Here is a 45,482-nt window from a genome sequence, read left to right as displayed (position 1 = left end):
TATCTACACGATAGGAAACGCTTCAGGAGACACTGCCTCTACTGTGGCTGGAGAAATCTTGTCACAGCAAGCGGAGTCGTTGAATGAAGAACCTCGCTGATTCTTAGGAATCCCTCGGCTCTGTCGAGGGAGGATGTCAACAAAGACTACAGCAGCTTACCCCTCGTGGAATGTTATGCCGGACAACTGAACCAAGTCTTTATGAACCTTTTATCCAATGCGATCGATGCCCTAGAACAAGTTTGTAGCCAAAACGCCTACTTTCACCCCCAGATTACCATTCACACCACCCTCACCCCAGACCAACAAGCCTCTATCGCCATCACCGACAATGGCCCAGGCATCCCCAACCCCATCCAAGCCAAAATTTTTAACCCCTTCTTCACCACCAAATCCCTCGGACAAGGGACAGGAATGGGACTCTCCATCAGTTATCAAATTATCACCGAAAAACACGGTGGCGAACTCACTTGTCACTCCTCCCCCGGAGAAGGCACAACCTTCACTATCCTCATCCCCCTAAAGCAGTAATCAGTGAGATAAACTTTAAATCGTCAGGTTGTACAGCATTGGCTATGCTCAAACGTACCCCCATAATCCTATATAACAAGTTAGAGACTTGTGGAAAATTAAAATTGAACTCTCCACGGATTAAAATCCCGTGGCTTCCAATCGAAACAACTCAATGGATTAAAACACATTTCATTGATCACAAATCATATACTAATGCTATAGCAGACACAGAGGACTAAAGTCCTCCCTTGCCTGTTCCTGAGCCTGTCGAAGGATTCATCCATCGGTGTAAAGCTGTTCGCGGAGCGCATTCCCGCAGGGGAAACGCGCTCACGCACTCCGGCTGAATGCTTATGTCTATCAACCCGTTAAACACGGGTTTCAGCTATTAGCCTTGGGTTTTAACCCAAGGCAGATAAAGGTAGCACTACTCACTCAACTACAATCAAATCATGATCATCAGGTTCAGGACAATTCATTTCCTCCAACGTCTTCCACCCCGCATCCCAAAGATTTTTATCCTTGAGTTGCTTCGCATTAATCCAAAAACGCACCTCAGCATCACAAGAAGCCACCATCTCTGCAAACACCCATTTGCCCTCATTTTTCCGATTCACCACCTGAAAATGCCGCCATCCCCAAGTTTTCTGTTTTGCCGTCCATTTCGATCCTAAAAGATGAGGAAATTTCTGCTTTTTTGCCATTCTCTTGCTAACTGATGCTCGGTTTATAGATTATAGTAATCAGTAATCAGTAACCCGTAAACAGTAATCAGTAACCCGTAACCCGTAACCCGTAAACAGTAAACAATAATCAATTATCAATTATGCTCCATCTCACCTACCTAGACAGTAACTCTTGGCTCATCGAACTTGGCACAAAGCGTATTTTACTTGATCCGTGGCTCGTCGGGCCATTAGTCTTTGCTAACTTACCGTGGTTTTTTCAGGGGAAACGCCCAGAAGATCGAGAAATTCCCGAAAACCTCGATTTAATCTTACTCTCCCAAGGACTCGAAGATCACACTCATCCCCCCACCCTGAAACAACTCGATCGCAATCTTCCTGTCGTCGCCTCTCCCAATGCTGCTAAAGTAGTACAGGAGCTAGGCTATCAACAGATCACTCCCTTAGCCCACGGAGAACGCTTCACCCTAGACGACTTAGAAATTGTAGCCGTTCCGGGGGCCCCCATTGGGCCATTCCTCACCGAAAATGGCTATATTCTCGAAGACAAAACCCACAACACTCGTCTCTATTATGAACCCCACGGTTATCACTCTCCGCAACTCAAAAACTACCCTGCGGTAGATGTCGTAATTACCCCTTTAGTGAATTTACAATTACCTGTCGTTGGGGACTTTATTCGCGGCCAAGAAAACGCCTTACCTGCGGCAGAATGGTTAACTCCCCAAGTGATGATTCCTACCGCAGCAGGAGGCGATATAGAGTATGATGGCTTAATTAATTCCCTCTTAGAAAAAAAAGGAACAATTGACGATTTCCGAGGTTTACTCCGAGACAAAAATCTACATATCCGCATCATAGAACCTACTCCCGGCGAACGGTTTGGCGTTTTAATTAACAATTAACAATTAACAATTAACAGTTAACAATTTTCTTGGTTCTTGGTTCTTGGTGTCCCCCAACTCCCCCATCTCCCCCATCTCCCCCATCTCCCCCAATTATCAACTATCAATTGTTTTAGAAACCCCATTATCTTTTACCTTTAAACTTAATAGAAACGGGATGGCCTTTTTTTTCCATTGTTCAGGAGGGGGGAAACTCGCAGCACTTGACCCAAAACAAGAATCTAACATATCTGTGTGGATAATTCCCGGATTAACCGGAATAGCGGCTAAACCAGACGGGAGTTCTTGGGCTAAAGCGCGGGTTAACCCCTCAATTGCCCATTTTGTGCCACAATAGGGCGCGACATAGGGAGAAGTGGACCGGCCCCAACCGGAACTAAAATTAACAATAATCCCTTTTCCTCGTTCAATCATGGGCGGAACAAAAGCCCGAATCACATTAACAACTCCCTTAATATTGACATCTATCACAGGGCTGAATTCTGCTTCTGTCATTTCCCAAAGTCGTTTTGCTGGGTTAATTAATCCGGCATTATTAATCACTAAATCCGGGGCGTGGGCATGGGAAAGAACCACATCTGCCCAGGCTTGGACCGATCGCGCATCTGTCACATCAACAACAGTAAAATGATGGGGATTGCCGTAGGTTTGTTGGAGTTGCGCGATCGCAGCCTCCGATCTTGCACATCCTAACACCGTACACCCCGACTCAATAAACCCATCAACCATTGCCCGTCCCAATCCACGACTCACCCCTGTAATTACAACTAATTTCTGTGCCATACTTTAATCATTCTTGATTCACTGCATTTATTGTGTAAATAAGTTAAGATACCGACAATTTATATTGCCCGATACAATCATCCTATGCGTACCTTACTGCTTTATCCCCGATTTCCCCAAAGTTTCTGGTCGTTTGAAAAAACCCTCGAATTAGTGGGCCGCAAAGCCATGTTACCCCCCCTAGGGTTGATCACCGTCGCGGCCTTACTCCCCCAAGACTGGGAATTTCGCCTCGTAGATCGCAATGTTACCACCCTCAGCGAAGATGACTGGAATTGGGCCGAGTTAGTCATTATCTCCGGAATGATCGTCCACCGGGAAGACTTTGCTTATCTTATTAAAGAATCTAACCAACGAGGTATCCCGGTAGGAGTCGGCGGCCCCTACGCCACCTCCTTCGCCCAAGAAGTCGAAGCAGCCGGGGCCGATTATCTCATTTTAGACGAAGGAGAAATCACCATCCCCATGTTCGTCGAAGCCGTAGAAAACGGGGAAAAATCTGGGAAATTCCGCGCTTTAGAAAAACCCGACGTTACCGAAACCCCCATCCCCCGCTTCGATCTCCTCGATATGGAGGCTTACTCGGAAATGGCTATCCAATTTTCTAGAGGTTGTCCGTTCCAATGTGAATTCTGCGATATTATTGTCCTCTATGGCCGCAAACCCCGCACCAAAACCCCGCAACAAATCATTGCAGAGTTAGAACGCCTCTACGAATTAGGCTGGCGACGCAGTATCTTTATGGTGGATGATAATTTTATTGGCAATAAGCGCAATGTAAAGATTTTACTGCGGGAATTGACCCCTTGGGTCGAGGAACGAGGTTATCCCTTCACCTTCTCCACAGAAGCATCCGTGGACTTGGCCAATGATCAAGAATTAATGGACTTAATGACCGATTGTAACTTTGGGGCAGTTTTCTTGGGCATTGAAACCCCCGATGAGTCCAGTTTAGAAGTGACTAAAAAATATCAAAATACCCGCGATCCCCTCTCCGAATCTGTTAACAAAATTATTCGTTCTGGAATACGGGTGATGGCCGGGTTTATTATTGGCTTTGATGGGGAAAAATCCGGCGCTGGAAAACGGATTGTTGAATTTGTGGATAAAACCAGTATTCCTACCGCCATCTTTAGTATGCTACAAGCGTTACCGGATACGGCCTTATGGCATCGGTTAGAGAAAGAAGGCCGGTTACGCAAAGGGGAAGCCAATATTAATCAAACCAGTTTAATGAACTTTGTCCCCACCCGTCCCATTGAAGAAATTACCCAGGAGTATATCAACAGCTTTTGGGAATTGTACGACCCGCAAAACTTCTTAGACCGCACCTATCGCCATTATCGCATTTTAGGGACTGCCCCTTGTCATAAGAAACGGCAAGAGAAGGCAAAACAAGCCAAGTATGGGAAAAAACGGGCGGGGAAACCCATTGATTGGCGGATGATCCGGGCATTAGGGATTATTTGCTGGCGACAAGGTATCCTGCGGAAAACCCGCTTTAGCTTCTGGTGGTATTTGTTGCAAATGTTCATCCATAACCGTCGAGGAATTCCTAGTTATTTAGGGGTTTGCGCCCAAGCGGAACATTTCCTAGAATATCGGGAATTAGTGAAGAATAAAATTGAGCAGCAGTTAGCCCAATATTTAGCCGAAGAAGCGGCAAAAGAAGATAGTTCTGAAGCGGAACTGGTGGACTCGTTAGCGAGTTAAACACCAAGGTTGGGGCAATCCCAATATTGCCCCTAGTCCAAACTTTCAAATGTTCTAAAATTCGCTCAATAATAAATTATTCATTATTAATTCAATCCCATGCGTACTTTACTGCTATATCCCCGTTTCCCCAAAAGTTTCTGGTCTTTTGAAAAAACCCTTGAATTAGTGGGCCGCAAAGCCTTACTCCCCCCATTAGGGTTGATCACCGTGGCGGCCTTATTTCCGCAAGAGTGGGAATTTCGATTGCGCGATCGCAATGTTACCACCATCTCTGAAGAGGACTGGAATTGGGCAGAATTAGTGATTATTTCCGGGATGATTGTCCATCGGGAAGACTTTGCCTATCTCATCCAAGAAGCCAAAAAACGGGAAATTCCCGTAGGAGTCGGCGGGCCCTACGCCACCGCCTTCCCCCAAGAAGTCGAAGCAGCCGGGGCCGATTATCTCATTTTAGACGAAGGGGAAATTACGATCCCTATGTTCGTCGAAGCCCTAGAAAACGGAGAAAAATCCGGCAAATTCCGCGCTTTAGAAAAACCCGATGTTACCCAAACCCCCATCCCCCGCTTTGACTTACTGGACATGGACGCTTATTCCGATATGGCGGTACAGTTTTCACGGGGGTGTCCCTTCCAGTGCGAATTTTGCGATATTATCGTCCTCTATGGTCGCAAACCCCGCACCAAGTCTCCGCAACAACTCATCGCAGAGTTAGAACGACTCTACGAATTAGGCTGGCATAGCAGTGTCTTTATGGTGGATGATAACTTTATTGGCAATAAGCGCAATGTGAAGATTTTACTGCGGGAATTGACCCCTTGGGTAGAAGAACGAGGCTATCCTTTCACCTTCTCCACAGAAGCATCGGTGGATTTAGCCAACGATCAAGAGTTAATGGACTTAATGACCGATTGTAATTTTAATGCGGTCTTTTTGGGCATTGAAACCCCCGATGAGTCCAGTTTATCGGTGACGAAGAAATATCAAAATACTCGTGATCCCCTCTCGGAGTCGGTGTTAAAAATTACTCGCTCTGGCTTGCGGGTGATGGCTGGGTTTATTATTGGCTTTGATGGGGAAAAATCCGGCGCAGGGGAACGGATTGTGGAGTTTGTCAAGCAAACCACTATTCCCACAGCCTTTTTCAGTATGCTGCAAGCGTTACCGGATACCGGGTTATGGCATCGGTTAGAGAAGGAAGGCCGCTTACGCAAAGGGGAAGCCAATATTAATCAAACCAGTTTAATGAACTTTGTCCCCACTCGTCCCATTGAGGAAATTACCCGCGAGTATATTAAGGGGTTTTGGGAATTGTACGATCCGCAAAATTTCTTAGACCGAACCTATCAACATTATCGCATTTTAGGGACTGCTCCTTGTTATCAGAAGCGGAAGGAGAAAGCCAAACAGGCGAAGTGTGAGAAGAAATACCCCGGAAAAACGATTGATTTACAACTCGTTCGGGCGTTTGGGACTCTTTTATGGCGACAAGGAGTGAAGCGGAAAACCCGTTTTACGTTCTGGTGGTATCTCTTACAGATGTTTATTCACCACCGAGAGGTGATTTTGAGTTATTTGACAGTGTGCGCCCATGGGGAGCATTTTATTGAGTATCGGGGGCTAGTGAAGAATAATATTGAGCAACAGTTGGCGCAATATTTGGCTGAGGAAGGGGCCAAAGAAGAAACTACACCTCAGAATACAATTGAGGCGATCGCGGGGTAATCTGGAGATATTGATTTTTTTGTGATCGGTTAGGCTTCAATGAAGTTCAAGCTCAATAGGATTCTGTCTTGGAGACGGTTTGCGGACTCCTCTCAGTCGAGGAGTCCCTTTGATGTAGCGGCTATTGCCTCCATAGGTGGGTTAACGCTGGCGTTACTGGGGGTGTTGGTGGTGGGAGACCAAACTAGGCCCAAGGTGGTAGAGTTTAGTGGGGATAATCAGCCGATTGGGGTGGAGGCAGAGTCTTTTACCCTGCGGTTTAATGAAGCGATGGACGGGGAAACGGTGGCGGAGAATTTAGAGATTTCTCCCCCTCTCTCTGGCAAGTTGAGTGGGGGAGGGCGTAAATTTGTTTATACGCTGACGGATTTACCCGCTTATGGGACCGACTATGAGGTGAGGTTAGAGGAGGCCCAGACTGAACCTTTGTCTGGGCAACAAACGCCGGAGACAATGGAGGAGTTTACGGGGACCGTGGAAACCCGCGATCGCGCCTTTGCCTATTTAGGCATTACCGGAGAAGAAGCGGGTCGTCTCCTCTTGTATAACATCACTGAAGCCAAGAAAATTGCCCTTACACCGCCCGATCTCATTGTCACCCAATTTGCACCCTATCCAGAGGGCGATCGGGTCTTATTTTCCGCATACGAGGCCAATCAGGAGGCCAATACCCAAAAACTCTACACCGTCACCACCGGGTTAAATTATCAACCGGACACCGATCCCCAACCCCCAGGCCGCATTAAACGGGTATTAGATGCCCAAAATTACCGCAATTTTCAGTTTGATTTGTCCCAAGATGGCAATTTAATTGTGGTGCAACGGGCCAATCGGCAAAACCAAGAGGATGGGGGATTGTGGGTGATTCCGAAGGAGGGAAACCCCCGCTCTTTAGGTATCAGTGCGAATACCTTTCAAATTACCCCCGATAGTCAAAATTTAGCCGTAACCCAACCCCGTGGGGTGTCGCTTATTCCTTTAACTCCCCAGGGCCAACAGTGGGAGTTTTTCCCCGACTATGAGCAGATTATCGCCTTATCGGAGCAGCCCTCCCAACGGATGATTGTGTTAAAAGAGAATGAGGATTTTAGTAAATCGTTGTTTGCGATTAATCAACGGGGGGAGAGTAAGGAGTTATTAACCATTGGGGGAGATCTTCTTGATTGTGCCTTTGAACCGCGCCAAGGGGAGTTATTATATTGTTTGCAACTTGAAGCGTTAGACCAGAATCGTCGCAGTGCTACTCCGTTTCTGACCTTGATTAATACCCAAACGGGGAATAATTTTGCTTTGGTGGAGTTAACCAATGATCCGGATGTGCGCATGAGTATGGCCCCAGATGGTCGCAATTTATTGTTTGATCAGGTGATGTTAGAGGAGGATGGGGCCTCGGAGGAGGAACAAGCATCAGGGGAGGTTTGGTTGTTGCCGTTGCCGGATTTTGTGCGCGATCGGGAGAATGCAGAGTTAATCCCCCCAGAGGAAGTGACAAATGGCCTTGATCCTAAGTGGATTCCTTGATAGTTGATAGTTGATCCACAGAGGACACGGAGAGAGGAGGGAATCAGGTTTCCCTGTTTGACCGCTTCATTGTATAATAGGGCTTGACTACCAGTAGCTCAATAGTTCCCTTAATTCCTGCTTTGTCTAGCGTGGCCCCATTGAAGTTGCCTCAAAAAGAGTTTACTGGGAGTAGTCGGAATTTAATCCGCTTGGGATATTATCTCAAGCGGCCCCATTATTTTTGCTGAGTCTCGTTCTTGTCGTCTGCCTAAAAAAAAGTTTATAAGAAAAAGTTAAATTTTATGAAAAGGTGTGTTATTATGCAAACATTAGCTAAATAGTCAACCCTTTAGCTTTTTTATTCAACTAATCGTTAATTGTCTACAAAATTAGTCTAGGGAAGCGAGTTTTCTGTCCATCTCACAATCTAATCCAATGGAGAATTTTACAGCGTGGTTTCGTCACGTCACGGGATATCAACCTTTTCCCTATCAAGTGCAGTTAGCAGAAAGTGCAGACTTTCCCTTGTTTCTCGATGCAGCGACGGGGGCCGGGAAAACTGCGGCAGTGGTGCTTGCTTGGGTGTGGCGGCGGTTTTATCATCCTGATGAGACTATCCGGAGGCAGACTCCCCTAAGATTGGCGTATTGTTTACCGATGCGTTCTCTGGTTGACCAAACGACAAACAATATTCAAACTTGGCTGAGTCAGATTGACCCACCTATCACACTCTATCAGTTGATGGGGGGCAAGATTGAGAAAGATTGGGTGTCTTTGCCAGAGTATCCTTGCATTGTGGTGGGGACGCAGGATCAATTGTTGAGTCGGGCGTTAAATCGGGGCTATAGTATGAATCGCCATCGGTGGCCCATTGATTTTGCTTTGCTGAATAATGATTGTCTCTGGGTGATGGATGAAACTCAGTTGATGGGGAATGGGTTACGCACCACGGCACAGTTACAAGGGTTTCGAGAACAGTTTAACGGGTATGGGAACGTTAAATCTCTCTGGATGAGTGCAACGTTACACCGTGAGCAGGTGGAGACGGTGGACTATAAACCGGATTTAGGGGCGTTTCTGGGCTTATCTGAGGCGGATTTACAGGCGGAGGGGCTTCGACAACGGTTTTATGCTAATAAGCCTTTACAACGGGCGACAACGGTTTGGGATGGGGGGAAAGAGACGGCCTATGCTAAGAAGATTGTGCCGGAAATTTTGGCGGCGCATCAAGGGGGGCAGTTAACTTTGGTGATCTGTAATCAGGTTGCGCGATCGCAGGCTATTTATCAACACCTTCCCTCAGACACCGAAAAACGCCTCATACACTCCCGATTTCGCGCCGAGGATAGAAGTAACCTACAAGGGGATTTAGACACCTTCACGGGCATTGTAGTGGCGACACAAGCCGTTGAAGCGGGGGTGGATATCTCGGCGGCGGTTTTGTTTACGGAGTTAGCTCCTTGGCCGTCTCTGGTGCAACGGTTTGGACGCTGTAACCGACGGGGGGAACAGGACAGCATTACTCAAGTGTACTGGATTGATTACGCCGATTTAAATAAGAAAAATATTACTTGGCACTATAGTGTCGAGGCAATGGAGACAGGGCGAAAAGAGCTACAATCCCTTGATAATGTTAGTCCAGCTACCCTGTCTAAGATCACAGTTGAGCCAGAGGCTATTGAGGGGTTAATTCCTCGGAAAGCGGATATCTTGCAACTATTCGACACTTCTACGGATTTAATGGGGCATGATATTGATGTATCTCCCTTTATTCGAGACAGTCAAGACACGGATGTCTTAATAGCGTGGCGAGAGTGGCAAGGGAAAGGGCCACCGGAAGACACCACCGCTTTACAACCTCCAGAATTCTGTCGCGTTTCCCTCCCCCAAGCGGCGAAATATTGGCAAAAAGTGCGTGTGCGAAACCCGGCTTATCGGTGGGAGCGTAGTCAGGGAGAATGGGTTAGGGTGGAGAAACTTTATCCGGGGTTGGCTGTGATGTTTCCTTGTAAAGCGGGGGGATATTCCTCAGAGTTAGGGTTTACCGGGAATCCCAAGGATCGAGAGTTTGCAGCCATTACGCCCAATCCTGAACAAGATAACAAGAATGATCTGGCAATTCAAGAGAGCTTAAGTCCTGATAGTGATGATGACAACTCGACAACTCAGGTGGGGTGTTTTGTTTCTCTGCATCAGCATTCTAATGATGTTGCAGCAGCAGTGAAAACGCTGCTTGAAGATGTGCCAGACGGGTTAAAGGAATTCAAGTTTAATTCTCTCCAAGAAGCCTATGACTGGGATGAAAACTTAGTGCAACGGTTAATCCAAGCTGGACTTTACCATGATGTGGGGAAAGCGCATCCGGTGTTTCAGGATTTATTAACCCAAAAACGCCCTGAGCGCGAAAATGGACTCTGGGCTAAATCTGATCATACTCGCCAAGAGCGAAAAGCAATGAAACCCCCTGAAGACTGGCGGCGCGGGTTTCGCCATGAGTGGGCTAGTGCTTTGGTGGCCTGGGAGGAGTATCCAGAGGACTTTTTATTGGCCTATTTAGTGGCCTGTCATCACGGAAAAGTCCGTATGACGGTGCAAGCGAGGCCAAGGGAAACGAAACCGTCTCCACCTGATATTCCCTATGCGTTGGGGGTTTGGGATGGGGATGAGATTGAGCGAGTGGAGGGCATTACGAGTCAAAAGCATACGCTTACTTTACAGTGTATCAAATTGGGGAAGGAGTCTTGGCGAAATCGCGCGATCGCGCTTCTCCATCACCACGGCCCCTTCAAACTAGCCTACCTCGAAACCCTCATCCGTATCGCCGACTGGCGAGCCTCAGCAAAATATTAACTATTTGTTGGTTCGCTAATTATCAATTATCCATTATCCATTACCCAAATGATACAACTCTCTGGCTGTACTCCTAAACCAATTGCCGCTTATCTTAAAGCAGTGGGCGTTTTGCGGGTTTTAAATAACCAGCGAGACTCCACCATTACCGGATGTTGGCAAAAAGATGTTTTTTGTTTAGAGACTGATCTCACTCCCGATAGTCTCACGCATGAGAGTCTCACGGAGTTTTTCCTGAATGACTATCAACCCACTCCCCTTGTAGCCCCGTGGAATGGGAGTACCGGGTTTTATCCTAAAGATAAAGCCCAAAAGAAACTATTAAACAGCTTTTGTGAGTCCACCGCAGATCGGTTTAACTCCTATAAAAATACAATTACCACGGCTCAAGGGCAAGTTGATGCCCTCGGTTTAGCCAAACAACCGACGGGAGAGGAGAAACAAAAACTCTTGATGCGTCTCCGAAATACTCTCCCAGAAACGGCTTTACCTTGGTTAGAGGCTTGTGCTTTGGTGACGGGAGAGGAAGCCCAATTTCCCCCATTATTGGGGACGGGGGGCAATGATGGCAATTTTGAATTTAGTCGCACCTTTATGCAGCAGTTAGGGGTGGTGTTGGATATTCCCACGGGAAAGCCTACCCCTGACTCGGAAGGCTTACTCAAGGCGGCGTTATTTGCGCTCGTTTTGCCTGATTTAAACTATACCGGGAAAATTGGACAATTTGACCCCATGGCTACAGGGGGGGCGAATGCTGCACCGGGGTTTGATGGGGAGTCGCGGGTTAATCCTTGGGATTTTATCCTGATGTTAGAAGGGGCGATGCTGTTTGTGGCGGGAGCAACGCGACGGTATGAGCAGGATACCTCTGGGGCATTATCTTATCCGTTTACGGTGCGTCCGTCGAATGTGGGCTATGCCAGTGCAGCGATGGGGGATAAGTCACGGGCGGAAATTTGGTTGCCCTTATGGGACAATTTTACCCCGTGGGAGGATTTACAGGGGTTATTTCGAGAAGGGAGAGCCAAGTTTAATCAGCGTATGGTGGTGGATGGGGTGGACTTTGCTTGTGCGATCGCGCAATTAGGCATCACTCGTGGTATTACTGAATTTATCCGCTATAGTTTCCAAGAGCGTAACGGCCTCTCCTACTTTGCTATCCCGTTAGGGCGGTTTACAGTCCAGTCTAACCCCCAAATGGACTTACTCGCGCCCCTCGATGGTTGGTTACGCCGACTGAAAGGGGTTGTTAATGCTGATAATACTCCCGCTTCTCTCAAACAAGCCCACCGTCGTCTCGAAACCGCTATTCTCAAATTAGCAAAAAGCACCGAGAGTCAACGAGGGGAAAGATTACTGGACATATTAATCAGTTTAGGGGAAGTCGAGGCAACGTTAGATCGGGCGTATCGCACCAAAGAAGCCAAAGATAAAGCTCTAAACCCCCTCTCTATGGGCAAAAATAGTTTTAAATGGCTGCAAGAATGCCGCGAAAATAGTCCAGAGTTTCATTTAGCCCTAGGGTTAGCCGGGCAAAACTTACGGGAGCGACTGGTTTGGGTGCGATACAACGAAAAAAGACAACCCTACTGGCTCGATAATGACGACAAACGCACCGTTTGGCGACAAGGCGCAACCTTAGAGCAAAATCTTATTGCTTGGTTAAAACGGTTAGACATTGAAACCCAACAGCAGGAAAAAAACAACGAGAAACCAGAGGAAAACACCCCCACTCCTCCCACCGTCTCTCTCAACTATCTGTATCAGTGGTTAATGGAAGTCGTTGATACTCGCAGAATAGAAGCCCTCGCACGGGGGTTAAGTCTGTTAAACTTGCAAGACTATAAACTTGCCAAAACCTATAAAACCCCCCCCATTCCGGCATCCTACGCCCTCTTAAAACTGGTACATTATCGCCACCTCACCGACAACCATCTCAACTCCCTAGCCCCCAACTTATTCAAGAGTAAACCGTTAACCCTCGCGGCCAAAGCATTACCCCCTGTGCCTGGCCTCATCACCCAGTTAGCCATCGGGAATGAAGCACGGGCTACCCAACTGGCGACGCGACGACTGCAAGCCAGTGGGTTACGGCCATTCACCCAAGAGGGGTTAGTTTCTAACCTTCCTCCTCCTCGGTTAGCGGCTGCGTTAGCTTTTCCTATCGCTGCTGAAGATATCTTACGCTTACTCGCCCAAGTGCAAAAAAATACTCAAAATCAGGACAACAATCAAAATCAGGAGAATGAAAACCATGACAACGCTTAATTTTGACAGTTTAACCGATAAACCCCGTTTACTCATCGAAGCCGACTTACAACCCCTCCAAGGCAAACGCTTTCAACCGACAGGGTTTCCCGACTTAGGGGCGGCTGAGTATAAGTTACCTGATTTGGGGACAAGAATGGTACTGGTAGAGTCGGCGCAAAGTGTGGCCAACCGCCTAGAGTTAACCGCTTGGGATGAGGCTGAGGGTGCTATTGTTGAGCCGTTGACGGGGTTATCTTATGTGGTGGTAGAGGAAGATGGGAAAATGAAAACCAATTCTCTCTTAGAAGCCCATCGGTTAAATTCTAATTACATCCTAGAAAGCAAAGATGACAGCTTTTTAAAGCAACTGAAACAGGAGTTAAAGGTTGCGGATGATACGGCGGTGGACTTCCATCAATTAGCTGTAGTTTTGGCAAAATATGATTTTAATTCCCTGTTACATGGGATATTTTTGGCAAAAAAGGAGTTAGCGGGAGGACGGTTTAAGTTAGCCCGTGCGTTATCGGGTTTTATTGAAGCGGCAAATGTGGAAACGGTGGCCTCTGGTGGGGTGAAAAATGACCGAGTTGATCCCCAAGGGGATACCAAGTCAGGGGGCGGAAATGTTCCCTTTCATCGTGAGGAATATGTGGCGGAAAAAATTACGGCTTATTTTAGTCTTGATCTGGCACAAATACGCGGGTATCGCTTAGGAAAAGCGGTGGAAGATTTACTCATTGCTTTGGCGTTGTGGAAGATTCGACACTTTTTAGAATATGGGTTGCGACTGCGCACGGCTTGTGATTTGAAGTGTCAAGAAATCAAGGTACAACGTCCGGATGGGTGGGCTTTACCTTCTTTAACAGAACTCGATAGTTCTTTACCAGATTTAATTAATTCTGTCAAGAATGAGGGTGTTTTTGCTGACCCTGCTGTTACAGTAGTGAATTATGTTGATCCGAAGAATAAAAGTTAATTTTTAGGGTTTAGGGAAGTTTCTCATTGAACCTTGGGTTAAAACCCAAGGCTCAAAGGGAAAACCTGTTAAAACAGGTTGAGAAAATACAGAAAAAGATGATGATAAAATTAAGTAATGGAAATATCTCGCTTTATCACTTCTTATTAAACAGAATCATCCGAATTTCATATTAGTTTTAAGCTGATGACTGACGGCTGATAGCTGAATGCTTACCAACAAACAACCAATCACCAAAAACAATGATTACTCTTTCCTGTAAATTCCTCGCAGGCCGCTATCATGCTACCCCTTGGACTCATCAAGTCAATGAAGGGGTTGTGGAATGGCCGCCCTCACCTTGGCGCATTTTACGGGCGTTAGTATCGGCTTATTATCGCTTACCGGAAACGCCAGACCGCAGGGTATTATTAAGTTTACTGAGCCAATTAAGCAACAATTTACCCCATTATTCTTTACCCAATTATACGGAGGCTCACACCCGTCACTATATGCCCATTCGTCGGGAAGGGAAGAATAAAACAACTCGTGTTTTAGATACCTTTTATGTGATTCATAAAGATGACTCTCTGATGGTGTGGTGGCCGGATGTAACGTTGGCGAAACCGGAGAGGGGATTATTGGAAGAACTTTGTGGCGCGATCGCCTATTTAGGCAGGGCCGAATCTTGGGTAGAAATCACCGTAAAGGATGAAAAACCTGAGTTGATCACGGCTTTTCCCATGACTGAGGAGTTAGAAGACAACCCCCAAGATATTCTAGACACCCTCAATGTTTTAGTCCCTCTTGATGAAGCCAGGTTAACCCAGTTACAGGATACTTTAGGGATGCTGCCTAAACCTAAGAAAAAGCGGGGGAAAAAGTCTTGGACGATTCCGAGGGACATTGTAGAGGTGTTAGAGTTGGATATTGGCGACTTACACGCTCAAGGGTGGAATGGTATCCCTGGGGGGCGTTGGGTGCGGTATGGGGTGCAGGAGACTTCCCTGAAGCCCGAAAAACCCTCTGAAGGTGCTTTATTATTGCCTAATTTTGCTCGGTTTCGCTTGGTGAGTGAGACGGTGAAAGCCTCGGTATTGCCGCCTTTAACCCAAGCTATTGCCATTGGCGATCGCCTCCATAAAACCTTAAACAAAATTTCCGACGGATTGCCTGTCTTTTCTGGAAAGGATCAAGACGGAAACCGCCTACAAGGCCATCAACACGCCTTTTTCTTACCCGAAGATGCCGATGGGGATGGCAAGATTGATCATATTTTAGTGTGGGCGAAAGAGGGCTTTAACCCCGATGCGGTGCAAGCCCTGGCGAAAGTCCGCAAAATCTACGGAGGTGGCATTTCTGGCTATCAGTTGGTTTTATTAGCGGTGGGGCGTTTAGAGGAACAACCGTCGATTTCTTCTTTAACCTATTGCCCTGCAAAGAAATCTCAGGATCAGGAGAAAAGTTACTATTGGCGATCGCTCACTCCCTTGATTTTTCCCCGCTATCCCCACAAGAAAAACGGCCGCTATCAGCGAGAGGAGGAGGTACAACGGCTTTTAGGGGAGATGGGGTTTCCCGACTGTCAGTCGGTGGAGTTATTGCCTAAACAGAGCAAGTTTGGGGTAAAAGAGCAGTTTTATGGTTCAAAGTTTTGGCGAAACCGTCTCCACGGGAAAGGGTCACGGGGGCCGATGCAGGGGTATGGGTTTAAACTGGTGTTTAAGGAGGAAGTTAAGGGGCCGATCGCGCTGGGATATGGAGCGCATTTTGGCTTGGGGGTGTTTCGTCCAGAATAGTGCGATTTGCGCGACGGGGTGGCTGTTTAGGAAGTAAGTTGTGCAAATTAGGGGGAAAGGCTGATGAGGTCTAGATTTGAGGCGTTACGGGAAGATTGGAGTGTCGCGCATTCCCTAGAAGCCTTACAAATTATGAGTTTGAGGGGTTTTCTTGAGGAGTCAATTTTGGTACAATTAAACGGTATAGCGCATTTTGATCGAGTGTCGCGCAACTGCACCTTGAAAATTCAATATGACAAGGGTTGTGGAGTCCCGCTGTTTAAATCTGCTCCTTGAGAGCAGCCCCATTGAAGCTAATACCCAGAAAATGTAAACAAACAAAAGGTAGAGTTTAAATCTGCTCCTTGAGAGCAGCCCCATTGAAGCCGCGTTTAACCCTAGTTATATCAATTGGCAACAACGTTTAAATCTGCTCCTTGAGAGCAGCCCCATTGAAGCCTTCAAGTGGGAGATTGAACCAGTCGGGTGTTTCGTTTAAATCTGCTCCTTGAGAGCAGCCCCATTGAAGCGGAAACACCGGGTCTAACATTGCCTCATATGAGGCAATGTTTAAATCTGCTCCTTGAGAGCAGCCCCATTGAAGCACGTCGGGGTACGGCGATCGCCCCCGCCCCTGCGGTTTAAATCTGCTCCTTGAGAGCAGCCCCATTGAAGCCCGAATATTCTACGCTGTACTGGCCTTCCACGCGAACCGAGTTTAAATCTGCTCCTTGAGAGCAGCCCCATTGAAGCCATCCACTCCGTTGCCTTAGTTCCGCCAACGAAAGGTTTAAATCTGCTCCTTGAGAGCAGCCCCATTGAAGCGAATATTCGGGACGTGGAGACGAAAATTTGCGGATACAAAAAGTTTAAATCTGCTCCTTGAGAGCAGCCCCATTGAAGCCGGTCTGGGTCAGGGGGTCTCCCAGCCCGTCTTTTATGTTTAAATCTGCTCCTTGAGAGCAGCCCCATTGAAGCTGATATCAAGGTGGGCCCCCGTGCCTATTCCAGAGTGTTTAAATCTGCTCCTTGAGAGCAGCCCCATTGAAGCACACCGAACAAAACCAAGACCAAACTTTTCTGGGGTTTAAATCTGCTCCTTGAGAGCAGCCCCATTGAAGCCGCATATATTGCGATCGCTCTGGTATCCCCAAAAAAGTTTAAATCTGCTCCTTGAGAGCAGCCCCATTGAAGCGGAGAAAAGGGGCGGGAGAGGAGCTGGCGAGACGGTTTAAATCTGCTCCTTGAGAGCAGCCCCATTGAAGCTAAAAATCCAGATTTTTTTCTAATCTGTTTAATAGTTTAAATCTGCTCCTTGAGAGCAGCCCCATTGAAGCAAACTTACTGAGTATCAAGAAACCTTGCTAAAGGGTTTAAATCTGCTCCTTGAGAGCAGCCCCATTGAAGCGCAGAATCCCAATTTCAGGGCATCCATATTGTCGAGTTTAAATCTGCTCCTTGAGAGCAGCCCCATTGAAGCCGAAAATTTTTGATATGGCATCAGAATTTATATCCATTGTTTAAATCTGCTCCTTGAGAGCAGCCCCATTGAAGCGAAGATCAGGGTGAGCGAAAAAAGAAAAGCCAAGTTTAAATCTGCTCCTTGAGAGCAGCCCCATTGAAGCATTTATAAATTTCTTCATTAATAATAATATTTTTGTTTAAATCTGCTCCTTGAGAGCAGCCCCATTGAAGCCCCCTAAAAAATTGGGCTGAGTACCGCGATCGCCTTCCCAGCAAGTTTAAATCTGCTCCTTGAGAGCAGCCCCATTGAAGCAGCCTTCTCCACTACCTCTCCGATCGGGATCAGAGTTTAAATCTGCTCCTTGAGAGCAGCCCCATTGAAGCTCTACTACCCCTATTGCGTCAGTTATGGATAGACTGTTTAAATCTGCTCCTTGAGAGCAGCCCCATTGAAGCCTACTTAGGGAGGGGGGCGACTCTGAGGACTGGGGTTTAAATCTGCTCCTTGAGAGCAGCCCCATTGAAGCACGGCTACTCCCACCTACACAGATGAACAAATTAAGGTTTAAATCTGCTCCTTGAGAGCAGCCCCATTGAAGCTACCGGAATGTGAATTAATTGGTGTAAAATTTAGGTTTAAATCTGCTCCTTGAGAGCAGCCCCATTGAAGCAACTCTATACCTGATTCGGCCTCATAAAAATGCCGTTTAAATCTGCTCCTTGAGAGCAGCCCCATTGAAGCACTGTGATAGCAAACTCCTCACGCAAACCTTGGAATGGTTTAAATCTGCTCCTTGAGAGCAGCCCCATTGAAGCAGAACAAATTTGTTTTCCATGTTTATAATCAATTACGTTTAAATCTGCTCCTTGAGAGCAGCCCCATTGAAGCATCGGGAGGATAGCTAGAGAGATCACGAAGTTGCCAACGTTTAAATCTGCTCCTTGAGAGCAGCCCCATTGAAGCTAGCCTCCCCCCAACCACTCCACTCCTCCCTGGCTGTTTAAATCTGCTCCTTGAGAGCAGCCCCATTGAAGCTTAGCCCCAAGTGTTCACCCTAACGGAGGGACGTACCGTTTAAATCTGCTCCTTGAGAGCAGCCCCATTGAAGCTTTATCTCGGCCTTCTTTAAATCCCTCTAATCCTTCGTTTAAATCTGCTCCTTGAGAGCAGCCCCATTGAAGCGTGTAAGCCACTTCGTTAATCCCTGCCAAAGCATTTTCCCGTTTAAATCTGCTCCTTGAGAGCAGCCCCATTGAAGCTTTATCGGAACTTTTGGACGGGCAACAAAACACAGCAGAGTTTAAATCTGCTCCTTGAGAGCAGCCCCATTGAAGCGGGTCACGGAGGAAATCAGAGTTATTGGTACTCCCGTTTAAATCTGCTCCTTGAGAGCAGCCCCATTGAAGCCACCGCTTTCTCGCTTGGAGTAGTGCCGCTAATTGTTTAAATCTGCTCCTTGAGAGCAGCCCCATTGAAGCGAGGTGGCCTGCGTTCGCTTAGTAAAACCCAAAAAGTTTAAATCTGCTCCTTGAGAGCAGCCCCATTGAAGCCCACACCACTTGGATAGGGGGATACTCGGAATATTGTTTAAATCTGCTCCTTGAGAGCAGCCCCATTGAAGCGTGACCTGCTGGGGGGAGGGATTGATAAGCTGGGGTTTAAATCTGCTCCTTGAGAGCAGCCCCATTGAAGCATCAGTGCCATGCCCAATGTGATAATCCCTGCCAGTGGGGTTTAAATCTGCTCCTTGAGAGCAGCCCCATTGAAGCAAGCAAGCAAGCAAGGAAGCGACCTTAAACGACCTTAATGTTCCTCCTTCCTTAAATAATTCACCCATTTAGCCGCTAACTCTACTTGGGTGAAAGGAATTTCTATACTACCTTGAGAGGGACGACAGAATTCTATAACAGGGGTTCCTTTTGAGGGAGGATTGTCTAATGAGACCGTTTCACCATTGACTCGTAGGTTAATTTCGGTGACATTTTCTAGGGAAAAACTTTGTAGGTCTTTTGGACCATTGCGGGTGGGTTTTCCCCAAGTGATCTCTTTTCCTTTAATTCCTAAGACTGCGTAAATATCGTATTTCGCATTATCGAAGGATTCGGCCCAAACTCGATAATTTTCGACTTTCTGATATTCATTCCATCCAGCCCATGCTAACCAGACAAAACCGATTAGTAAGGGCAACCATATTAAACCACGTTCCATTTATTCAATTAACAATTAGGAATTAACAATTAGTAATTAGAATGAGTCATTAGCAATTAACTAGGACTACTATATACTATTTTATCCTGCCGAGAGGGATTTACCAAGGGAGTTTTGACCCATCCCAAGAGAAAAATTGACCACTCTCCGTTTCTGTTACTGTATCAATAATATTTAGGAGTTGGGTGACGGTGCGATCGCAAGTAAACAACTTCTCTGGGGGGACATTCCGTTGGAAAGGCTGAGAGAGGGCTGTATCGGTCGTTCCGGGGTGCAGTTGTATAATGATAGTCTGGGGACTCTTGCGACGGTATTCAATGGCCACAGTCCGCATAAACATATTTAACGCTGCTTTCGAGGCCCGATACCCATACCACCCCCCAATATAATTATCCTCAATACTGCCAATTTTAGCCGAAATACTAGCAAAAACATTCCGTTCTTTATGTTGCAACAAAGGGAGTAAATGTTTCGCCAATAAAACCCCTCCAATACTATTCACTTGAAAATATTGAATTAAATGATCTGAATTTAATTGTCGTAAACTTTTCTCCGGTTGTAACTCTCCCCCATGCAGTAACCCCACACAATTAATCACGAAATGTAATTGCTTAATGTCTTGTTGTATTCCCTTCACAACTTGAGCAATATTATCTTCATCCGTGATATCTAACTGTAATAACTGTAAACGCTGATTAGACTGCTGTGCAAGAATTTTTAGGTCTTCTGCTGACTCCGGACGACGATACGTTGCATAAATCCGCGTAATATTGTCTCGTTGGAGTAAATGCTGCACAAAAGCAAATCCAATTCCCCCATTTCCTCCAAGAATTAAAGCATTTTTCATTGTTCCTTCTGAAAATAAATAAGATAATCAATACGCTATTCTATTAATTTAAACTAAGAAAATTCAATTTGCTCAATTAATTCATTTTAAAATTAAAATGCTGATCTAAACAATGAGTAATCGTTGTAATGGCTAATTTTTCGGGATTTTGAATTTTAGTAATTTTAACAATATTTGTATCTTTAATTTTCCTAATCTTATAAAATAATATTTTTAAAATAGCTTCTGCTTTTTTAGCATTGCTTTGAGTATAATCAATTAAATGTAAAAAGGCTTCTTTAACAGAGGAACTACTAATGTTACCATTATAATCTAAAGTGTAAGGATAAGGCTGTTCTAAAGAGCGAGTTAACCAACCACTTTCAGCCATTGCAGGGAGTCCTAAGTCTCGCAGAGTAGGAGTGATATACTGGGTGTCTATTGTCCGTCCAGAAAATCCCCCTTTCATCTGTGTTTGATGATAACGGATATCTTGATCAGGATAAAGGGTTTTATGAACTAAGAGAGTAACTAAAACGGTATATACTCCCTTTTTTTTAAAACAATTATTGGCAATTATTTCAAGGTAATTGATATACTGATCAGGAATTTGAGAAGAAAGATTATCAATAGATTGTGAATTCTTGTAAATTTGTAGCAATTTTTCTTTATGATTCATAACTAATCCCGGAATGAGAAGTTGTACAGGAGAGGAGTCTTGCTGTTGCTTTTCTAAAGGGTTCTCTAAATTATTAGTAAAGATTTGTTGTTGAATTTGTATCCCTAATTCATATACCATAGGGACGCATACAGAATTTCCTACTTGTTTATAACATTCTCCTAGATTAGGATGTCTTTTAAAATTTTCAGGAAATCCCATAATTTTATAACATTCTTGAATGGTTAACTTGCGAACCGCATTTTCTTCAGGAATATAAATAAAAAAACGTCCTGATGTTTCCTGAGAGGGAATGGTGGGATGTAACCCATCAATCGAATAAATACGGTTAGGTTGACGATGAACCCTTGATAAATGTTCAGTATTCGGTCTAACTCCTTTTTTCCAAATACTTTTATTACTGCGATATCCCACAAAAATTAAACCAGATTTCTGCTGTTTTGGGTTTTCAATTAAAGTATAATCTTTACTGTCTAAATATTCAAAATTTCCTGATTGGCAGAGAAATTTTTTCAAGGGGTGGTAAGTGTGACGGGGGTTCAATCTATCAAAATCAAACTTTTTATCTTTTGTCGCAATAATCACAACTCTTTCTCGATTTTGGGGAACTCCAAAATCTTTAGCATTCACGAGTTTATAACTAACCTGATACCCCAAATCTTCTAGAGAATACAGAATAACATCTAATGTCCTACCCTTATCTTGATGTAATAAATATTTTACATTTTCTAATAAAACAACTTTAGGTTGTTTATATTCAATCAGTTCACAAATATAAAAGAATAATGTACCCCGCGTATCTTGAAACCCTTGACGCTTTCCACAAATGCTAAAGGGTTGACAAGGAAACCCTGCGGTTAAAACATCAAAATCTGGTATGTTGTGTAAATTAATTTTCGTGATATCACCATCGGGATATTCACCAAAATTTTGATAATAGACCTCTTGACAAGCAGGATTAATTTCACAAGAATAGACACATTGATATCCTGCTTGTTCTAGTCCTAAGCGAAATCCCCCAATTCCAGAGAATAAATCAACAAACTTTAATGGAGATAAAGTTAAGGGGGATGGTTGATCAACTTTTCTAGTTTCAGAAGAATAGGTTTGAGGTTGGGGGAACACAGTTTTCATAAACAACGTAGAACCAATTATGAACTCAGAATTTTCCTAAACCTGAATAGCCTAATTGATTGCGCTCAGGGGGAATAGTCAATGATACTGTACAATAAGCCGGAATTGCGACTCAATGAACCCCTCTCCCTATGTCCTCTGTATCTAGACTGGTTCATCCGCCCTCAAAACCTCGTTTCAAACTCTAACACAGCACGACTATCCCCGCGAAAATCCGTCGAACCGCGTACAGTAAACTGATCATTAATACGATAACGCACATTAAAACGAGTAGGTTGCTCCGGGGGTGTAATATACTGTAACGCAGACACCGAAACGCGATCGCCAAAATCCTTCCCAACCTCCATCGCAACCCCTAACGTCCCCGTCCGTCCCTCCTCCTCATCAATCACCTCAGCCGGGAAAATAGCAAAAGAACTCAACCCAAACGCCTCACTAATCGCATATTGTACATCACTCAACAACGCATTACTCGCCAAATTCGCCAACCCCCCCACCAAGGCCGTATTATCCCCCCCGGCCACCGCATTAATAAACCCACCCCCCATCAAAGCAATAATCTCCGTCTCACTGCGAGAGGGGGTACTCTCCAACTGTAGCACCTGTCGCGCTTGTACGCCCGTTTGCGGGTTATTGAGACTAGCAATTAACTCCGAGGCCGTCCCCTCCATAATAGCCTCCACCCGAATGGTTTGCACCGTCCCCACATCCATGGCCGTGGTACTCACTTCAGAATTTATCGCATTAGTCATCACCGGAGACCGACTGGCCTCCAACACATTCCCAACTAAGCGAATATCTAACTCCGGGTCCAAGTCTCGACGGGGGACAAACCGGGCCACATTATCATAATTACTATCAAGACGGAGGGTAGTGGTAAATAAGTCCACATATCCCCGTTTTAACGCGATATCCCCCACCACTTGGGGACTATCTAAAGTCCCATTCACCGTTAACTCTCCGTTGGCGAGAAATTCTAACAGAGGTCGTTGGGAAATAGCGAATTTTTCCCCCAACTGGACAATTAAATTATTAAACGACACCCGACTGGTGAGGTCTTCCTCTCCTTCTCCTGATGTTAAATTATTAGCCGTTGCAGTCCCTCCCAACTCCAACCGACCTTGGTTAACCTCCACATTCCCCGATATTTCCGGTTCTAAGGCAGCCCCAGCAATGATAATATTGCCCTCAACCTCCCCATTGAGTAACCCTTTTAAATTTAACGCTAATTTTTCTAAACTCACCGTCAGAGGGGTGTCTTGGGGTTGGGGGATGGTAGTGGGTAAAACTCCCGTAACCACAATATCTCCTCCCCCATATTGACCCGTTAATTCTTCCACCTCAATGCGGTCAAAATTAAACTGGACTTCCCCATTTAAGTCCGTCACTGCATTGGGTAAAACTCTCGATGTCACCACCCCATCGGTAAAACTCGCATTTCCTTGGGCCACTAAACTGGTGAGTTGTTGAGTAGAGGGGTTGATAGTCCCCGACACTTCTACATCCACCACCCCTTCTCCCTGTTGCCAGGCTAACTGTTGCCGGGTGAGAATGTTCAGTAAGGCCAACCCGTCATCTTCTAGGTTTGCTTGCAGTTGCAGACTATTATCTTGGGGGGGGGTTGCGTTGGGGAGGGGGAGACGGTAGGGAATGCTACCTGTGAGGGTGAGGGGGGTCCCTTCTTCTGCGAGGATGCTTTTGGCTGAGAAGCTGAGACGGGCGTTATTATAACTAAAGTTACTTTCGGCAGTATTAATAGGGGTATCATTGACACTGGCATCAGTAATGGTGATGCGGCCTCGACTTTGGGGGTTAGTTTGGGTCCCCCCAATGCTGGCGGTGGCGTTGATGCGTCCCCCAAACCCCACCGCAGGAGGGAGAGGGATGAGGTCTTGAAGGGAGGCAATGGGGAATTCCGTAACCTTGAGTTGTCCGGAGAGGTTTTCGGTCCCAAAGGCCCCAGAAACCACTACAGACCCACCTCCTGATTGTAATTCTAAGGGGAGTAGGGTGAGGATGCCTTCTTCTAGGTTAGCAGTGGCGGCCACATTACTGGCTTGAAAGTTCCCCCATTGCCAGTTGTTTCCGGTGAAAGTTAAATCTGCATTGACTCCATCAACTCCTTCACTAAAGGTAGTTGAGATGGCAATTTCGCCGTTAAATTCTCCGGTGAGGTATTGGAGGGAGGGGAGGGGGATGGCTTCTTGTTGTTGGGCTTGCGATCGCGCAACTAAGGTGATAATCTCAGAAAATCGCCGCAAACGGTCTTCAATACTCGCGTCCACTGAAAGTCCCACGGGAATGGTGTTCAAGTCTGCGGCCTGTCCCGTGGGAGACGTTTGCCAAGTGGTGGCCAGTCTTTGAATATCTTGGAGGTCTTTAATTTTAAACGTAGTGAAGACATCCTGAATATCCCCATTATTAATGGCAATCTTACCCTGGAGGCGGGGGTCAGTGAAGGTGTTAGTCAGACGACCCGTAATTTGATATTGGGTTTCCCCCCGTTGTAAGTTCCCTTCGTCTAGGGTGATGGTGTCATTTTGGACGAGAAAATGACCATTAAATTGGTCCCCTTGTAAGAGGCCAAAAACAGGTTGAGTAATATTAATACGTCCCTCTGTTGCCAAGGTATTGAGGTTTAATACTGCATTCCCCGAAACCATTCCCTGTACGGGTTGGGCCGCAATAACCGGAGGGAGTTGTTGTAACGGGACAATTGATTTAATAATCGGGAGAGGAAAATTATTAAATGTTCCGACAAGTTCCCTCCCCTCTCGGTCCCCCGTAGCCGTAAATTCATCTAATTTTACCTCAAAAGCCGTCGGCAGATAGTCCCCATCTAACCTTAATTCTAAGCGGTCTGTATCCCCACTTAACGCCACTATTCCCCCATTACTATCCAATTGTACCTCTCCCGTTAATCGGGGGTCTAAAACCAACTGATTGGCGGCCACATTGGCTAAAATAACATGACCTGTAAGCGAGGGATTAGGAATTGTTCCTTGAACCGTCCCCTGAAAACTCCCCTCTCCTCTGAGGTTTAAAGGAGATAAGTCCACCGGGAGAGAGACATATTGTTCAAGTTCTTGTTGCAGGGTAGCGAAATTGATATTATTAACATCGAGATTGAGATCAAAAAGGGCGATTCCCTCCACCACATCCCCCGTCAACAACCGCTCCACATCAATCTCCACCTCCCCCGATGCTTGCAACTGGTTTCCTCCATCAACCTGAGATAAACTCAACCGTTGACCATCCCAAGCAAACCCCGCATCCACCGGACGAGTAATCACCGAAACCCCTTCACTCAGGGTAACATTCCCCTCCGCCGTTACATCACGGGGACTAAAATTAATTAAATTGGCTGCAACTTGCACATCTCCCCCTAAACTCCCCCGCAACCTGGAAGAAAACCGCCCCAACTGTACCCCCTGGGGAGTAAGATTAGCCGAAAGCGTGCCATTGGCCAACTCAACCCCCGTCACAGTCACCCTTCCCCCCGCTAACTGTAAATCCCCCGACCCCGAAGCACGAATCGCGCCAATTGTCAAATTATTCACCCGGCCTGCCACCTGAAACTGTCCCCCGGCCACTCCTTGTAACTGAGGAGGGACTTGGGGGGTAAGGGTATGGGGTTGTAACCCTTGGGCCGTTAAATTAGCTTGCCACTTGCCATTTTCGAGAGAAAAATCCCCTTGGGCCGTCCCCCGCGCCAAATTCGTCACCCGTCCTGAGCCGTTAACTTGCAGCGTGTTAAGATAATCTTGAGGACTCGTACCAGGTTGCTCCCATAACGCCGAAGTCAAGGCCACCTGCACCTCTCCCGACGCTTCCCCCAGAGACCCCCGATTAATCGGTAAACTGGCGGGTAAACTCACCAACTGAGACAACTGCCCCAACCCTAAACTATTCGCACTCAGCCGCGCTGTCAACTGGTCTCCCTGCCATTGCACCTCCCTTGCAGCAACCGTCCCTCCTGCAACCCCCACCGAGAGAAACCCCGACCCCTGCACCATTTCAGGCATAAACCCCGCCAAACGTCCCGTTAGGTCAAAATTGCCATTCAACGCCCCCAACGGCGGCATAGAGACATTTTCTGGGGCAAATGCGGGGACAATTCGCCCCACCTGCACCCCCGACGACCGGAGAGAGACGCTTAACTGACGGTCTTCCCCCAACTGTAACTCATTAAACCGCACCATCCCCCCGGCCACATTAATAAACCCATTCCCGGACACCGTAACTGTATCGGGGCTAAAATTCTCCAAAGACCCCCTTAATGCTAAAGTAGCGGTAGCCGTCCCCACTTCCCCCCTCACTGCTGCGGGTAACTCCAGAAACTGAGAGATATTCACCTCAGAGGCTTGCACTGTTCCCTGCCATATCCCATTATTAACTTGAATCTCCCTAGCAGTGAGACTCCCTCCCCCCAACACCGTATTACTGGACACCGTAGCTTGTAAATTTTGCCAATTTTGTAGGGGAATGACGGCTTTAGCTTGGGCTTCGATAGTATTTAAGTTAACGGGTAATGTCACGTCGTAGAGACTCGCTAACCCTTGACTGGGGACATTTTCTGCGGTGGCCGTCACCAAGGCCGTTTGTTGGTCATTTAAAACTAAACGTCCTTCTCCTCGGACTGTTCCCCCTATACTAGGAGTCGCAGTTACTTGGTCAACCGCTAAAATTTGTTGACGGACTTGATAACTAAAGTCTGCGGCCAGAGAGTCTAGGGGGACTTCATCTAATTTAAATGTGGTCGCAGTTTTATTGAGACGACCGCGAATGATAGGGTTTGTTAATTGTCCTGTAATGTCTGCTGCAACTTCAATTTCTCCTGAGACGGGAATATTTTGGGAGTCCAACTCAAAGGTCGTCAAAATAGTCTCAATATTTACTGGGAGAATATTCAGAGAGACTGCAAACCCCGACTCAACCCCAATATCTCCCCTTGCAACTGCGGTAATATTCCCTAACTGTCCCCGAATATTATCCAAGGTGGCTACATTATCAGCAAGTTGAAATGTTCCCTCTTGGACTCGGATGTTGTTGGGGACATTATCCACATCCACTTCGACCTTTTGAACTTGGGCCACTCCTGTGACTTGGGGCCAAGTTTCTTGGGTGAGGGGGTTGCCCTCTAGTTCAATGGTTACATTTCCCCCCACTGTCCCAGAGATAAATTCTAGGGGGACACGGGGGGCCAGTTTTTTGAGTTCGGGTAAGGACAGGTTTTCTGCGGTGACTGCGACTTTTCCCTGTAGGTTGTCTAATTTTTTCTCTGCAAAGGTGACTTCTCCGGTGGCCGTGACTGTTCCTCCCTTGACCAGTTTTGCTTTGAGGTTTTCTAGGAGGATGGTTTCTAGTTTATCGGCAAAGGTAACGGTTGCGCTGGGGATGTTCAGTTGGACGGGTTGTTTAAAGGTTTCGTCTCCGTATCGTCCCATGAGGGTGACGGACCCATCAAACACTCGCAGGGAGTCTAGTTCAATATCAATGGGGAGGGGGTCTTGTTCGGGGGGTTGGGGGATGGTTATCCAACTCCCGTCGAGACTTTGTTCGATATAGACTTCTGTTCCCACGAGGGAGACGTTCAACCCTAACCGGTTTTGGGTGAGGACGGTGAGGGGGTTAAAGCGGACGGCCACGGTACTTACGGTTGCTTGGTCGGGGTCGTCTTGGGTGGGGGGGAGGTGGGTTTCCCCAAACCGTAACCCGGTGGGGGAGAAACTGAGGAGGTTTCCTAGTTCGACGGGTCGTTGGAGGTTGGTTTCGAGACTTTGTTCGACGGTGGGACGGAGATATTGTTGGATGAGGGCCCAGATTATGATAACACTCCCCCCTGCTGCGATGAGGAGAATGACGGTTAACCAGGCCCACAGTTTACGGTTTCGTCTGGGTTGGGGTTCGTTGGGAGGGTGGGTCATTAAACAGTAAACAGTAAACAGTAAACAGGGAACGGGGAACAGTAAACAGGGAACAGTAAACAGGGAACAGGGAACAGGGAACAGTAAACGGGGAACAGGGAACGGGGAACAGTAAACAGTAAACAGTAAACAGGGAACAGTAAACAGTTGGTTATTAGCAACCAACAACTAACAACTAACAACTAATAACTAACAACTAATTACTGATAAGACCAGACTCGCACTGTATCATCACTACTCCCACTGACTAACATTAAATTGGCCTCACTTCCGTGTTGGTCTTGACTGAAGGCCACAGAAACCACCGCAGCAGAGTGGCCATGGAGGGTGTTTAAGAGATGACCACTTTGGGAGTCCCACAGTTTAATGGTACTATCCCAACTGCCACTCGCCAGAGTCCGACCGTTGGGACTAAAAGCAATGGCATAAACCGAGCCATGATGGTCTGATAAACTGGTGATGCTTCTCTTAGTAGTAGTGTCCCAGAGGCTAATCGTATTATCATCACTGCCACTGGCCAAGCGTTTCCCGTCGGGACTGAAGGCCAAAGCATTTATTGTCCCATGATGACCTCTCAGGGTGTGGATGTTGTTCCCGGTTTCTAGGTCCCAGAGTTTGATGGTTTTATCATCACTCCCACTGGCTAAGAGTTTACCATCGGGACTGATAGCGACACATTTAACTCCTGTAAACCAGTCGGAATGACCCGTTAAGGTTCGCTTAACGACCGAACTTTGCAGTTCCCAGAGTTTAATACTTTTATCGTCACTCCCACTCATCAATAGTTTACCATCGGGACTGAAGACTAGGGACTTCACGGATCCGGAATGGCCGTTCAGGGTGGCGATGGGTTGACCTGTGGAGAGTTGCCAGAGTTTAATGGTTTTATCGTCCCCTCCACTGGCTAAAAATTGCCCGTTGGGACTGATGGCCAGGGTTTTCACACTGACTAACCCCCCGGAACTTTTATGTCCCAAGGTGCGAATCTCTTGCCCGGTGGCCAGTTGCCAGAGTTTAATGGTATTATCATCGCTACCACTGGCGAAGATGTCCCCGGAACGCGCTACGGAGAGGGAGTTGACTCCTTTACTATGACCGGTCAGCAGGTGAATGCAATGCCAGCGAGAGGGGTCAATGGTCTCGATGTCAAGTACCTCTAGGGGGATAATTTCTCCGGCTTCGAGGACGTTGTTTAAGGCGGGGGAGGGGGTCAAAGCGGCGGTTTCTGGGGGTTGGGAGAATTGCGCGATCGCTTCTCGGAGTTCGGCTAACTGGGCTTCCGTTTGCGGGGTCACGTTTTCAATGGTGGCTCGCAGTTGGTTCACTTGTTCTTGTAAGGGGTCGAGTAAGGCTTGGGTCTGGGTGTTTAGGGTGTCTCGATATTGGTTGAGGAGGTCTTGTATCTTGGCCTGTTGCGGGGTGGAGTCGGGGTTGAGGGTGTTTATTTTTTGTTCAATTTCTTGAATTCGTTGCTCTAGGGGGTTGACAAAATCTTTAAGTTGTACTAAAGAGGTTTGAACGGCTTGGAGTTGCTGTTGGGTTTCCGGGTTTACCTGATGGGCTAAGGCTTCGAGTTGGCCGAGATGGTCTTTAATGCGGGCAAAAAACTGGTCAATTTTTTGGAAGGCGGCTTCAGTGTTTTCTTGTTGAGATTCTTTGAGTTCCCGCAGTTGTTTTTGGGTGTTGTCTTCGACGTGGGTGACTTGTTCTTTAAACTGCTCAACTTGGAGTTTCAGGGGGTTGATCAGTTTGTAGAGTTGGGCGAAGGATTCTTTTTGACTGTGGAGATTATCTTGCGATCGCGCCTTAACCTCCTGCAAACTATCCTCCAACTGAACCAATTGGTCCTCAAGGGGGTCCACCAACCGCTTTAAATTAGTAATACTATTATTCCCCTGCTGTTGTTGCAGTCGGTGCAACCGTTGGCGGTTATCCATATTTAACCCCAAAGTCAGGGTTAGCGGCACCGCCGTATAGAGGACTTGTTGGGTTAAAGCAGTGGTAAATATCCCAACTGCCGAACCCCCCAAAGCAACATATTCAGCAAGCTCAAGCCAGTAACGTCGGGTCATAGTCCTTTGTGAGTCTCTCTCTTTGCCTAATTATGATAGATTTTAGAATCTCTTGTGAGTGGTGGATCAGAATCCGCAATGAACACCTAGGGGAATTTTAACGGGTCCCCATTGGTCACACCCCTTCCTGATTGTCACAAAAACGTAACAATTGTTACTATTTAAGTGGGGAATCGTCACAATGGATACAGAGCCATTGAAAAACACTCTTTTTAATCGTGGCCCCTCTGAGCCACTGCCCGACAGGACTCTGGTTATCTAGGAACTGACAGGACAGTAGGTGGAGGAAGTCACACCATTAAAAGAAAATTTGAATCACAAACCGCAATTTAAAGCCGGTTAGCAATCTGGAGGGAAAAACATGGAATTATCTTATCGTGGTGTTCGTTACAACCGAGAACCTTTATCCTTAGAGGTTTCTGAAGGCGAACTATTGACCGGGAAATATCGAGGACAACAGTATCATCGTCAGTTTCCCAGACATATCCCTGTGTTGAAGGAAAAACCGACGCTCAAATATCGAGGAGTAGCCTACAAGAGTTGTCCCATTATTCAAACCGAAGCGACACTCCAAACTCAACTAGCTGCAATTACGGCTTCTGCCAACAAGGTACAATCTAAGAGTCGGTCTTCCGTCGTCCCAACAGCAACCTCCACCCACCTCGACAACCTACGTCAAAATTTAGAACGTCGCTTACAGGTGGCCAAAGAACGAGGAGATGAACAGTTAGTGCGTCTGTTAGAAGAAGAATCGAAACAGTTAGCCCTGTAACTCAAGGATAGAGTTCTCCGGCCCACAAGACAAGGGAACATGGAGAACCTCATCGGTTTCTAGACAACAAGTATTAAGATATGAGAGCGTTACCCAACGCTCTTTTTTTCATGGGTCTTTGAGTCCCTGACGACTAACGAAATTTTCAGTGTGTCTGTTCCCTGAATCAATGGCTAAGGGTTAATTACTAATGGTTAATTGTTTATGGTTTATTACTAATTGTTAATTGTTAATTGTTTATGAAACGGTTGCAAAAATTTGCGTTTCTCCTCTTAATTCTCCTGGGACTGGGTATGTCCCTCACCCTCTCCCCCCTCTCAGCCCAAGAAACAGACTCCGCGGCCCCCGTTGTCGTCAGTGGTCGAGAGATATTTAAAGTCACTCCCTCAGACCGATTAACCGCCGATGAACGGGCTGAATGGATTAATTTGCAACTAGAAAAAGCCGTTAAAGCTGAACAAAATGCCAACGTCACCCTCGAAGAAAGGAACAATTCCCCCACCTTGGTAGTCAATGGTCGCTATCTCCTCACCGTCACCGAGGAAGACACGGAAAATGACCGGACTCCTAGGGAACAAGCGGACATTTGGGAAAATCGCCTAGAAACCGCCTTACAACAAGCTCAAAAAGACCGAGAACCCACTTATATCCGCAACCGCATGATTCTTGCTGCGATTCTGCTAGGATTAGCCATAGTCGTCCATTGGGGAATGATCCCCCTCGGTCATTATTTCATTGAGTGGTCTTTACAACGTCGGGATTCCTGGCGAGATAACTCCTCTGAGGACAATAATCCGGAGTTTTCTCAGCAAAACTTTCCCAATCTTTTTTTACTCTTTCGCCTCTTTATTTTCCTAGGCCGAATCGCCTTGTGGGTGACAGTGCTGCTGTATATTGCCAGTTTATTTTCCATCTCCCGACAGTGGAGTTATTGGCTGTTAGAGAGCTTACAAACCACCTTTACGGCCCCCTTAATTAACCTAGGCAATGATAGCTATTCAATTCTCGACTTTCTCATCCTCTTAGGACTCTTTTGGGGATTATTACTGGCCACCAGTAGTGTCACCCAAGTCATTAAAAATCGCATTCTCCGTTTAACCCGCATCGAACGGGGGATTCAAGAGGCGATCTCTATTGTCATCAAATATAGTCTGATGACCTTGGGAGCAATCATTCTCCTACAAATTTGGGGCTTAAACCTCAGTTCCATCGCCATTTTAGGGAGTGCCTTGGGGGTGGGGATTGGCTTCGGCTTTCAAGATATCGCCAAAAACTTCGCCAGTGGTTTAGTATTACTGTTTGAACGGTCTGTGCAAGTGGGAGATTTTATCGAAGTCAACGATCGCATTGGCACAGTCGAACGAGTCGGGGCCCGAAGTATCGTCTTGCGAACCCTAGATCAAATTTCCGTCATCGTCCCCAACTCCCGACTCCTGGAAGATGAAGTAATTAACTGGAGTCACGACAACCCCATCTCCCGCTTACATATCCCCGTCGGAGTCGCGTATGGGAGTAATATTCAAATCGTGCGTAATGTCCTCTTACAAGCCGCCAAAGAACATTCCCTAGTGCTAGACTATCCCAACCCCACCGTACATTTTAAAGGCTTTGGGGATAGTTCCTTAGACTTCGATCTGTTAGTCTGGAGTCACGAACCCAGTGAACAAATCAATATTAGTAGCGACCTATATTTTCGCATTGAAGAACTGTTGCGACAGTCCGATGTAGAAATTCCCTTCCCGCAACGGGATTTACACCTGCGATCGGGACTTTCCCCTCAATTAGAAGCCGTTTTGCTGCGCGTTTTCGGCAATTCAGACGTTGGCGATACGCCCCCTCATGATGCAAACTGATATCAACTCTCAACTATCTCCGTATCATGGCCCAAACCTCTCTCATTCCCACCACCTATAAAACCCCCCAGGGCAACATCATCACCAGTTCTGGCCTGCCCGGTGAACTCACTCGCATTCCCTTCATTATTGGGGGAACTCCCGCTTCACCCAACGCTTACCCCTGGATGGGGGCCCTAGTAGAGGCCAATGAACCCAACGGGTTTTTAGGGCAATTTAGCGGCGGAACAGTCATTCACCCCCAATGGGTCCTCACTGCGGCCCATTCCATCATCAACGAGGATGGGACCACTAAAAATCCCGAAGAAGTGGATTTTCTCCTGAGAAGCAACACCCTCACCGAGGGAGGCATTCGCTACGACGTTGACCAAATTCTCCGTCACCCCAATTATCAATCGGAAACCTTTGATTCAGACTTAGCCCTACTCCGCTTAACTGAACCCTTAGTGGACTTGGACCCCTTAGCCCTAGTCACCGGAGAAAATGCCGAAACCTTAACCGCCCCAGACACCACCGGAACGGTCTTAGGATGGGGGTTACTCTCCCCTAGTGGCCCGGCGGCCAATGAGTTACAAGAAGCCCAATTGTCTATTCTCTCCAACGACCAAGCCAACGAATTTTGGGGCGGGGCGGTTAATAATAATATGATTGCTGCCGTGGGAGAAGGCATCCAAGGGCCAGCCCCAGGAGATAGTGGTGGGCCGTTGCTAGTCCCCGATGGGGATACTTTTGCCCATGGGGGGGTAGTGAGTTTTGGGACAGAGGTGTTAGATGGAGAAACCCCCACCGTCTTTACTCGTACATCGGTGTTCGCCAATTGGATTAATAATCAAACTTCCCCAGATGACCTGCAACCGGGGATTTATCTCAGTGATGCCACCCTCAAAGAAGGCAATGGACAGTTTAGCTTTATGGAGTTTACTGTCCGGGTTGTCGGGGTGAGTGAGGGGACATTTTCCGTTGACTATCGGACGGCAGATGGGACGGCTATTGCCGGACAAGATTATTTAGGGGAAACGGGGACTTTAGACTTCACCATCGAACCCCCGGAAGTGGAAGACCCCCCAGAACCGGAAGACCCCGAAAACCCTCCAGAACCGGAAGAACCCCCACCGCCACCCGATGTCTTCCAAACCATTGAGGTGGCCATTTTAGGGGATACGGCCTTTGAGTCGGATAAAAGTTTTTCGCTGGAGTTAGATAATTTTCAAGGGACTCCGACAGACTTGGCCCTGCAAAAAGAAACGGGCATTGGTCGCATTGTGGATGATGACCCCATCAGCGAAACCTTGCCCGACTTCCGCAAACAGGATAATAGCAAAAATCCCTTTTTCCAAGTCACCGCCGGGGCGGCTGCTGTTCCCACATTTATTGATTTTGACCTGGATGGGGACTTAGATGCCTTTGCGGGGACGGAAATCGGCAATTTATTCTTTTTTGAAAACCAAGGGACGGCCACGGACCCGGACTTTGCCTTTCCGGAGGTGAATCCCTTTGAGTTTACCCCGGTGAGTGGTCATTTAGCCCCCACGGTGGGCGATATTGATAATGATGGGGATTTAGATATTTTAGGGGGGGATGCCAACGGGGATTTACTGTTGGCCGACAATATCGGCACAATTACTAATCCCCAATATACGGCCCCCCAAAGTAACCCGTTTAATTTAGTCAATGTGGGGGGGTATGCCAGTCCCATCTTTGTGGATATTGACCGGGATGGGGATTTGGATGTATTTACGGGGAATGAAGCGGGGAATATTCTCTTTTTTGAGAATACAGGAACGGAAAATAGTCCCCAGTTTGCTGACCCCGAAACCAACCCCTTTGGGTTAATTGATGTGGGGAGTCATAGTCGCATCACTTTTGGGGATATTAATGGGGATGGCGACTTAGATGCGTTGGTGGGGAATGAGAAGGGGACTAACCTGTTATTCCTGAATACGGGGACTCCGACGACTCCCACCTTTGTCCCGGTGTTTACGGAGGACAATCCCCTTTTTGGTCGCGTGGCGGGGTATTATACGACCCCTACGTTTACGGATTTAGATGGGGATGACGATAATGATATTTTTGTGGGCAACCAGAATGGGGAGTTGCTCTTTTTTGAAAATATCGGGCCCGATAGTGATGGGGATACGGTCCCGGATGATCTTGAAAATACGGTGGGCGATCGCAACGAAGATGGCATTCAGGATAGTCAACAGGCCAATGTGGTCTCTTTTGCCCCGTTTGTGAGTGATGACCGCAACCCGGACACTTATCTCACTTTTGCGGCCCCACCAGATGACCAGTTTACGCGGTTAGAGGTGACAGACCAACCTCTGTTTAATGCCCCGCTTAAACCGAGTATTAGTGGGTTAGAGTTTCCCTTGGCCTATGTGGACTTTACGTTGGCGTTGGGGTCGGGGACAAGGACGACGCTGGATGTGATTCTCCCGGAGGTCCCGGCGCAGCAAAATTATAATACCTTCTGGCAACTGAATCCTTCGACGGCTCAATGGAGTGCTTTGACGGATAATGGGACGACGGGGGCCCGCTTTTTTGATTTGGATAATGATGGGTTTGCGGACCGAATGCTGTTGACGCTAGAAGATGGGGGCCGGGGAGATGAAGGGGGGAGTCCCGATGGGAATATTCTTAATTTTGGGGCCATTGGGACTATTAACCAGTCTCTGACTCTGACGGCTGATGAGAGTCAAATTTTCACGGTGCAAGGTCCGAGTGGGACGGCGTTGGCGAATATTAGTTTACAACCGAGTGATAATGATCGGATCACTGAGGTGGGGTTTGTGCGGGTGGATGCGAATAACCGTGTGGATGGGGTTGCCCCAGGGGAGGAAGGGTTTACTCAGGCGGCGTTGTCGGCAGGGGAGAAGATTTATAATGTCCTGACGGATGCTTCGGATGAGTTGATGAATAATATTGCGGTGTCTCGTCGGGTGTCTGTTGCGGCGGGCGATCGCTTGATGTTCTATTTGGTGGAAAATGGCACGAAGGAGGGGGTTTTAAAAGGCCGGAGTGATTCTAATGTGTTTTTCTCCTTTACGGAGGCGAATTTTGATAACTTCGACCATGTAGAGGTGACTGAACCCAGTCAGGGGAATTTTACTCTCGGTTGGGAGGATTTTGCCGGAGGTGGGGATTTAGATTTTAACGATACGGTGATTGATGTGTCTCTGGAAAATCGCACCCCGTCTCTTAATCAGTTGGTGAGTGCGTTACAAACGGAAAATGAAGGGGAGGTGCTGGATTTCCGCTTTCTGGCGAAAGAGGAGGTGCGGGTAAGTTTCCCCCGTATTGAGAGTGATGCTAAGTTTGAGAATACGGTGGGATTATATCAGGTGGAAAATGAAGCGGGGGCGGTTCGAGACCCGGTGACGGGCCAAGTGGTGAGTCCTGGCAGTGGGGAGTACACCCTGGCTGCTATTCGCCAAAGTCAGGTGAATGGGATGTCTTTTACGGAGACGCAGCAAGGGGTAAGTGATGTGTTTGCCGGGGGCAAGATTTTTGCGCCGTTTATTATTGCCGATGGAACGGTTCAGGATGTGTTAGAGGGGAATTCGGAGGTGGATACTTATTTTGCGTTCTTAAATGCGAATCCGGATGGGTTGGATCATGTGTTGTTGTTGGGTGAGAATGTTTGGGGGTTTGAAGATTTGCCCCAAGCGGGCGATCGCGATTTTAATGACATTATTATGCAAGCTGAGATCGGCTTGGCTTAAAGGTAAATGGTAAGTAATGCTACTTTTAGCTGCCTTGGGTTAAAACCCAAGGCTAATAGCTGAAACCTGTTTGAACGGGTTGATAGAGGTAAGCATTCATAGGGACAATTCAGGAATTGCCCCTACCTATCAATTCTCAATTCTCAATTCTCAATTCTCAATTCCGAATTCTCAATTCTCAATTCTCAATTCCTAATTACTAATTCTCAATTCTCCACTACTTTAAACCAACTTTAACAACTCTTCCGCCGTCTCCTTGAGATAATCTGTAGCCGTTTTTGTTTCACTAATCACTGTTTTTGTGCGTTCCGTTCCCTGATCTAAAGATTCTAGAGCCTCAGCCACCTCTTGAGTGGCTTGAGACTGTTGTTTTGCGGTCAGGGAAATTTGCTGGCTATTGGTGGTAATTTGTTCAATAGCGGCGACAAATTGCTCAAAGGTTTTCGCCGTTTGATGGGTCAAATCAATGCCTTGATTCACCGTTTTTGTCCCCTCCTGGGTGACATCCGCAGTCCCATGAACCGAAGACTGAATATCGAGAACTAAATTAGAAATTTTTTGGGCTGAATCTTTACTGCGATCGGCCAATTTACGAATTTCACTGGCCACCACCGCAAACCCTTGGCCCGATTCTCCGGCCCGCACAGCTTCCACAGCCGCATTTAAGGCTAATAAATTGGTTTGGTTGGCTAACTCACTCACCAATTGAGAAACTGTCCCAATTTCTTGACTGTGGTTGATCAGTTGTTGGGTTTGTTGGGAAATGTCTTGAACCTTCTGTTGCAAATGTTCCATACTCGCCAAGGTTTTATCCACCGTCTCAGTCCCTTTCTCAGCCAAGTTTAACGCTTGCTTGGCTTCATCAAGGGCGACTTGCATTCCCTCGGCTGAGGCTTTGGCAGACTGTTCTAATTCATTCATGGTGGTGGAGGTTTGACTGACTGCACCCGCTTGATCAACAACAAGGGTTTCCTGTTCAGCGACAGTATGGGTAATCTGTTGAGAGACTTGGGACACCGAATGACTAGCTTGGCGGACCGATTGAATGGAATGCACCAACATTCGTAAAATCACAATCCACAAGATGAGCAATAACACCACAGACACCCCAATCACCCAGAGAGCAATTTGAGCGTTGCGGGTTTGCACTCTGAGCGACTGATTGGCGTGTTGTTGAAGGGTCTCTAAAATGTCCCCCATGACTTGGGTATAACGCTCTTTTTGCCGTTCATAGCTGGCACTAAATAAAAGCTGTTCCGCTTGTTGTCTTTGTCCTTGTTCTAAGAGGGCAAAGGCCCGTTTTTCCATGCGTTGTAATTGGACGGCCACATCATTGAGTTCTTCCCCTGCTTGGCCGGAAAAGGCGGAGGGGAGTAATTCTGCGGTTTCTTCAATGGCGGCAAAGACTTGGGGGTCATATTCTTCATACCGTCTCACCCATTGTTGATCTCCGGTGGCGACGGCCATGCGGGCGGACATGGTTAAAACTTCATCGAGATAATCAATTTCCCCGCTTAGTTCAACTAAGCGCATATCTTGAGTATAAATTCCCCGGAAGGCTTGGTAAGTATTCCCAATATACCAACCCGTCCCCCCTAGGAGAGCAACGGTGAGGGTTAAGGGGACGCTGAGAAGTTGTACGCGGGATAAACTTCCGGAGGAAAAGGGTTGTAAATTCATGAGAGAAAGGGGATGAGGTCGTTATGTTCAAATGTTGATTTAATGGGAGTTTTGGGCTGAATTCCTTGATTTTCTCTTGTTGATCTCAATGTCCTCGGTGTTGGGGGGTTCACTTCCTTGATGGGAACGCTGAACCGCTTCCTATTCTGGAGTCCTAGGCCGAGTTTAGGGAAAAAATCTTTAAAACTTTATAAAAAAGTTAAATTTTATACATTTTATCAAAAATGATTCGGTAAAACCCATAAACTAGAGATACAGTGCTAGGTAAAATCATTGGGTTAAAAACTCATGGCGATCGCAACAATTAATCCCTATAACGGAGAAACCCTCAAAACCTTTACGCCTTTAACGTCAGCCGAAATTGCGACTAAACTGACTCAAGCTCAGTCGGCCTATATAGCCTATCGTCAAATCCCCCTAACCCAACGGAGTCAGTGGTTAGAAAAAGCCGCGACTCTCCTAGAGGCCAACAGTCAAACCTATGGGCAACTGATGACCACGGAAATGGGGAAACCTCTCAAAAGTGCTGTGGCAGAAGCGAAAAAATGCGCTTGGGTTTGTCGCTATTATGGGGAAAAGGCCGCCGAATTTCTACAAGATCAACCGGGGGAAAGTGATGGGAGTGCCGCGTTTGTCCGGTATCAACCGTTAGGGGTCATTTTAGCGGTGATGCCGTGGAATTTTCCCTTTTGGCAGGTGTTTCGTTTTGCGGCCCCGGCCTTAATGGCCGGGAATGTGGCGGTGTTGAAACACGCTTCTAATGTGCCGCAAAGTGCGATCGCAATTGAGCAGATTTTTCGAGAAGCGGGTTTCCCCGATAATGTCTTTCAAACCCTCCTCATTGGGGCCTCCCAAGTGGAAACCGTCCTCAGTGATCAACGAGTCCAGGCGGCTACCCTCACCGGAAGTGAACCCGCCGGGGCTAGTTTAGCAGCCACAGCCGGAAAATATATTAAAAAAACGGTCTTAGAATTAGGGGGCAGTGACCCTTTTATTGTCCTAGAGAGTGCTGATCTCGATAAAGCCGTAAAAGCGGCAGTAACGGCAAGAATGTTAAACAATGGCCAATCCTGTATTGCCGCCAAACGCTTTATTCTACAATCTTCCATTGCCGATGAATTTGAACAGCGTTTACTGGAGAAATTCCAAAGTTTGAAAGTCGGGGACCCCCTGGCCGAGGATACGGATATTGGCCCCCTTGCCACGGCGGCCATTCGGGATGAATTAGCCCAACAAGTAGAAAAAAGCCTCGCTTTGGGGGCAAAAGCCCTCATTGGTGGCCAACCCCTAGAGGGGCCGGGCAATTTCTATCCCCCCACCCTGCTGACCAATATTCCCCCCGATGCCCCCGCGGCCCGAGAAGAATTATTTGGCCCCGTGGCCTCGGTGTTTCGGGTGGATAGCCTCGACGAGGCCATTGCCTTAGCCAATGATACCCCCTTGGGACTGGGGGCCAGTGCTTGGACTAAGATAGAAACTGAGCGCGATCGCTTGATTAATGACCTAGAAGCCGGGGCCGTCTTTATTAACGGCCTGGTGAAATCTGATCCCCGTCTTCCCTTTGGGGGGATCAAACGTTCGGGGTATGGACGGGAGTTAAGTCGGGAAGGAATTCATGAATTTGTCAATATTAAGACAGTTTGGCTCGATTAAACCCACTACCGTAGAACAGCAACATCGGAGTGCCACGAAAGCCCCGAATTGCTATCAGTCCCTAGGCATTAATATTGTTAATGCCCCCTCTCTAGTCCAGTCGTAAAACTACCCCAAATGCCGAGTTTCTTGCACCCCAAGCTATTGTTTCTCACCCTCAATGAATGACAAATTGCCCAAACACCATGATAAAAAAAGCCCATTCCAATCCTAAATCTTATCGTTATTTGCGCCCATTGAAACTACTCTCTAGGTCGATTTACTTCCGTGATTAATCCCTTAAACTACGAGGGAAATACTGGAACAAATTGCCCTAGCATAACATCCCAGTATCTACACTGTTCTATTGTTCTATTAATAACTTGATTCACCACACAGTAGCATAGGTTCATGACCACATCTCAACCCATAAAAAACGACTCCATAAAAAATAACCCGAAAACCCCCTCCGGCAATAAAATAATGGGCGATTTAAACACCGCCGAAGCCCTAGTTCATTGCTTGGAAAATGAAGGGGTTGAATATGTGTTTGGCTTACCAGGGGAAGAAAATCTCCACGTTTTACAAGCCTTAAAAGGGTCATCTATTCAGTTTATCACCACACGCCATGAACAAGGGGCCGCCTTTATGGCCGATGTGTATGGCCGCTTAACCGGGAAAGCGGGGGTATGTCTCTCAACCCTTGGCCCAGGTGCCACTAACCTAATGACAGGAGTGGCCGATGCTAACCTAGACGGGGCCCCCTTGGTGGCCATTACCGGGCAAGTGGGAACAGATCGGATGCACATTGAGTCCCATCAATATCTGGATTTAGTCTCAATGTTTAATCCAGTGACTAAATGGAATACCCAAATTGTGCGTCCCTCCAATACCCCAGAAATTATCCGCAAAGGGTTTAAAATTGCCCAACGGGAAAAACCCGGTTCAGTTCACATTGATTTACCGGAAAATATTGCGGCCATGCCTGTGGGCCAAGCGTTTACTTTAGCCAAGGATGGCCAAGAACAAATTTATGCGTCTTTCCGCAGTTTCAATAAAGCTGCCGAGTCTATTTCTAAGGCGAAAAATCCCTTAATTTTAGTGGGCAATGGGGCAATTCGGGCCAAGGCCAGTGAAGCATTAACGGAGTTTGCCACCTATTTAAATATTCCGGTGGTGAATACCTTTATGGGTAAAGGAGTCATTCCCTATACCCATCCCCTCTCCCTGTGGACGATTGGGTTACAACAACGGGATCATATTACTTGCGCCTTTGATCAGACCGATTTAGTGATTGCAGTGGGGTACGATTTAATTGAGTATTCCCCGAAAAAATGGAATCCTGATAGTAAGATTCCTATTATCCATGTGGGGGCGAATCCTGCCGAAATTGATAGTAGTTATATTCCCACCGTTGAGGTAGTGGGGGATATTACAGATTCTCTATTTGAGATTATGAAACGGGCCGATCGCACAGGTCAACCCACCCCGAAAGCGGCCAGTTTACGGTCCGATATTCGGGCCGACTATGAACAATATGCCAATGATGAGGAGTTTCCCATTAAACCGCAAAAATTAATCTATGATCTGCGACAGGTGATGGGGCCCGAAGATATTGTCATTTCTGATGTGGGGGCCCATAAAATGTGGATGGCCCGGCATTATCATTGCGATCGGCCTAATACCTGTATCATTTCTAATGGGTTTGCGGCCATGGGTATTGCTATTCCAGGGGCCCTGGCGGCCAAATTAGTCCATCCGGACCGCAAGGTGGTGGCCGTCACCGGAGATGGGGGTTTTATGATGAATTGTCAGGAGTTAGAAACCGCTTTACGGGTGAAAACCCCCTTTGTCACCCTCATCTTTAACGATAATGGCTATGGCCTCATTGAGTGGAAGCAAATGAACCATTTTGGAGAGTCGGCCTTTATTGACTTCACCAACCCGGATTTTGTCCGCTTTGCGGAGAGTATGGGGTTAAAGGGATATCGGGTGAAAGCAACTGAGGAGTTAGTCCCCACTTTGCAAGAAGCGTTAAAACAAGATGTCCCCGCAGTGATTGATTGTCCGGTGGACTATCGGGAAAATCTCCGCTTTACCCAAAAATCTGGGGGATTGAATTGTAAAATTTAAGTTTCCTGGGAGAGAAGATAATAGAGAGAGACACGATACCCCCCTCGTGTCTCTTGCTGTATTAAGGGCTGAGAATTATGGCGATCGCAAGGGATGATCTGTTACGGTGTTTGAAAATTTTGGTACTACTGGCCAAGGCCGATGGGCCGTTACAACCCAGAGAACAAGGGATTTTAACCGAGGCCATCGAGGAGTTAGGGTTAACAGAAACGGTGTCCTTAGACCAACTGTTACAAGACCCCCTAACGGTAGAATCCCTTCTCTCTCAACTCCAAGACACCAAACTCCGAGAAATTGTCTATCAGTCGGCCTATACTTTGGCCTATCTCGATGGAGACTGTCCCCCCTCCAAACAGCAAATTATCCACACCATTGAGAAGACGTTACCGGGATATCTCTTTTGGAGTGGCCAAGCATTACTCACCCGACGACTCCAAGAAGCAGGCCGTCAGTTGATTTCTCCCCAGGTAGAGAGGATTGAAGATGAGACGAAACGGGAGGTCTTGGTTCACCATCAGATTATGATCTGGTCTATAGTGAATGCGGTAACGGCCTCGGTCCCTATTTTAGGGGTGGCCATTTCCTCCGATTGGTTGGTGTATCTCAATCAACTCCATTTAATTGAAGATATTGGGGTGATGTGGGGATATCCTCCCGATGGGGAGTTTCCCCCGTTATATCAGGTGGCCTTTGGGGGGTTTGGGGTGATGGGGTTACATTTGGCCATTGGCAATTTAACCCGTTTGGTGGGGTTAGGGCAGCAATTGGGGACGACTTATGCTTTTATTAATACTTGGGCGATCGGAGAATTGGCCCATGCTTATTTTGCCCACAATACTACGGTAACGGTCGGACAACTCCAGCAAATCTTCCGAGAAAGCAAACGTCACGGGGAACAAGTTTATCGCCAACATCGGGAGGAAATTATGAAGAAGCAACAAGGGATTAAAGTGCAAATTGATGCGTTAAATGGGGAGTTACAGTTAGGACAAATTACGGAAGATGAGTACCATCAGAAAATTATTGCTTTTATGTCTTAGATGAATGCTAATATCTCATGTATAGCCCCTTAAAATAAGCGTGCAGTCCGCACAAGTTCACTCTATTTTCTATTCATTTATTAAGGTTACACCTCAGTAGTTGTATAAACGCAATCCCCCCCCTTTTTTCTTTTAGCAGTGATAGACCTTCTTGAGTTATAGTTTCTTGAGTTATAGTTTTATGAAATCCTTTGTTTTAACTGTTATTTTGCCAATCATTGGGTTTTGGCTAATTTTATTGTTTTGCGGTTTCCCACCCCCAATGATTGATGATTTATTTTTCATAGGAGCAGCAATAAATATAGCAAAAAATGGAGATTTTGTCAACCCTTGGTTGGCAAATTGGACGGAAAGAAGCATAGATCGGTATTATGTTCAACCGCCCATTCATAGTTATTCTTTAGCCAGTTGGTTATCCTGTTTCGGAAGTAGTCCTGAAAGTATTTTATTATTTCAATGTTGCTGTTATATTATTTTTTGCGTTTTTACAGCTTTAATTTTGCGAAAATATGGGTTTTCTAAAGTCGCTATCCTCTGTATTCCCGTTGTTTATACAACTTCTATGTCTATTGTGGGGCTACGTCAAGATGCTTTAGCTATGGCTTATTTGGCAATTGGGTTATGGTTTCTTACCTTGAATAGAGGCTGGAAATATTTTTTTGGTTTTTGTTTTTTAGGGGTAGCTTGGTTATCTGCACCCATTAGTATTGCCTATATTATTCCGTTTACATTAGGGATTATTTGGGTTAATTATTCTCAAGAAAAAGAGAAACAATTTATTAAATATTTTAGAAAAGTGATTATTAGCTGGTTTGCTGCATTTATTAGTGTTTTTAGCTTATTTTTATGGACAATTAATTTTGAATTCTTTCACTTCTGGGATGATTTTACATGGCACGCAAGTTTAAGGGTAGTCCCCCCAGAAAAAATATTGCCATTATGGTTTTTTATTCTTTCCCACGGATACAATGAAATTATTTATGGTTCAATTTATTTGCTTTACTTGACTTGCTTGTTTATGCTTCTCTTTAAACTTCGCAAAATTCCTACCCATCTAAAATATTTTTTTCTGTTAACCAGTGTAGGTTTGGTTTTAAATTTATTTTTGTATCCTAGTAGTTTACGATATTATGTTAACTTTTTTGTTGCCTTAATTTCTGTCATCACCGTGGTTGAAATCCCCTTACAAAAGCTCAATAAATCCCTCTTAGCATTCTTGACAATTGTGGTATTTTGTGTTTATCAAATCCCCGCCATTGTCAGTTTACTCGCTGCGGATATTTTCCCCACCCATCAGGACTATACTGAGATCAAAAGCTATGTCTCCAAACATCCCAATCAAACCTATTTAATTGATAATGTTGCGGCACGTTTTGTGTTTGATTATAATTTACCTAAAAATGCCATTGCTTGGCATTTTTCTCAAAATACCGCTATTTTTTATCCTCACTCTTTAGAGCAAAAAGACCCCAATACGGTTTGGATTATTGCTGCGGCCAAAGGTGCAGTCACCCAAGGACTCCCCGACTACCCCAAAGCGGAGTTATGGGGACGTAAATTTAATAGTATTCCCCAAAAACCCTATGAAATTATTATGATTAAATAGTTTCTGATGGGTCTATTTTCAGCTATTAGCCTTGGGTTAAAACCCAAGGTACATTAAGCCTTAACCTTGCCACAGGGCCAACAACCAGCGTAGGCCATCCACAGTATAATAAATCCCCAGTACAATTAAGAAAATACTGGAAACTTGAGTAATTTTACCAGTATAAGGAAGAAAACGTCGTGTTTGTTTGGCCAGTCCGGTAAATAAACTAGCGAGGAAAATTAACATAGTATAACCCACCGCATAACTGATCATGGTTAAGGTACTTAAAATCGGGGACCCCGTTTCTCCTGCGGTGGCTAAAACGGCAAATAAAAGCGGACTACTACAAGGAGAAGTCGCTAAGGCAAAGGTGAGACCTACTCCATAGGTCCCAGCAATGGGGACTTTTCCCGAAAATTGCGGTAGGGGAAGCTGAATGACCTCTAATAAGATCAATCCCATCATTAGAATAAAGCAACCTACAAAAACAGAAATATAACCCCGATATCCCACTAATAAAAAGCCTAAACTAGAGGAAAAGAGTCCTAAAATACTGTACATTGTACAAACCCCTAGGACAAATAAGCTGGCTTTTTTTAAGGCATCTCTACGGGAGTTAATATCACGAGTCCCCATGTAACTGAGATTAACCGGAAGTAAGCCTAAAACACAGGGAGAAATACTCGCAATTAGTCCCCCTCCAAAGGCAAAGGGAAGGAGTAAAATAGTAGTATTGGGTTGAGTTGTGCCGAGATATTGCTGATAGGTTGCTTCAAGGGAAAAGATGAACGTTTCGAGGGGGGAAAGGTGCGATCGCCAGTTTACCCCACTCAACAGCAACGCCAAAATAATCCCACCCCCAAACAACAAAAGACAACGCACCCAGAAACGGCGAAAATTACGATTTTGAGAGGAAAAGGGATACTGTGCCATCCTATGAGACGATTAATTCAATGACCCCCACCTACTTCGTGAGGTGGGGGAGTGGGGAGAGATAACCTTCCCGTAGCTGCGAATAGCTCTCCAGGGGTATTGCGGATTAACACTACTGGTCGTTTCTCTAGACCGGATTAGCTGTAAGGGGGCG

25 protein-coding genes, 1 pseudogene and 1 CRISPR repeat array are annotated in these 45,482 nt (G+C 46.5%); of the genes and pseudogenes, 17 read left to right on the top strand and 9 right to left on the bottom strand.

The genetic code is table 11. From position 1 onward, the window contains the following. Positions 1-165: 165 nt before the first annotated feature. Positions 166-531: a sensor histidine kinase gene (locus PN462_RS03085; protein WP_272126470.1), complete on the top strand. Its 366-nt coding sequence runs from the start codon at positions 166-168 to the stop codon at positions 529-531. Positions 532-944: 413 nt separating this feature from the next. Here PN462_RS03085 and PN462_RS03080 read toward each other — a convergent pair whose 3' ends face one another. Further along, a complete protein-coding gene (locus PN462_RS03080) occupies positions 945-1,217 on the bottom strand; it encodes a TIGR02450 family Trp-rich protein (RefSeq protein WP_272126469.1) in 273 nt (90 codons plus the stop codon). 122 nt (positions 1,218-1,339) lie between these two features. On the opposite strand from PN462_RS03080, the gene PN462_RS03075 reads away from it, so the two are divergent. Then, positions 1,340-2,104 (top strand): MBL fold metallo-hydrolase, encoded by a 765-nt coding sequence (locus PN462_RS03075; protein ID WP_272126468.1) that lies wholly within the window; start codon positions 1,340-1,342, stop codon positions 2,102-2,104. Between the two features lie 96 nt (positions 2,105-2,200). Here PN462_RS03075 and PN462_RS03070 read toward each other — a convergent pair whose 3' ends face one another. Beyond that, positions 2,201-2,887, bottom strand: coding sequence for an SDR family oxidoreductase (locus PN462_RS03070; protein WP_272126467.1), 687 nt, complete (start codon positions 2,885-2,887; stop codon positions 2,201-2,203). A gap of 84 nt (positions 2,888-2,971) precedes the next feature. Here PN462_RS03070 and PN462_RS03065 point away from each other — a divergent pair, with 84 nt between their 5' ends. From PN462_RS03065 to csb2, 7 genes are all read left to right on the top strand, one after another. Next, entirely contained in the window at positions 2,972-4,600 is a 1,629-nt protein-coding gene (locus tag PN462_RS03065) for a B12-binding domain-containing radical SAM protein (protein ID WP_272126466.1), read from the top strand. Between the two features lie 99 nt (positions 4,601-4,699). Next, positions 4,700-6,328 (top strand): B12-binding domain-containing radical SAM protein, encoded by a 1,629-nt coding sequence (locus tag PN462_RS03060; RefSeq protein ID WP_272126465.1) that lies wholly within the window; start codon positions 4,700-4,702, stop codon positions 6,326-6,328. A gap of 39 nt (positions 6,329-6,367) precedes the next feature. Then, positions 6,368-7,849 carry an Ig-like domain-containing protein gene (locus PN462_RS03055; RefSeq protein WP_272126464.1) on the top strand — a complete coding sequence of 494 codons (1,482 nt, stop codon included), beginning with the start codon at positions 6,368-6,370 and terminating at the stop codon, positions 7,847-7,849. A 417-nt stretch (positions 7,850-8,266) separates the two neighbouring features. After that, positions 8,267-10,681: a type I-G CRISPR-associated helicase/endonuclease Cas3g gene (cas3g, locus tag PN462_RS03050; protein WP_272126463.1), complete on the top strand. Its 2,415-nt coding sequence runs from the start codon at positions 8,267-8,269 to the stop codon at positions 10,679-10,681. Between the two features lie 48 nt (positions 10,682-10,729). Further along, positions 10,730-12,949, top strand: coding sequence for a type I-G CRISPR-associated protein Cas8g1/Csx17 (gene cas8g1, locus PN462_RS03045; RefSeq protein WP_272126462.1), 2,220 nt, complete (start codon positions 10,730-10,732; stop codon positions 12,947-12,949). After that, complete coding sequence (cas7g, locus tag PN462_RS03040; protein WP_272126461.1) at positions 12,936-13,907, top strand: type I-G CRISPR-associated RAMP protein Csb1/Cas7g; 972 nt, start codon at positions 12,936-12,938, stop codon at positions 13,905-13,907. The genes cas8g1 and cas7g overlap by 14 nt, the downstream gene beginning before the upstream one ends. Before the next feature lie 242 nt (positions 13,908-14,149). After that, positions 14,150-15,685 (top strand): type I-G CRISPR-associated protein Csb2, encoded by a 1,536-nt coding sequence (gene csb2, locus PN462_RS03035; protein ID WP_272126460.1) that lies wholly within the window; start codon positions 14,150-14,152, stop codon positions 15,683-15,685. A 257-nt stretch (positions 15,686-15,942) separates the two neighbouring features. Beyond that, a CRISPR array of direct repeats spans positions 15,943-18,898; the repeat unit is 37 nt; unit sequence GTTTAAATCTGCTCCTTGAGAGCAGCCCCATTGAAGC. Between the two features lie 34 nt (positions 18,899-18,932). Here the strand turns inward: csb2 and PN462_RS03030 are convergent. The 5 genes and pseudogenes from PN462_RS03030 to PN462_RS03010 all read right to left on the bottom strand — a co-directional run bounded on the left by PN462_RS03030 (position 18,933) and on the right by PN462_RS03010 (position 29,975). Then, on the bottom strand, positions 18,933-19,337 hold the full coding sequence (locus PN462_RS03030) for a hypothetical protein (RefSeq protein WP_272126459.1): 405 nt from the start codon (positions 19,335-19,337) through the stop codon (positions 18,933-18,935). Between the two features lie 100 nt (positions 19,338-19,437). Beyond that, positions 19,438-20,184: an SDR family NAD(P)-dependent oxidoreductase gene (locus PN462_RS03025; RefSeq protein WP_272126457.1), complete on the bottom strand. Its 747-nt coding sequence runs from the start codon at positions 20,182-20,184 to the stop codon at positions 19,438-19,440. 88 nt (positions 20,185-20,272) lie between these two features. Continuing rightward, positions 20,273-21,967: pseudogene (locus tag PN462_RS03020) on the bottom strand (DNA cytosine methyltransferase); the annotation flags it as partial. Positions 21,968-22,140: 173 nt separating this feature from the next. Next, on the bottom strand, positions 22,141-27,903 hold the full coding sequence (locus PN462_RS03015) for a translocation/assembly module TamB domain-containing protein (protein WP_272126455.1): 5,763 nt from the start codon (positions 27,901-27,903) through the stop codon (positions 22,141-22,143). 200 nt (positions 27,904-28,103) lie between these two features. After that, positions 28,104-29,975: a WD40 repeat domain-containing protein gene (locus PN462_RS03010; RefSeq protein WP_272126454.1), complete on the bottom strand. Its 1,872-nt coding sequence runs from the start codon at positions 29,973-29,975 to the stop codon at positions 28,104-28,106. Positions 29,976-30,336: 361 nt separating this feature from the next. Between PN462_RS03010 and pirA the strand changes: the two genes are divergently transcribed. The 3 genes from pirA to PN462_RS02995 all read left to right on the top strand — a co-directional run bounded on the left by pirA (position 30,337) and on the right by PN462_RS02995 (position 36,322). Next, on the top strand, positions 30,337-30,747 hold the full coding sequence (gene pirA / locus PN462_RS03005; protein ID WP_272126453.1) for an arginine synthesis PII-interacting regulator PirA: 411 nt from the start codon (positions 30,337-30,339) through the stop codon (positions 30,745-30,747). 239 nt (positions 30,748-30,986) lie between these two features. After that, the gene (locus tag PN462_RS03000) at positions 30,987-32,600 is read left to right on the top strand and encodes a mechanosensitive ion channel family protein (protein ID WP_272126452.1); all 1,614 of its coding nucleotides are present in this window, start codon (positions 30,987-30,989) and stop codon (positions 32,598-32,600) included. 26 nt (positions 32,601-32,626) lie between these two features. Then, positions 32,627-36,322, top strand: coding sequence for a trypsin-like serine protease (locus PN462_RS02995; RefSeq protein ID WP_272126451.1), 3,696 nt, complete (start codon positions 32,627-32,629; stop codon positions 36,320-36,322). 222 nt (positions 36,323-36,544) lie between these two features. On the opposite strand, the gene PN462_RS02990 is transcribed toward PN462_RS02995, so the two are convergent. Continuing rightward, positions 36,545-38,002 carry a methyl-accepting chemotaxis protein gene (locus PN462_RS02990; protein WP_272126450.1) on the bottom strand — a complete coding sequence of 486 codons (1,458 nt, stop codon included), beginning with the start codon at positions 38,000-38,002 and terminating at the stop codon, positions 36,545-36,547. Between the two features lie 288 nt (positions 38,003-38,290). Between PN462_RS02990 and PN462_RS02985 the strand changes: the two genes are divergently transcribed. The 5 genes from PN462_RS02985 to PN462_RS02965 all read left to right on the top strand — a co-directional run bounded on the left by PN462_RS02985 (position 38,291) and on the right by PN462_RS02965 (position 44,413). Beyond that, positions 38,291-39,655: an NAD-dependent succinate-semialdehyde dehydrogenase gene (locus PN462_RS02985; protein WP_272126449.1), complete on the top strand. Its 1,365-nt coding sequence runs from the start codon at positions 38,291-38,293 to the stop codon at positions 39,653-39,655. After that, positions 39,618-39,761, top strand: a complete 144-nt coding sequence (locus PN462_RS02980) for a hypothetical protein (protein ID WP_272126448.1) — start codon at positions 39,618-39,620, stop codon at positions 39,759-39,761. Before PN462_RS02985 ends, PN462_RS02980 begins: the two co-directional genes overlap by 38 nt. 356 nt (positions 39,762-40,117) lie before the next feature. Beyond that, entirely contained in the window at positions 40,118-41,767 is a 1,650-nt protein-coding gene (locus PN462_RS02975; RefSeq protein WP_443029046.1) for an acetolactate synthase large subunit, read from the top strand. A gap of 77 nt (positions 41,768-41,844) precedes the next feature. Beyond that, positions 41,845-42,807: a hypothetical protein gene (locus PN462_RS02970; protein ID WP_272126446.1), complete on the top strand. Its 963-nt coding sequence runs from the start codon at positions 41,845-41,847 to the stop codon at positions 42,805-42,807. A 334-nt stretch (positions 42,808-43,141) separates the two neighbouring features. Further along, positions 43,142-44,413: a hypothetical protein gene (locus tag PN462_RS02965; protein WP_272126445.1), complete on the top strand. Its 1,272-nt coding sequence runs from the start codon at positions 43,142-43,144 to the stop codon at positions 44,411-44,413. 60 nt (positions 44,414-44,473) lie between these two features. Here PN462_RS02965 and PN462_RS02960 read toward each other — a convergent pair whose 3' ends face one another. Beyond that, the gene (locus PN462_RS02960) at positions 44,474-45,328 is read right to left on the bottom strand and encodes a cytochrome c biogenesis CcdA family protein (protein ID WP_272126444.1); all 855 of its coding nucleotides are present in this window, start codon (positions 45,326-45,328) and stop codon (positions 44,474-44,476) included. Positions 45,329-45,482: the final 154 nt, after the last annotated feature.

Origin of the sequence: Spirulina sp. CS-785/01 (assembly GCF_028330525.1) — a bacterium.
GTDB lineage: Bacteria > Cyanobacteriota > Cyanobacteriia > Cyanobacteriales > Spirulinaceae > JAQMSD01.
Note: the sequence above shows the minus strand (reverse complement) of the source record. Positions and strands in the feature narration are given on the sequence as shown.

What these genes read in the sequence shown, in the direction of transcription:
- PN462_RS03080 (WP_272126469.1), bottom strand. Translation starts at nt 1,217, where the DNA reads ATGGCAAAAAAGCAGAAATTTCCTCATCTTTTAGGATCGAAATGGACG.
- PN462_RS03075 (WP_272126468.1), top strand. Translation starts at nt 1,340, where the DNA reads ATGCTCCATCTCACCTACCTAGACAGTAACTCTTGGCTCATCGAACTT.
- PN462_RS03070 (WP_272126467.1), bottom strand. Translation starts at nt 2,887, where the DNA reads ATGGCACAGAAATTAGTTGTAATTACAGGGGTGAGTCGTGGATTGGGA.
- PN462_RS03065 (WP_272126466.1), top strand. Translation starts at nt 2,972, where the DNA reads ATGCGTACCTTACTGCTTTATCCCCGATTTCCCCAAAGTTTCTGGTCG.
- PN462_RS03060 (WP_272126465.1), top strand. Translation starts at nt 4,700, where the DNA reads ATGCGTACTTTACTGCTATATCCCCGTTTCCCCAAAAGTTTCTGGTCT.
- PN462_RS03055 (WP_272126464.1), top strand. Translation starts at nt 6,368, where the DNA reads ATGAAGTTCAAGCTCAATAGGATTCTGTCTTGGAGACGGTTTGCGGAC.
- cas3g (WP_272126463.1), top strand. Translation starts at nt 8,267, where the DNA reads ATGGAGAATTTTACAGCGTGGTTTCGTCACGTCACGGGATATCAACCT.
- cas8g1 (WP_272126462.1), top strand. Translation starts at nt 10,730, where the DNA reads ATGATACAACTCTCTGGCTGTACTCCTAAACCAATTGCCGCTTATCTT.
- cas7g (WP_272126461.1), top strand. Translation starts at nt 12,936, where the DNA reads ATGACAACGCTTAATTTTGACAGTTTAACCGATAAACCCCGTTTACTC.
- csb2 (WP_272126460.1), top strand. Translation starts at nt 14,150, where the DNA reads ATGATTACTCTTTCCTGTAAATTCCTCGCAGGCCGCTATCATGCTACC.
- PN462_RS03030 (WP_272126459.1), bottom strand. Translation starts at nt 19,337, where the DNA reads ATGGAACGTGGTTTAATATGGTTGCCCTTACTAATCGGTTTTGTCTGG.
- PN462_RS03025 (WP_272126457.1), bottom strand. Translation starts at nt 20,184, where the DNA reads ATGAAAAATGCTTTAATTCTTGGAGGAAATGGGGGAATTGGATTTGCT.
- PN462_RS03015 (WP_272126455.1), bottom strand. Translation starts at nt 27,903, where the DNA reads ATGACCCACCCTCCCAACGAACCCCAACCCAGACGAAACCGTAAACTG.
- PN462_RS03010 (WP_272126454.1), bottom strand. Translation starts at nt 29,975, where the DNA reads ATGACCCGACGTTACTGGCTTGAGCTTGCTGAATATGTTGCTTTGGGG.
- pirA (WP_272126453.1), top strand. Translation starts at nt 30,337, where the DNA reads ATGGAATTATCTTATCGTGGTGTTCGTTACAACCGAGAACCTTTATCC.
- PN462_RS03000 (WP_272126452.1), top strand. Translation starts at nt 30,987, where the DNA reads ATGAAACGGTTGCAAAAATTTGCGTTTCTCCTCTTAATTCTCCTGGGA.
- PN462_RS02995 (WP_272126451.1), top strand. Translation starts at nt 32,627, where the DNA reads ATGGCCCAAACCTCTCTCATTCCCACCACCTATAAAACCCCCCAGGGC.
- PN462_RS02990 (WP_272126450.1), bottom strand. Translation starts at nt 38,002, where the DNA reads ATGAATTTACAACCCTTTTCCTCCGGAAGTTTATCCCGCGTACAACTT.
- PN462_RS02985 (WP_272126449.1), top strand. Translation starts at nt 38,291, where the DNA reads ATGGCGATCGCAACAATTAATCCCTATAACGGAGAAACCCTCAAAACC.
- PN462_RS02980 (WP_272126448.1), top strand. Translation starts at nt 39,618, where the DNA reads ATGAATTTGTCAATATTAAGACAGTTTGGCTCGATTAAACCCACTACC.
- PN462_RS02975 (WP_443029046.1), top strand. Translation starts at nt 40,118, where the DNA reads ATGGGCGATTTAAACACCGCCGAAGCCCTAGTTCATTGCTTGGAAAAT.
- PN462_RS02970 (WP_272126446.1), top strand. Translation starts at nt 41,845, where the DNA reads ATGGCGATCGCAAGGGATGATCTGTTACGGTGTTTGAAAATTTTGGTA.
- PN462_RS02960 (WP_272126444.1), bottom strand. Translation starts at nt 45,328, where the DNA reads ATGGCACAGTATCCCTTTTCCTCTCAAAATCGTAATTTTCGCCGTTTC.